Origin of the sequence: Actinoallomurus soli, assembly GCF_024055715.1 — a bacterium.
GTDB classification, from domain to species: domain Bacteria; phylum Actinomycetota; class Actinomycetes; order Streptosporangiales; family Streptosporangiaceae; genus Actinoallomurus; species Actinoallomurus soli.
In genome coordinates this window covers 1-55,441 of the sequence record NZ_JAMXMV010000032.1, presented here as the reverse complement: position 1 = coordinate 55,441, position 55,441 = coordinate 1, and the positions used below count along the sequence as shown (strand labels likewise).

56 protein-coding genes (1 of these 56 cut by a window edge) are annotated in these 55,441 nt (G+C 72.0%); 28 read left to right on the top strand and 28 right to left on the bottom strand.

Annotated features, from left to right (window positions below; all coding sequences use genetic code 11):
- From NDW01_RS39480 to NDW01_RS39470, 3 genes are all read right to left on the bottom strand, one after another.
- Positions 1–211, bottom strand: the 5' end (the start) of a protein-coding gene (locus NDW01_RS39480) for a DMT family protein (RefSeq protein WP_252776647.1). 707 nt of this gene lie to the left of the window's left edge; only the first 211 of its 918 coding nucleotides appear in the window; its start codon is at positions 209–211; its stop codon lies beyond the left edge, outside the window.
- Between the two features lie 172 nt (positions 212–383).
- The gene (locus tag NDW01_RS39475; protein WP_252829651.1) at positions 384–797 is read right to left on the bottom strand and encodes a Zn-ribbon domain-containing OB-fold protein; all 414 of its coding nucleotides are present in this window, start codon (positions 795–797) and stop codon (positions 384–386) included.
- Positions 794–1,951, bottom strand: a complete 1,158-nt coding sequence (locus tag NDW01_RS39470) for a thiolase C-terminal domain-containing protein (RefSeq protein ID WP_252829649.1) — start codon at positions 1,949–1,951, stop codon at positions 794–796. Before NDW01_RS39470 ends, NDW01_RS39475 begins: the two co-directional genes overlap by 4 nt.
- A gap of 311 nt (positions 1,952–2,262) precedes the next feature.
- Here NDW01_RS39470 and NDW01_RS39465 point away from each other — a divergent pair, with 311 nt between their 5' ends.
- Both NDW01_RS39465 and NDW01_RS39460 read left to right on the top strand, forming a co-directional pair.
- On the top strand, positions 2,263–2,877 hold the full coding sequence (locus NDW01_RS39465; protein ID WP_406567804.1) for a flavin reductase family protein: 615 nt from the start codon (positions 2,263–2,265) through the stop codon (positions 2,875–2,877).
- Positions 2,877–4,028, top strand: a complete 1,152-nt coding sequence (locus NDW01_RS39460; protein ID WP_252829648.1) for an acyl-CoA dehydrogenase family protein — start codon at positions 2,877–2,879, stop codon at positions 4,026–4,028. Before NDW01_RS39465 ends, NDW01_RS39460 begins: the two co-directional genes overlap by 1 nt.
- A gap of 46 nt (positions 4,029–4,074) precedes the next feature.
- On the opposite strand, the gene NDW01_RS39455 is transcribed toward NDW01_RS39460, so the two are convergent.
- On the bottom strand, positions 4,075–4,374 hold the full coding sequence (locus NDW01_RS39455) for a hypothetical protein (protein ID WP_252776638.1): 300 nt from the start codon (positions 4,372–4,374) through the stop codon (positions 4,075–4,077).
- Positions 4,375–4,643: 269 nt separating this feature from the next.
- Between NDW01_RS39455 and NDW01_RS39450 the strand changes: the two genes are divergently transcribed.
- Positions 4,644–5,813, top strand: a complete 1,170-nt coding sequence (locus NDW01_RS39450) for a hypothetical protein (RefSeq protein ID WP_252829646.1) — start codon at positions 4,644–4,646, stop codon at positions 5,811–5,813.
- A 79-nt stretch (positions 5,814–5,892) separates the two neighbouring features.
- On the opposite strand, the gene NDW01_RS39445 is transcribed toward NDW01_RS39450, so the two are convergent.
- A complete protein-coding gene (locus tag NDW01_RS39445; protein ID WP_252829672.1) occupies positions 5,893–7,014 on the bottom strand; it encodes a hypothetical protein in 1,122 nt (373 codons plus the stop codon).
- 224 nt (positions 7,015–7,238) lie between these two features.
- Between NDW01_RS39445 and NDW01_RS39440 the strand changes: the two genes are divergently transcribed.
- On the top strand, positions 7,239–8,132 hold the full coding sequence (locus NDW01_RS39440; protein WP_252829644.1) for a polysaccharide pyruvyl transferase family protein: 894 nt from the start codon (positions 7,239–7,241) through the stop codon (positions 8,130–8,132).
- 93 nt (positions 8,133–8,225) lie between these two features.
- On the opposite strand, the gene NDW01_RS39435 is transcribed toward NDW01_RS39440, so the two are convergent.
- Positions 8,226–9,257: an SDR family oxidoreductase gene (locus tag NDW01_RS39435; protein WP_252829643.1), complete on the bottom strand. Its 1,032-nt coding sequence runs from the start codon at positions 9,255–9,257 to the stop codon at positions 8,226–8,228.
- 103 nt (positions 9,258–9,360) lie between these two features.
- Here NDW01_RS39435 and NDW01_RS39430 point away from each other — a divergent pair, with 103 nt between their 5' ends.
- Positions 9,361–10,740, top strand: a complete 1,380-nt coding sequence (locus tag NDW01_RS39430; protein WP_252829642.1) for an MFS transporter — start codon at positions 9,361–9,363, stop codon at positions 10,738–10,740.
- Here the strand turns inward: NDW01_RS39430 and NDW01_RS39425 are convergent.
- The gene (locus NDW01_RS39425; protein ID WP_252829641.1) at positions 10,728–11,618 is read right to left on the bottom strand and encodes a MarR family transcriptional regulator; all 891 of its coding nucleotides are present in this window, start codon (positions 11,616–11,618) and stop codon (positions 10,728–10,730) included. The two genes, NDW01_RS39430 and NDW01_RS39425, sit on opposite strands and share 13 nt — an antisense overlap.
- Positions 11,619–11,680: 62 nt before the next feature.
- Here NDW01_RS39425 and NDW01_RS39420 point away from each other — a divergent pair, with 62 nt between their 5' ends.
- Positions 11,681–11,893, top strand: a complete 213-nt coding sequence (locus NDW01_RS39420) for an NAD(P)-binding domain-containing protein (protein WP_252829640.1) — start codon at positions 11,681–11,683, stop codon at positions 11,891–11,893.
- Complete coding sequence (locus tag NDW01_RS39415) at positions 11,890–13,380, top strand: MFS transporter (protein ID WP_252829639.1); 1,491 nt, start codon at positions 11,890–11,892, stop codon at positions 13,378–13,380. The genes NDW01_RS39420 and NDW01_RS39415 overlap by 4 nt, the downstream gene beginning before the upstream one ends.
- On the opposite strand, the gene NDW01_RS39410 is transcribed toward NDW01_RS39415, so the two are convergent.
- Positions 13,377–14,015, bottom strand: coding sequence for a hypothetical protein (locus NDW01_RS39410; protein WP_252829638.1), 639 nt, complete (start codon positions 14,013–14,015; stop codon positions 13,377–13,379). The two genes, NDW01_RS39415 and NDW01_RS39410, sit on opposite strands and share 4 nt — an antisense overlap.
- Positions 14,016–14,087: 72 nt before the next feature.
- Between NDW01_RS39410 and NDW01_RS39405 the strand changes: the two genes are divergently transcribed.
- From NDW01_RS39405 to NDW01_RS39395, 3 genes are all read left to right on the top strand, one after another.
- Entirely contained in the window at positions 14,088–14,501 is a 414-nt protein-coding gene (locus tag NDW01_RS39405; protein WP_252829637.1) for an RpiB/LacA/LacB family sugar-phosphate isomerase, read from the top strand.
- Between the two features lie 25 nt (positions 14,502–14,526).
- On the top strand, positions 14,527–15,066 hold the full coding sequence (locus NDW01_RS39400; RefSeq protein WP_252829636.1) for an NUDIX domain-containing protein: 540 nt from the start codon (positions 14,527–14,529) through the stop codon (positions 15,064–15,066).
- A 79-nt stretch (positions 15,067–15,145) separates the two neighbouring features.
- Positions 15,146–16,567, top strand: a complete 1,422-nt coding sequence (locus tag NDW01_RS39395; protein WP_252829635.1) for a pyridoxal phosphate-dependent decarboxylase family protein — start codon at positions 15,146–15,148, stop codon at positions 16,565–16,567.
- A gap of 111 nt (positions 16,568–16,678) precedes the next feature.
- Here NDW01_RS39395 and NDW01_RS39390 read toward each other — a convergent pair whose 3' ends face one another.
- The 6 genes from NDW01_RS39390 to NDW01_RS39365 all read right to left on the bottom strand — a co-directional run bounded on the left by NDW01_RS39390 (position 16,679) and on the right by NDW01_RS39365 (position 23,830).
- Positions 16,679–17,962 carry a protein kinase domain-containing protein gene (locus tag NDW01_RS39390; RefSeq protein ID WP_252829634.1) on the bottom strand — a complete coding sequence of 428 codons (1,284 nt, stop codon included), beginning with the start codon at positions 17,960–17,962 and terminating at the stop codon, positions 16,679–16,681.
- 41 nt (positions 17,963–18,003) lie between these two features.
- Entirely contained in the window at positions 18,004–19,038 is a 1,035-nt protein-coding gene (locus NDW01_RS39385) for a LacI family DNA-binding transcriptional regulator (protein ID WP_252829632.1), read from the bottom strand.
- 103 nt (positions 19,039–19,141) lie between these two features.
- Positions 19,142–20,569 carry a GH1 family beta-glucosidase gene (locus NDW01_RS39380; RefSeq protein WP_252829630.1) on the bottom strand — a complete coding sequence of 476 codons (1,428 nt, stop codon included), beginning with the start codon at positions 20,567–20,569 and terminating at the stop codon, positions 19,142–19,144.
- Positions 20,566–21,462 carry a carbohydrate ABC transporter permease gene (locus NDW01_RS39375; protein WP_308211871.1) on the bottom strand — a complete coding sequence of 299 codons (897 nt, stop codon included), beginning with the start codon at positions 21,460–21,462 and terminating at the stop codon, positions 20,566–20,568. The genes NDW01_RS39380 and NDW01_RS39375 overlap by 4 nt, the downstream gene beginning before the upstream one ends.
- Complete coding sequence (locus tag NDW01_RS39370) at positions 21,459–22,424, bottom strand: carbohydrate ABC transporter permease (RefSeq protein WP_252829628.1); 966 nt, start codon at positions 22,422–22,424, stop codon at positions 21,459–21,461. Before NDW01_RS39370 ends, NDW01_RS39375 begins: the two co-directional genes overlap by 4 nt.
- 92 nt (positions 22,425–22,516) lie before the next feature.
- Positions 22,517–23,830, bottom strand: a complete 1,314-nt coding sequence (locus NDW01_RS39365; protein WP_252829626.1) for an ABC transporter substrate-binding protein — start codon at positions 23,828–23,830, stop codon at positions 22,517–22,519.
- A gap of 246 nt (positions 23,831–24,076) precedes the next feature.
- On the opposite strand from NDW01_RS39365, the gene NDW01_RS39360 reads away from it, so the two are divergent.
- Positions 24,077–24,493 carry a TIGR03668 family PPOX class F420-dependent oxidoreductase gene (locus NDW01_RS39360; RefSeq protein WP_252829624.1) on the top strand — a complete coding sequence of 139 codons (417 nt, stop codon included), beginning with the start codon at positions 24,077–24,079 and terminating at the stop codon, positions 24,491–24,493.
- Between the two features lie 25 nt (positions 24,494–24,518).
- Here NDW01_RS39360 and NDW01_RS39355 read toward each other — a convergent pair whose 3' ends face one another.
- The gene (locus tag NDW01_RS39355; RefSeq protein WP_252829621.1) at positions 24,519–25,493 is read right to left on the bottom strand and encodes a hypothetical protein; all 975 of its coding nucleotides are present in this window, start codon (positions 25,491–25,493) and stop codon (positions 24,519–24,521) included.
- 22 nt (positions 25,494–25,515) lie between these two features.
- Positions 25,516–26,067: a hypothetical protein gene (locus NDW01_RS39350; protein ID WP_252829619.1), complete on the bottom strand. Its 552-nt coding sequence runs from the start codon at positions 26,065–26,067 to the stop codon at positions 25,516–25,518.
- 329 nt (positions 26,068–26,396) lie between these two features.
- On the opposite strand from NDW01_RS39350, the gene NDW01_RS39345 reads away from it, so the two are divergent.
- Entirely contained in the window at positions 26,397–26,987 is a 591-nt protein-coding gene (locus tag NDW01_RS39345; RefSeq protein WP_252829616.1) for a WxL domain-containing protein, read from the top strand.
- Positions 26,988–27,003: 16 nt separating this feature from the next.
- On the opposite strand, the gene NDW01_RS39340 is transcribed toward NDW01_RS39345, so the two are convergent.
- Positions 27,004–27,600, bottom strand: coding sequence for an HAD family hydrolase (locus NDW01_RS39340; RefSeq protein ID WP_252829615.1), 597 nt, complete (start codon positions 27,598–27,600; stop codon positions 27,004–27,006).
- Between the two features lie 159 nt (positions 27,601–27,759).
- Here NDW01_RS39340 and NDW01_RS39335 point away from each other — a divergent pair, with 159 nt between their 5' ends.
- The gene (locus NDW01_RS39335) at positions 27,760–28,437 is read left to right on the top strand and encodes a TetR/AcrR family transcriptional regulator (protein WP_252829613.1); all 678 of its coding nucleotides are present in this window, start codon (positions 27,760–27,762) and stop codon (positions 28,435–28,437) included.
- Between the two features lie 69 nt (positions 28,438–28,506).
- Here the strand turns inward: NDW01_RS39335 and NDW01_RS39330 are convergent, their stop codons facing one another.
- The 3 genes from NDW01_RS39330 to NDW01_RS39320 all read right to left on the bottom strand — a co-directional run bounded on the left by NDW01_RS39330 (position 28,507) and on the right by NDW01_RS39320 (position 32,573).
- On the bottom strand, positions 28,507–29,076 hold the full coding sequence (locus NDW01_RS39330; RefSeq protein WP_252829611.1) for a ferritin-like domain-containing protein: 570 nt from the start codon (positions 29,074–29,076) through the stop codon (positions 28,507–28,509).
- 74 nt (positions 29,077–29,150) lie between these two features.
- Positions 29,151–31,298 carry an MMPL family transporter gene (locus tag NDW01_RS39325; protein WP_252829609.1) on the bottom strand — a complete coding sequence of 716 codons (2,148 nt, stop codon included), beginning with the start codon at positions 31,296–31,298 and terminating at the stop codon, positions 29,151–29,153.
- A gap of 165 nt (positions 31,299–31,463) precedes the next feature.
- Entirely contained in the window at positions 31,464–32,573 is a 1,110-nt protein-coding gene (locus NDW01_RS39320; RefSeq protein WP_252829607.1) for a thiolase C-terminal domain-containing protein, read from the bottom strand.
- A gap of 94 nt (positions 32,574–32,667) precedes the next feature.
- Here NDW01_RS39320 and NDW01_RS39315 point away from each other — a divergent pair, with 94 nt between their 5' ends.
- The 3 genes from NDW01_RS39315 (at position 32,668) to NDW01_RS39305 (ending at position 35,255) form a co-directional block, all read left to right on the top strand.
- Positions 32,668–33,465, top strand: coding sequence for an SAM-dependent methyltransferase (locus NDW01_RS39315; RefSeq protein WP_252829605.1), 798 nt, complete (start codon positions 32,668–32,670; stop codon positions 33,463–33,465).
- 208 nt (positions 33,466–33,673) lie between these two features.
- The gene (locus tag NDW01_RS39310) at positions 33,674–34,165 is read left to right on the top strand and encodes an Lrp/AsnC family transcriptional regulator (protein WP_252829603.1); all 492 of its coding nucleotides are present in this window, start codon (positions 33,674–33,676) and stop codon (positions 34,163–34,165) included.
- Between the two features lie 109 nt (positions 34,166–34,274).
- On the top strand, positions 34,275–35,255 hold the full coding sequence (locus NDW01_RS39305) for a DMT family transporter (protein ID WP_252829601.1): 981 nt from the start codon (positions 34,275–34,277) through the stop codon (positions 35,253–35,255).
- Here the strand turns inward: NDW01_RS39305 and NDW01_RS39300 are convergent.
- Together NDW01_RS39300 and NDW01_RS39295 are read right to left on the bottom strand one after the other, a co-directional pair.
- Positions 35,209–35,508 carry a Dabb family protein gene (locus NDW01_RS39300; RefSeq protein ID WP_252829599.1) on the bottom strand — a complete coding sequence of 100 codons (300 nt, stop codon included), beginning with the start codon at positions 35,506–35,508 and terminating at the stop codon, positions 35,209–35,211. The two genes, NDW01_RS39305 and NDW01_RS39300, sit on opposite strands and share 47 nt — an antisense overlap.
- Positions 35,509–35,581: 73 nt before the next feature.
- Complete coding sequence (locus NDW01_RS39295; RefSeq protein ID WP_252829597.1) at positions 35,582–36,814, bottom strand: amidohydrolase family protein; 1,233 nt, start codon at positions 36,812–36,814, stop codon at positions 35,582–35,584.
- 62 nt (positions 36,815–36,876) lie between these two features.
- On the opposite strand from NDW01_RS39295, the gene NDW01_RS39290 reads away from it, so the two are divergent.
- The 3 genes from NDW01_RS39290 to NDW01_RS39280 all read left to right on the top strand — a co-directional run bounded on the left by NDW01_RS39290 (position 36,877) and on the right by NDW01_RS39280 (position 40,405).
- Positions 36,877–37,389, top strand: a complete 513-nt coding sequence (locus NDW01_RS39290; RefSeq protein WP_252829595.1) for a MarR family winged helix-turn-helix transcriptional regulator — start codon at positions 36,877–36,879, stop codon at positions 37,387–37,389.
- Positions 37,390–37,714: 325 nt separating this feature from the next.
- Complete coding sequence (locus NDW01_RS39285; RefSeq protein ID WP_252829593.1) at positions 37,715–38,773, top strand: LLM class flavin-dependent oxidoreductase; 1,059 nt, start codon at positions 37,715–37,717, stop codon at positions 38,771–38,773.
- Between the two features lie 126 nt (positions 38,774–38,899).
- Positions 38,900–40,405, top strand: coding sequence for an AMP-binding protein (locus NDW01_RS39280; protein WP_252829592.1), 1,506 nt, complete (start codon positions 38,900–38,902; stop codon positions 40,403–40,405).
- Between the two features lie 29 nt (positions 40,406–40,434).
- On the opposite strand, the gene NDW01_RS39275 is transcribed toward NDW01_RS39280, so the two are convergent.
- On the bottom strand, positions 40,435–40,875 hold the full coding sequence (locus NDW01_RS39275) for a MarR family winged helix-turn-helix transcriptional regulator (RefSeq protein WP_252829590.1): 441 nt from the start codon (positions 40,873–40,875) through the stop codon (positions 40,435–40,437).
- Between the two features lie 82 nt (positions 40,876–40,957).
- Between NDW01_RS39275 and NDW01_RS39270 the strand changes: the two genes are divergently transcribed.
- Together NDW01_RS39270 and NDW01_RS39265 are read left to right on the top strand one after the other, a co-directional pair.
- Positions 40,958–42,139, top strand: coding sequence for an MFS transporter (locus NDW01_RS39270; protein WP_252829588.1), 1,182 nt, complete (start codon positions 40,958–40,960; stop codon positions 42,137–42,139).
- Positions 42,140–42,178: 39 nt separating this feature from the next.
- The gene (locus tag NDW01_RS39265; protein WP_252829585.1) at positions 42,179–42,937 is read left to right on the top strand and encodes an SDR family NAD(P)-dependent oxidoreductase; all 759 of its coding nucleotides are present in this window, start codon (positions 42,179–42,181) and stop codon (positions 42,935–42,937) included.
- 9 nt (positions 42,938–42,946) lie between these two features.
- Here NDW01_RS39265 and NDW01_RS39260 read toward each other — a convergent pair whose 3' ends face one another.
- Complete coding sequence (locus tag NDW01_RS39260) at positions 42,947–43,855, bottom strand: cyclase family protein (RefSeq protein ID WP_252829669.1); 909 nt, start codon at positions 43,853–43,855, stop codon at positions 42,947–42,949.
- A 26-nt stretch (positions 43,856–43,881) separates the two neighbouring features.
- Between NDW01_RS39260 and NDW01_RS39255 the strand changes: the two genes are divergently transcribed.
- Positions 43,882–45,087 carry a serine hydrolase domain-containing protein gene (locus NDW01_RS39255; RefSeq protein WP_252829583.1) on the top strand — a complete coding sequence of 402 codons (1,206 nt, stop codon included), beginning with the start codon at positions 43,882–43,884 and terminating at the stop codon, positions 45,085–45,087.
- Between the two features lie 10 nt (positions 45,088–45,097).
- Here the strand turns inward: NDW01_RS39255 and NDW01_RS39250 are convergent, their stop codons facing one another.
- Positions 45,098–45,829 carry an SDR family NAD(P)-dependent oxidoreductase gene (locus NDW01_RS39250; RefSeq protein ID WP_252829582.1) on the bottom strand — a complete coding sequence of 244 codons (732 nt, stop codon included), beginning with the start codon at positions 45,827–45,829 and terminating at the stop codon, positions 45,098–45,100.
- A gap of 8 nt (positions 45,830–45,837) precedes the next feature.
- Positions 45,838–46,467, bottom strand: a complete 630-nt coding sequence (locus NDW01_RS39245; protein WP_252829579.1) for an isochorismatase family protein — start codon at positions 46,465–46,467, stop codon at positions 45,838–45,840.
- Between the two features lie 79 nt (positions 46,468–46,546).
- Between NDW01_RS39245 and nfi the strand changes: the two genes are divergently transcribed.
- Positions 46,547–47,218, top strand: coding sequence for a deoxyribonuclease V (gene nfi, locus NDW01_RS39240; RefSeq protein ID WP_252829577.1), 672 nt, complete (start codon positions 46,547–46,549; stop codon positions 47,216–47,218).
- A 143-nt stretch (positions 47,219–47,361) separates the two neighbouring features.
- Here the strand turns inward: nfi and NDW01_RS39235 are convergent, their stop codons facing one another.
- Positions 47,362–49,008: a penicillin-binding transpeptidase domain-containing protein gene (locus NDW01_RS39235; RefSeq protein ID WP_252829574.1), complete on the bottom strand. Its 1,647-nt coding sequence runs from the start codon at positions 49,006–49,008 to the stop codon at positions 47,362–47,364.
- 129 nt (positions 49,009–49,137) lie between these two features.
- On the opposite strand from NDW01_RS39235, the gene NDW01_RS39230 reads away from it, so the two are divergent.
- The 5 genes from NDW01_RS39230 to NDW01_RS39210 are packed head-to-tail and all read left to right on the top strand — an operon-like array spanning position 49,138 to position 54,475.
- Entirely contained in the window at positions 49,138–49,536 is a 399-nt protein-coding gene (locus tag NDW01_RS39230) for a Zn-ribbon domain-containing OB-fold protein (RefSeq protein WP_252829572.1), read from the top strand.
- On the top strand, positions 49,533–49,871 hold the full coding sequence (locus tag NDW01_RS39225; protein WP_308211870.1) for a VOC family protein: 339 nt from the start codon (positions 49,533–49,535) through the stop codon (positions 49,869–49,871). The genes NDW01_RS39230 and NDW01_RS39225 overlap by 4 nt, the downstream gene beginning before the upstream one ends.
- Positions 49,872–49,911: 40 nt before the next feature.
- The gene (locus NDW01_RS39220; RefSeq protein WP_252829570.1) at positions 49,912–51,486 is read left to right on the top strand and encodes a class I adenylate-forming enzyme family protein; all 1,575 of its coding nucleotides are present in this window, start codon (positions 49,912–49,914) and stop codon (positions 51,484–51,486) included.
- Complete coding sequence (locus NDW01_RS44120) at positions 51,483–53,714, top strand: acetate--CoA ligase family protein (RefSeq protein ID WP_252829568.1); 2,232 nt, start codon at positions 51,483–51,485, stop codon at positions 53,712–53,714. Before NDW01_RS39220 ends, NDW01_RS44120 begins: the two co-directional genes overlap by 4 nt.
- The gene (locus NDW01_RS39210) at positions 53,714–54,475 is read left to right on the top strand and encodes a glucose 1-dehydrogenase (protein WP_252829566.1); all 762 of its coding nucleotides are present in this window, start codon (positions 53,714–53,716) and stop codon (positions 54,473–54,475) included. Before NDW01_RS44120 ends, NDW01_RS39210 begins: the two co-directional genes overlap by 1 nt.
- Positions 54,476–54,516: 41 nt before the next feature.
- Here the strand turns inward: NDW01_RS39210 and NDW01_RS39205 are convergent, their stop codons facing one another.
- Positions 54,517–55,059, bottom strand: coding sequence for a hypothetical protein (locus tag NDW01_RS39205; RefSeq protein WP_252829564.1), 543 nt, complete (start codon positions 55,057–55,059; stop codon positions 54,517–54,519).
- Positions 55,060–55,441 lie beyond the last annotated feature (382 nt).

Here is a 55,441-nt window from a genome sequence, read left to right as displayed (position 1 = left end):
CCAGCGACATCACACCGAGCTGGCAGAGCAACCCCATCCCCATGACGAGGAAGCCGGTCACCCAGGCCCGGCTGCCGCACAGGACACGGACGAGGTGGCCCACCCGGTGCGCGCTGATCGGAGGCAGGTCGCGCAACGCCCGCTTCTCCAGGACGAAGCCGGCGTTGTACAGGACCGTCGCGATCAACGCGAGGATGATGCCGAAGAACAAGCAGCCTCCTGGGCTACGGGGAAGCGGGGCGATATGAGACGCGTCGCGGTCGGCTGACGCCTGCGAGCTGGGAGGCGTGCGGTGGCACAGGCCGTTGACGAAAATACCGGATCGGCCTCAATGCGACACACAGACCCGGCGAAAAGCGTCGCGTCGGCGTGACGATTACGTCTCAGCGGGGCCGCCAGCGTACGAGCGTCAGATCGTCGTCGATGTCCGTGAAGACCGCCTGGACCGGCATGCCCGGCGTCACGTCGGCGGGGTCCGCGCCGGCCAGGTCGCCGTACATGAACAGGTCGTCGGCCTCGTCGAGCCGCACGTGCAGCACGGCGTACGGCACCTCGTCCGCGAAGGCGCGCATGAAGACCTGATGGTTCACGATCCAGCTCGCGACGCGGCCGGTCCCCCGGACCGGCGCCCAGCCGCTCCGCCGGGACCGGCAGCGGCCGCAGATCGCGCGGGGCGGGAAGCGGAGCGTCCCGCAGTCGACGCACTCCTGGACGAGCAGTTCGTGCCGGCGTACCGCCTCCCACCACGGCGCGGAGTCGCGATCGACCTGCGGCCTCGGCCGCTCGCCCAGGCTCATCGATCGGCCCGGAGGATGAGCGCCGAGGTGCCGGCGAGGACGTAGCCGGGCTGGGCCGTGGACAGCGCCACCTCAGCGCCGCTCACCTGGCGGTCGCCGGCGGTGCCGCGCAACTGCGCGACGGCCTCGGCGACGTGGTTGATGCCGTGCACGTACCCCTCCGAGAGGAAGCCGCCATGGGTGTTGACCGGCAGCGCCCCGTCCGGCCGGATCGCACCGGAGGCGGCGTACGGGCCGCCCTCGCCCTTGGCACAGAACCCGTAGTCCTCCAGCTGGACGAGCACCGAGTAGGTGAAGCAGTCGTACAGCTCGGCGACGTCGATGTCCTCCGGGCCGACGCCTGCCATGGCGTACAGCCGGGGCGCGATCCGCGCGGCCTCCGAGACGGTGAAGTCGCCGCCCTGGCCGGAGAGGAAGCTGTCGCCCCCGCCCCAGACGGCGCCGGAGATCAGGACCGGCGGGGCGGCGAGGTCACGGGCGCGCTCGGCGGAGGTGACGACGACCGCGCAGGCCCCGTCCGTCTCCAGGCAGCAGTCGAGCAGGCGGAGCGGCTCGGCGATCCACCGCGAGGCCAGGTAGTCCTCGATCGTGATCGGGTCGCGCTTGAGGGCCTGCGGGTTCTTCGCGGCGTTGGCGCGCTGACCGACCGCGATGGAGCCGAGCTGCTCGTGCGTCGTCCCGTACTTGAGCATGTGCGCCCGGGTGAACATGGCGAACTGCTGCGGCGGCGCGAAGTAGCCGTACGGGGCCTGGTACTGCGCGTCGTACACCGGTGCGACGCCGCGCCCGGTGCCGCCCATGCGGAACTCCGAGCGCGCGTTGATCGCGCGGTAGCAGACGACCGTGCGGGCGACGCCCGTGGCCACCGCCATGGCCGCCTGCCCGATCACCGCGTGCGAGACGCTTCCCCCGCCGAACTGGTCGAGATACCAGCTCACCTCGGGGATGCCCAGCGCCGGGGCCACCACCCAGGGCGGCGTCGAGTCGCCGACGCGGTGGGTGGCCAGCGCGTCGACGTCGTCGACGCTCAGTCCGGCGTCGTCGAGCGCGGCGAGGATCGCGTCGATGGCGAGGGTGAGCGTGGAGACGCCGGAGTCCTTGCTGAACGGCGTGTACCCGACCCCGGCGATCGCCGCCCGATCCCGCAACCCCATGCGCCGCCGTCCTTACCCACCAAGCGCTCGGTCAAATCTCTTGGACGGTAGAGGCCATCCGGCCGGGATGTCAATGATCAGAGGATGAATCCGCAGGCCACCGGCCGATTCAGGGACAACGTCCGGTTCAGCCCTCCGGAGACGAGGACCTAGGACTTTGGGCGGATTTCGGGGTCCGCCCGGAATGTGGGGGTTGTGGCGGCGCTTTACTGATTGACGTGGAGCAGGGGCGGTGGCGGGTCAACTTGACACCTCACGAGGCCGCCGCCTATCGTCCAAGCAAGCGCTTGGCTAAGAGAAAGGATCCGGTCATGCCCGACGGCGCGACCGCCGCCACGCCGATCCCCCGGGGTCCGGCCGCACGATCCTCCGGCCAGAACACGCCACGGCGCGCGCCCGCCCCGGCCAACGGAGCAGCCCGTCCGGCAACGACCGAGCCGGTCGCCGACATCGACAAGATGCGCTTTCGCACCATCCTCGGCCGGTTCGCCACCGGTGTGGTCGCCATCACCGCCATCGACCCCGAGACCGGCCTGCCCACCGGCCTGGCGGCCAACTCGTTCACCTCCGTGTCGCTGGACCCGCCGCTCGTCTCCTTCTGCGTCGCCCACACCAGCTCCACCTGGCCCCGGCTCCGGGACGCCGACCGGCACTGCGTCAACATCCTCTCCGCGCCGCAGCGCGAGGTCTGCCTGCAGCTGGCCACGAAGGGCGTGGACAAGTTCGCCGGCCTGGAGTGGACCGAATCGCCCGGCGGCAGCCCCGTCATCCACGGCGCGCTCGCCTGGCTGGAGTGCTCCGTCGAGGCGGAGTACGTCGCCGGCGACCACGTCATCGTCGTCGCCCAGGTGCACCATCTCGACAAGCACCACGACGGTGATCCGCTCGTCTTCTACAAGGGTGCCTACGGCCGCTTCGAGGGCTGATGGACACCGGCTTCCGCGCCGAGGTCCGCGGCTGGCTCGAGGCGAACCTGACCGGCGAGTTCGCCGACGCCCGCGGGCTCGGCGGGCCCGGCCGCGAGCATGAGGGCTTCGACCTGCGCCGCGCCTGGGAACGACGGCTCGGCGAGGCGGGCTGGACCTGTCTCGGCTGGCCCGGGGCGTACGGCGGGCGCGACGCGACGCTGGAGCAGCAGGTCGTCTTCCACGAGGAGTACGCCCGCGCGAACGCCCCCCACCGCGTCGGCCACATCGGCGAGGGCCTGATCGGGCCCACGATCATCGAGTTCGGCACCGAGGAGCAGCGCCGCCGGTTCCTGCCGCCGATCCGGTACGGCGACGCGTTGTGGTGCCAGGGCTACTCCGAACCCGAGGCCGGCTCCGACCTGGCCAACGTGCAGACCCGCGCGGAACTGCGCGGCGGCGAGTGGGTGATCACCGGGCAGAAGGTCTGGACCTCCCTCGCGCACCTGGCGGACTGGTGCTTCGTCCTCTGCCGTACGGAGCCGGGTTCAAAGCGCCACCACGGCCTGTCGTACCTGCTCGTGCCGATGCGCCGGCCGGGTGTGGAGGTACGCCCGATCGTCCAGCTCACCGGGACCAGCGAGTTCAACGAGGTCTTCTTCGACGGCGCCCGCACGGACGCGGCCGACATCCTCGGCGCTCCCGGCGACGGCTGGCGCGTCGCCCTCGCCACGCTCGGCTACGAGCGCGGCGCCTCGACGCTCGGCCAGCAGATCGGCTTCCGCCGGGAGTTCGAGCAGGTCGTCACGGCGGCCCGGCGCACCGGCGCGGCCCGGGACCCGGTGTTCCGCGACCGGCTCGTCCAGTCGTGGATCGAGCTGGAGATCATGCGTCTCAACGCGCTGCGCACCATGTCGTCCCTCGCGGCCGGCGAACCCGGCCCGGAGGTGTCGATCGCCAAGCTGTACTGGTCGGAGTGGCACCGGCGGCTCGGCGAGCTGGCCGTGACAGCCCTCGGCGACGAGGCCCTGATCGCGGAGGCCGGACCGTACGAGCTGTCGGACCTGCAGCGGCTCTATCTCTTCAGCCGCGCCGACACCATCTACGCCGGGTCCAGCGAGATCCAGCGGAACATCATCGCCGAGCGCACCCTCGGCCTGCCCCGAGCCTGAACGGCCGGCGCTGGAGGCCGTCGGTCGCCTCCAGCACCGTCACTCCTCAGTCGTGCTCGCCCGTTGTCGCGAGCACCCGCAGTACGCGTTCGACGGCATCGTCGAGATCATCGACGCGTGCGATCCGCTCGGCCCACGACCACCAGTACCACCAGCCGTCGTCGGAGTTCTCGGCGAGGATGTGCTCGGCGAGAACCGACACCTGTGGGTTCACCACATGCAGGCTCGGTGGTCCGACCCGTGGAACCGTCAGCCGTACGGCGAAGCCCCGCCCGCGGAGCTCGTCGCCGAGGCGTTCGAGATATTGGATGCGTGTCCGCGCTAAGGCGGCGGTCTCGTTCGACACGCTGGGATCACCCCTCCTGGAACGGATCCGTCCCGACCGAGGGTCAGCATTCCCACGTGGTACGGCGCCGCGCAATGCGCAGCACCGAACACGCATGAACTTGCCGAACGCAAACCTGCGAGGGGTGAGGAAGGTCCGTTCCGGTGGCAGGTTTCCCATCCCGACCGGCATGCTCGCAGTAGGAACCTTTCGCCGGGATATTCCGCCGTGCCGCCAACTCCACGGGCCGCGCGCACGTCATAGACGGCGGTAGAGGAAGAGGGGCATAAATGGAACTCGACGCAGGATCACGGTCACCGGCCAAGAAGGCCGGCTGGCATCGCCTGCACTACCCGGTGGCCGTATTCCTGGTCGTCTTCGGCGCCACCCGGATCGCTTCGCTGCTCGACTGGTCCGGTCGCCATCGGGACGCCGCCCGGCTGCTCGGCGCCGGCGACGGCACGGTGACGGCCCTGCTGGGCGCGTCCGCCGTCGGTGAACTGCTGCTCACCCTCGCGGCGGTCCTCGCCGTGAGCCGCCGCCGCGACGTGTGGCTGCTGGTCGCCCTCGCCGGGTGGTCGGTGGAGTCCCTGGCGCTGGCCATCGTGGCCGGCGTCTCCGGTGACACGTCCCGGCTCGTCGAGCACGGCGTGTTCCTGCTGGCCTTCGCCGTGCTGCTGGCGGTCACCTACCGGTGGAGCGCGGCCACGCGCACCTCCGCCGCTTCGGGCGACCCGGATGCGGCGCCCTCCCCCGCGCACCTCGCGCTCGCGCCCCTGACCCCGGCGCCGACCTCCCTCCCGACCCCGGAAGCGCCGCCGGAGCCCTCGGCCACCGTCGCGCCGGCGAAGGACCCTTCGTTCGCCTTCGCGCCGCCGCCGCACCCCTCGGCGACCCTCGCGTCACCGCCGGAACGCCCGGCGACCCCGGCACCGCCGCAGGACGCCCCGGCCACTCGCGTGTCGCCGCAGGATCCCCCGGCCGCCCTCCCGGCGGCGGACCCCTCCGCGACCCGGGCGGAGGTGGCGCCCGCGCCGAAGCCGGTCTCCGGGCCGCCGAGCGGCGACGTCACCCGCCGGGACCTCAGGGTGCGCAGGCCGGGCACCGACGGCGAGCAGGCCGGGAAATCGGACGGCGCCCGCCCCAAGGCCGAGGTATCGGAGAACGACGCCCATCCGAAGACCGAGGCCCCGAGAAGCGAAGTCTCGGAGAGCGACGTCACGCGCCGGGACGGCTACCGGATCCCGAGCGACGCGACCCGGCGGGACCTCCAGAGGGCAGAGAGCGAGTCCGATGGCGAGACGTCCGCCGACGAGGATCGGGCCACGGACGACAGCGACCTGACGAGGGGCGACGTCCCCCTCGACCCGCGCGCCACGCCCATGCGCCCGCGCGCCGCCGAGCCGTCGGACGACGCGGAGCCGAACGCCGACGAGACGATGCTCGACCGGAACCGCTGACGGCCCGAATGCCGATGACGGCGGCCGGAGCGAAGCGGATCACGCCCCTGCCGGCCGGGCGGACACCGGGAAGGCCCGCCTACGGTGACGCGGCGGGGGCCGTGTCCCGTAGTCGGGCCACCAGGTCGAGGAACTCGCGGCGGGCGCGTTCGGGATCCTCGCCACCGAGCAGTTCCTCGACCAGGTCGGCCAGCGGCCAGGCCGTCAGCACGCCGTAGCGGGCCAGGTAGACGGCGACGTTCCGGATCCGGTAGGCGTCGGCGGTGTCGAGCCAGGCGGAGCCGACGAGCCGCCATATCCAGCGCCGCGACCGGCGCGCGTCGTTGACCTTCAGGACGGAGGTGACGTCGATGAGCGTCGCGCCGTCCGGGCCGCCGACCAGGATGTCGTTGTCGTCCCAATGCGCGCCGAACATCGGCCAGGCGATGCCCCACGGCCGCCCCGGCGGCGGATGCCCCGCCAGGCGCCGCATCTCCTCCAGACCGCCGGAGGTGTGCAGGCAGCGCACGAGTTCCACCAGTTCGGTCACGACGGCCTCGTCCGCCGCGCCGTGCAGCTCCTCGACGGTCGGCACCCTCTCCCGGAAGAGGCCGAAGAAGGGCTGGTCGATGGGGTCGTTCCGGAAGACGTACGCGAACATCGCCAGCAGCCAGCACAGCCGGGCGAGGCCCTTCTCCGCTCCGACCTGCCCGAAGGGCGCGTGTGTGGCGAAATACGCGCGAATCCTGTCGAACAAGTCATCGAGCACTGGCTCGGCCGCAGAATAGGAGAATCTCGCGTATTGCGCGGATCCGTCCGCGGCGACATACGCATTCACGCCGTGCTCGGCCGCGATGTCCGTCCAGCCGGTGAACGTCGGCCGCAGATCGAGCGCCCTCTGGCGTTCGGCCGCGCCGAGGCGAATATGCGTCGGATACCGCCCGGCCTGCCGGTGCGCCCAGTCCCGGCCCGCGACGCCGATTCGCACGAGTCCGTACAGCGCCGAATACGGTGGGGCGGCCTGCACCAGCGTGGCCGTCCGCACCGCGAAGGCCCGGTCCACCTGGGCCCAGTGCCGTCTCCCGACCCGTCCGGCCGGCCGTACGGCGGGCCGTCCCCTGGTCTCCATCGCCAGCCGCTGGGCGACCTCGCCGGTCCCGGGCATTCGTTCGGCGCACCATTCTCCGAGCTCACCGAAGTACAAATGCGAGATGAACGACACATATGCGACTATAGCGACGGCTTACTGAGAGTCAGCTGTCTCCGCTCCGATTCCTCCGGCCGTCGGAATACGGATCGCTCGGCGAAAGCCGCCCCAGACCGGTGATCCGCCCCTTCCGATTCCGGTCCGCGCTCGCGGTCACCGGGCGTTCGGCACGTCGGCCGACTCACAGTGCGGGCACGCACGGCCGGTTCTGAACCCGGGCCGACGGGCAGGGGTGACTCATGCGCGTACTGGTGACCGGATGGTTCAGCTTCGTCCATGGAGAGGTGACGGCCGGGGACGCCCTGGCCCTGGACACCGTGGCCGCTGCGCTGGCGCGGGCCGGCATCCCGTACGACGAGGCGTGGAGTCCGGTGTTCCGGCCCGGCGCGATGTCGTTGGAGGAGGCCGATCCGGCGCGCTACACCCATCTCGTCTTCGTGTGCGGGCCGGTCCACGGCGAGCAGGTCCGGAACCTGCACGAGCGGTTCCCGCACTGCCATCGGGTCGCGGTCGGCGTGTCGGTGATCGATCCGGCCGACCCGGCCGTCACCGGCTTCCACCGCGTGCTGGCCCGCGACGGGCTGGGCGAGCCGGGCCGCGACCTGGCGGGGGTGCCGGAGGACGCCCCGCCGGTCGCCGGGGTCGTCCTGGCGCTGGGGCAGGGAGAGTACGGTGCCCGCCGCCGCCACGACGACGTCGCCGCGCGGCTGACCGGCTGGCTCGGCGAGCGCGACTGCGCGGCCCTCCCCTTCGACACCCGGCTCGATCCGCGCGACTGGCGGCTGTGCTCCACCGCCGACCAGTTCGTCGCGGTGGTGCGGCGGCTCGACGTCGTGGTGACCACCCGGCTGCACGGGCTGGTCCTCGCCCTGCGCGCCGGGGTGCCGGCACTCGCCGTCGATCCGGTCGACGGCGGCGGCAAGGTGTCGGCGCAGGCCGGCGTCTGGGAGTGGCCGGTGCTGCCCGCGAGCGCGGGCGCGCGGGAGTTCGACGCGGCCTGGGCCTGGTGCCTGTCCGAGGAGGGCCGGCGGGCCGCCCGGGACCGCGCGGCCGCTCCCCCGGCGGCGCTCGGCCGTCTCATCGAGGAACTGTCCGCCGCCCGCGCCGCGGGGCCGGCCGCACCAGGGCGGTGAGGCCACCGCCCCACCCACGGCGGCGGAACCGGGTCCGGCCTGACGCACGGCCACCCGCGCCGCGCTGGAGCGGTGACGCCACCGGCGGCTCCGTCAGCGGCGGCTGGTCAGCAGTTCGCGGAGCCGACCGCCGCGCGGGTGTGACGTCAGGGGCGGCGTCGAGAAGCCCGCGCCCTCGCGGAGGCCCGTGAGGAACTCGCGCAGCGCGTCCAGCGACGAATGCTCCGGCGTCCAGCCCAGGTCACGGCGCGCCCGGCCGGTGTCCATGATCGGGAGCCGGATCACGGCGTCGAACAGGCCGGGTGAGGCCGGCACCAGGTTGAGCTGCCAGCCCGCCCAGATCACTCCGCGTACGACCGTGGCCGGGACCCGGACGCGCCGGGCTCCGAGCAGTTCGGCCAGTTCCTCGGTGCCCACGACGGGATCGGCGGCGATGTTGAACGGCCCGCGCGCGTCGCCCAGCACGGCCAGGCGGTACGCCTCGGCGACGTCGGTGGTGTGCACCGTCTGGAAGCGCAGGCCCGGGATGTCGGGCAGGACCGGCAGCATCCCGGCCGAGACGTTCGGCACCAGCGGGCCGCCGAAGATCCGGCGCTGTTCCTGCGCGGCCTCCCGCTTGAAGATGAACCCCGGCCGCAGGCGTACGACCCGGCGGTCCGGGTGGGCGCCCTCGAAGGCGTCCAGCACGCGCTCGAGGTAGGCCTTCTCCCGCGTGTACGAGGCGCCGGGCCAGCCGTGCGTGGGCCAGGACTCGTCGACGGCGCGGTCCTTGGGGCCCGGGGAGTACGCCCCCACCGACGATGCGTACACCAGCGCGGGGACGCCCGCCGAGGCGACGGCGTCGAAGACGCGCGTGCTCCCGATGACGTTGGTCCGCCAGGTCGCCGCGGAGTCATGGGTCGGGTGGAACGCCCACGCCAGGTGGACGACCGCGTCGGCGCCGCGGAAGAGGGGCACGAGGTCGGCCGTCGCGACGTCGGCGGCCGCCCATTCGGTCTTCGGGGCCGTCCAGTCGGGTTCGCGCCGTGCCAGCCCCAGGACCGAGTCGACACCCGGATCCCGGCCGAGCGCCTCGACCACGCTTGTCCCGACATTTCCGGTCGCTCCGGTGACCACGATGCGCATGTTCAAGCGCTACCCGGCCGGGCTCGGCCTAATCCGTTCCCGCATCGGCGCTGGTCGCGGCACGGATATGCATAAAACAGCTCTATAGGGGAGAAAGCCCGGCATGAAAAACGGCAGAACGATCGAGACCAACATCCCCGCACGGCTCGATCGACTTCCCTGGGCACGCTGGCATTGGCTGATCCTCCTCGGGCTGGGGACCGTTTGGATCCTCGACGGCCTCGAGGTGAACGTGGTGGGCGTCATCGGGCCCCGCCTGACGGACAAGGCCGGGGGCCTCGGGCTGACCGACTCCCAGGTCGGCCTCGGAGCCGCCTGTTACGTCGCGGGGGCCTGCGCCGGCGCCTTGTTCTTCGGCTATCTGACGGACCGGTTCGGGCGCAAGAAACTGTTTCTGATAACGCTCGGGGTCTATCTGCTGGCCACCGTGGCGACCGCCTTCTCATTCAATCCGATCTGGTTCTACGCCTGCCGGATCATCACCGGGACGGGGATCGGCGGAGAGTACGCCGCGGTGAATTCGGCCGTCGACGAATTGATCCCCGCGCGGCTGCGCGGCACCGTCGACGTGGTGGTCAACGGCTCGTTCTGGCTGGGAACGACGTTCGCCGCGCTCATGTCCGTGCCCGTGCTCAACGCCTCGGTGCTGCCGAAGGACGTGGGCTGGCGGCTGCTGTTCGGGATCGGCGCGCTGCTGGGCGTGGGCATCCTGTTCGTACGGCGGATGGTGCCGGAGAGCCCGCGCTGGCTGTTCATCCACGGCCGAGACGACGAGGCCGAGAGGATCGTCCGCGACATCGAGCGGACCGTCTCGGAGGAGAGCGGCGAGAAGCTCGACGAGCCCGACGACAGCATCGAGATCCGGCAGCGGCGGACGGTGGGCTTCGGGGACATCGTCCGGACGGCCGTGAAGCTGTACCCCCGGCGGACCGTCCTGGGGCTGGCCCTGTTCATCGGCCAGGCGTTCCTCTACAACGCCGTCTTCTTCACGTACGCGCTGGTGCTGTCGAAGTTCTTCAAGGTGCCCGACGACCGGACCGGCTGGTACCTGGTGCCGATCGGGCTGGGCAACTTCTTCGGCGCATTCATCTTGAGCCGGCTGTTCGACCGTCTCGGCCGCAAGATCATGATCTCCGGGACCTACATCGTCTCCGGGGTACTGCTGATCGGCACGGCGCTGCTCTTCCGCGGCGGGCACCTGTCCGCGACGACCCTGACGATCTGCTGGGTGATCGTGTTCTTCTTCGCCTCGGCGGGCGCCAGCTCCGCGTACCTGACCGGCTCGGAGATCTTCCCGATGGAGACCCGCGCCATGGCGATCGCCTCGTTCTACGCGGTCGGCACGGCGGTGGGCGGCATCTTCGGCCCGGCCCTGTTCGGGAAGCTGGTCGACACCGGCAAGGAGTCGGCCGTGAGCGACGGCTACCTGCTGGGCGCGGTCCAGGGCCGGCGGCGAACGGCCAGAGGGGGTCAGACGAGATAGGTCGCCTCGCCGCCGATGGCGCGGCCCGGCGGCCGCTCGTCGGTGGATCCGGGATGCAGATCCAGGACCGCCTCGAACTCGGCATCGGCCCCGCGTACGGCCGAGAGCGTCAGCTTCCCGGCGTCACGGCCACGGCTGACGGCCGTGTACAGCGTGGTTACCGAGCGCAACGGCCGGCCGTCGGCGAGGACGAGGACGTCCCCGGTCCTGAGGCCGGCGTGGTCGGCGCGGCTCTCCGGCTCGACCGCGCGGACGAGGAGCCCGAGGGTCTCGGGCAGCCCGACGCTGCCGCGGATCTTCACCGTGACATGGGCGGGGGCGAGGGTCAGCCCCAGGCGCGGGAACGTCTCGTCGGTCGTCCAGCCCTCGAACGAGATGAGGAGCCGACGCAGAAGCGCGGCGAGCGCGTCCCGCTCGTCCTCGCCGAGCGCCGCGAGGAGGCGGTTCTCGGTGGCGACGTGCGCCGGAGTGACGCGCTCGAAGAGCGACCGGCCCGCGTCGGTGAGCCTGACCAGGCTGTTGCGCCGGTCTCGCGTGTCCGGTGACCGGGTGACGAGCCCCCGCTCCACCAGGCGCTCCACGCGGACGCTGACCGTGCCGGAGCTGAGATTCAGCTCCCGCATCAACCGGCGCTGGGAGACGCCGCCGGGCCGATCGAGGCGGCGGAGCGTCACGAGTGCGTAGAAGTCCGCGCCGTTGAGACCGTACTCGGAGTAGGTCGCCGCGAGCTCGGTGTCGAAGATCTGGCGGAGCCGTCCGAGCCGCGCGACGATCGCCACGGGCGAGAGGTCGAGGTCGGGTCGCACCGCCGCCCAGCCCGCCAGCAGCCGGTCCACCGAGTCGTGCGGACCACTCATCGCCGAGCCGGGATCTGACATGACGATAGTGTACGCTCGCGGCCAAAAGCTTTGGCCCAAGCATTCCCCCCGAGTGAGGCAGCATGAAGATCGGTGTCATCGGTGCCGGCCGGATCGGCGGCGACGCCGCGCGGCTGTTCGCCGCCGCAGGCCATGACGTGTCCCCCTCCCCCGGCCCTGACCCGGTGCGCCTGCGCGCGAAGGCCGCGGACTTAGGACGTCGTGCACGAAACGGCGATGTACGCGACGCCGTGGCGTCCGGGGACGCCACGGACCTCGGCGGCGACGCGCGGTGAGCACCTACGAGGAGAAGACTCCGCCGCGCCCCTCCGCCACCGCTCCGACGCGGACCGCTCCTCCCCGCGGGGGAGGCACGGGCCTCGTTCTCGCGCTCATGGTGACGGCCCAGTTCATGGTGATCTTCGACTCCTCGATCATCAACGTGGCGCTGCCGACCATCCAGAACTCGCTGGGCTTCACCGCCCTCGGCGCCGAGGGCGTGATCACCGCGTACGCCACCGCCTTCGGCGGCCTGCTGATCCTGGGAGGCCGGCTCTGTGACCTGTTCGGCCACCGCCGGATCTTCGTCACCGGCCTGCTCGCCTTCGGTGTGACCTCACTGGCCTGCGGTCTGGCGATCTCCCCGGCGTTCCTGGTCATCGCCCGCGTCGCGCAGGGTGCGAGCGCCGCGCTCCTGGCGCCCTCGGCGCTGGCGCTGCTGACCACGACGTTTCCCGAAGGCGCCGCGCGCAACCGGGCGCTGGGTGTCTTCGGCGCCGCCACGTCGCTGGGCTTCGTCGCCGGGCAGATCCTCGGCGGGGTGCTCGCACAGACCGTGGGGTGGCGCAGCGTGTTCCTCATCAACGTGCCGATCGCGGTCCTCGCCGCCGCGCTGACCGTACGGTCGATCCCCGGCATCACCCCGGTGGGCGGCCGCCGGGCGCCCGACGTCCTCGGCGCCGTCCTCGTCACGTCCGCTGCCGCCCTGCTGGTGTGGGCGCCCACGTACGGGTCCGGCCACGGGTGGACATCAGGCGGTTTCGTCGGCGTCATGGTGGCCTCGATCGCCCTTTTCGGCGTCTTCGTGCTGATCGAGAGATCACGGCGCGATCCGCTCATCCGCCTGTCGCTGCTGCGCTCCAGGTGGCTGATCGGCACGAACCTCGCGACGGCGGTCACCGGTGCGCTCAACGGCGCGGTCGTCCTGCTGTGCAGCCTCTTCCTCCAGCAGGCGCACCACTACAGCCCGCTCCGCGCGGGCCTGGCGTTCGTGCCGACCGGCGTCGCCGGCCTCATCGCCGGGGTTCGCCTGGCGGGTCCGCTGATCACCCGGCTGGGCGTCCGCTCGGTGCTGACCTGGATGCCCCTGATCTCCGCGGTGGCGATCGCCGGACTGAGCCGGCTCCCGGGCCACGCGCCGTACTATCCGCCCCTGCTGCCCTGGCTCGTGGTGATCGGGCTCTCGTTCACCACGGCCGCGGTCGCGACGACGGTCGCGGTCTCGACCGGTGTCGCGCGCGGTGAGCAGGGAATGGCCGCCGCACTGCGTCAGACGGCGTTCCAACTGGGCGTCGCCCTGGGCGTGGCGGTCTTCGTCTCCCTGGCCGCGAGTCACACCGGCGCGCTGCTCGGCCACGCGCATCCGCCGACCCGTGAGGCGGCGCTCACGGCCGGGTTCCGCCTGTCGCTGGTCGTCCTGGCCGTGCTCTCGGCCGTCGGAGGTCTGATCGCGTTCGCGCTGCTGCGCTCCCCGAACGAGACCGCGGAACCGACCGGAGACTAAGAGATGAGGCGGGCGACGGCGGTCATCGTGCCGGGGGCGACCTCGGTGAAGCCGCCGTCGCGCACCGCCACGTCGGCCTCGGCGACGCTGCGGGCCCAGTCGTCCGCCTCCACCACCCGGACCCGCAGCCCCGGCCACGCGCCACGGGCGCGCAGCAGCAGCTGGGCCGCGTGACCGGACTGCGCGGCGGACTTCCCGGTGGTCATGGCGACGCCGGGGTCGAGGGTGACCAGGGCGTACGGCGGCTCGGGCGGGGGTTTCGGCTCGTCGTCGCGTGGCAGGTCCGTGCCGCCGACCTGCAGCTTGGAGATCTCCGGCGGCACCTCCGTGACCGGTCCGGGCACGAACGCCCGCGCGAGCGCGCCGTCATGGTCGACCAGCACGCCGGGCAGGGCCGCGAGCGCCTCCCAGCGCGCGCCGCGGGCCCGTCGCGCCACCTTGCGGATCCGCCGCGACTCCCAGGCCGCCACCGCGTCGTGCCACTCCCCGCCCGGCGCCGAGCGCGGATCGGTGAGCAACCGGACGACGGCCATGGCGGCCGCCTCGCAGACCGCCAGGTGCGACGGCGGCGCGGCCTTCTCGATGCGCAGGGCGAGCTGCATCGCCCAGGCGGGCTCCTCGGGGTCCTCGGTCACGCCCCAATGTCTACCAGCCCACGGGAGCCGGGCCGTCCCCGGATCTCCCGCGGACGTGGCATGGTGGGCGGCATGAAGGTGGTCTTCGGCGCGGACGACGAGAACGACTGCACCCGTGCGGTGCTGGAGCACCTGCGTGAGGTCGCCGACCTGCGCGTCATCGACGACCTCCCCTCGTGGCCCGACTTCTCCCGGGAGGCCGGCCGCGCGGTGGCGAGCGGCGAGGCCGACTACGGCGTGCTCATGTGCTGGACCGGCACCGGCACGTCGATCGCGGCCAACAAGGTCCCCGGCGTACGCGCCGCGCTCGCCTGGGAGCCGTGGATCGCGCGGAACGCCCGCCTGTGGAACGACGCGAACGTCCTGGCGCTCAGCCTCAAGCGCCTCGCCCCGGACGTCGCCGTGGAGTGCGTCCGGGCGTTCCTCGAGACCGAGCGCGAGGACCCCGAGGAGACCGCCACCATCGACCTGATCCGCGACCTGTGAGGATCCCTGTGGCACGCTGAACCGCATGATCCAGGTCTCCAGTCGCGTGGTCTATCAGAACCGGTGGATGACGGTCCGCGAGGACGACATCCGGCATCCGGACGGCTCCCCCGGCATCTACGGCGTCGTGGACAAGCCCACGGCGGCGCTGATCATCCCGATGGAGGACGACGGGTTCCACCTCGTCGAGCAGTACCGCTACACGCTCTCCCGCCGGTCGCTGGAGTTCCCGCAGGGCACCTGGCCGGACGACCGGGAGACGAGCACGGAGGAACTGGCGCGCGCCGAACTCGTCCAGGAGACGGGCCTGCGCGCCGAGACGCTGAAGCGGATCGGGTCGTTCGCCATCGGCCCGGGGTTCACCAGCCAGCGCTGTGACGTCTTCCTCGCCACCGGCCTGACTGCGGGAGAGGCGGCCGATCGCGACCCTGAGGAGCAGGAGATGACGCAGCGCTGGGTCGCGCGCCGGGACCTGGAGCGGATGATCCGCGAGGGCGAGATCGTCGACGGCTGCACGATGGCCGCCTACACCCTGCTGACCCTGGACGGCACGGGCGAACGCTGACCCGGAGGGCCGCCGGGTGAGGCCGGTGCCCGGGGATTGGCCATCGACACGCGGCGAACCGGCGTGTTCCGCTACCCGTATGACGCACCCACTCGACGACGCCCACGCGACCGGGAAGGCCCTCGAACTGGTCGCGGAGGCGGCCGTCCCGTACCTGGACTCCCTGGCGACCCGGCCGGTGAACGAGCCGGGCTCCGAGGCGTTGCTCGGCGGGCTCGGCGGTCCGCTGCCCGAACGGGGTGACGGCACGGTCGACGGCGTCGCGCGCCTGCTGCGGATCGGCACCTCCGCGGCCACCCACTCGGCCGGGCCGCGGTTCTTCCACTTCGTCGTCGGCGGCAGCACGCCCGCCGCGCTCGCCGGTGACTGGATCGCCTCGCTCCTCGACCAGAATCCGGGCAACTGGGCGGCCTCGCCCCTCGGCACCCAGGCCGAGACGGTGGTCCTGGGCTGGCTGAAGGACCTGTTCGGGCTCCCCGAGTCCTACGGCGGGGTGCTCACCACCAGCGCCACCTCCGCGAACTTCACGGCGCTGTCGGCGGCGCGGTTCTGGTGGGCGGAGCGGCACGGCGTGAACGTCACCGCCGACGGACTGGCGGGATTGCCGCCGATGCCGGTCTTCTCCAGCGGATACGTCCACGTGAGCACGCGCAAGGCCCTGCAGATGCTCGGCGTGGGGCGGGACACGGTGCGGAGGTTCGCCCGGGACGACGCCGGCCGCGTCGACCTCACCGCGCTCGACCGGGCGCTCGCCGAGGCCGACGGCCCGGCGGTGATCGTGGCGAACGCCGGCGACGTCAACACCGGCGACTTCGACCCGATCGACGAGATGGCCGACCTCGCCCAGCGGCACGGCGCGTGGCTCCACGTGGACGGCGCGTTCGGGCTGTTCGCCGCCGTGTCACCGCGCACGCGGCACCTGGTGAGCGGGATCGAGCGGGCCGACTCCGTGATCAGCGACGGCCACAAGTGGCTGAACGTCCCGTACGAGAGCGGGTTCGCGTTCGTACGGGACCCGGCGCTGTTGGGCCGGGCCTTCGGGGCGTGGGACGCGCCCTATCTGCCCGGGGAGGGGGATGAGCACGTCAACTACCAGTTCCTCGGGCCCGACTCCTCGCGCCGCGCGCGGGCCCTGCCGATCTGGGCGACGCTGCGCGCGTACGGGCGCGAGGGGCACCGGGCGATGGTGGAGCGCCATCTCGACCTGGCCGCGCACCTCGGCCGGCTCGTCGAGGAGGCCCCGGACCTGGAACTGCTCGCGCCGGTCACACTGTGCGTGGTGTGCTTCCGCTACCGGCGGCCCGGCGTGGCGGACCTGGACGCGCTGAACGCCCGGCTGGGCGCCGAGTTGCTCGCGGACGGGCGCGTCTTCGCCGGTACGACCGTCTATCGAGGGATCACCGCGCTCCGGCCGGCGATCGTGAACTGGCGGACCACCGAGGCCGACGTCGAGCTGCTGGTCTCGATCGTCCGGGAGATCGGCGCGCGGCTCACCGGGTGAGGGCGGCCGGCGCGCGGCTCGCGGATGACGGTCGAGCGGCTCGTGGCTCGCGGCTCGCGGCTCGCGGCTCGCGGATGACGGTCGGGCGGCGCGAGGCTCGCCGGGTAAGGGTCAGACGGCGGGCAGTTCGTGGAGCAGCGTGTCGGCGCGGCTCTGCGTCAGGCCGCCCTCGCCCAGGCGCGTGACGATCTTCTGGCGGAGGTCCGTGCACCGCTGCCGCAGGTCGACGCGCTGGCCGGCGGCGACCTCGTTCGTCAGCGCGGTGATGATGTTGTCGAGGTCCACGGCGACGTCGGACCGGACCTCCCGGACGGCCATGCCCTCGTCGACCGTGCGCCGCATCCGGGTGAGCGCCTCGACCGTGCCGGCCGGGGTCGGCGCGGTACGGGCCCGGACCTGGCGGGCCGTCGGCGGCGGCGACGGCGGTGGGACCGCGGGGGCCGCCGAGGACGATCCGGGGGGCGTGGCGCCCGGCGTGGCAGGTCCCGAGGTCACGGGCGCGGGCGACGGGGAGGCCGTGGAGCCCACCGGGCCGGACGGGGCGGTCAGCGCGGCCCTGGAACCGTCGTCGCCGGAGCCCAGCACGATGGCGATCACCGCGGCCGTGACCGCGGCGGCGGCGCCGGCGGCGATCGGCACCCGGCGCCGCTGGACGGCCGGGGCGGTCAGCACCCGTGTGATCGGGCGCACGGCCCTCCGCGGCGTGACGGCGTCGGGGCCGGCGACGGGCTCGGCGTCCACTCCCAGCGCCTTGGCGATCTCGGCCGCGGTCGGCCGGTCCGGCGCGGACGGGGCGACGCAGCGTGCCTGCAGGCCGCCGAGGGTCTCTCCCGGCCCGGGACGGCGGCCCTTCACCGCCTCGAACCACACGATCCCGAGGGAGTACACGTCGGCGGAGGGCGACAGGTCGTTCTCGGGCGGCAGGTAGTCGGGCGTGCCCATCCGCGCGTCACCGGCGATGCCGAAGTCGAGGACCTTCACCCCGGACGCCGTGACGAAGACGTTGGTGGGCTTGATGTCCCGGTGGACGATGCGCGCGGCGTGCGCGGCGGCCAGCGCGGAGGCGATCTGTCCGATCACCCGCTCGACGTCGGGGACCGGGCGCAGGTCGGCGAGCGTCGAGCCGGTGAGCAGCTCCATCACGATGTACGGCGTGTCGCCGGACTCGCCGTAGTCGTGCACCGTGACGATGTGCGGGTGGGACAGGGCGGCCGCCGCGCGCGCCTCGTCCCGGAACCTCCTGCGGAACTCCGGGTCCCGTGCCAGCTCCGGGTCGATGAGCTTGACCGCGACGTTGCGGACCAGGACCTCGTCCCGGGCCAGCCAGACGGATGCCATGCCACCACGGCCGATCCGCTCGCGGAGGCGGTACCGGCCGGCCAGAAGCGACTGCATCGGCTCAGTCTTCCCCAACTCCCGCGTTTCGCACGAGCTTTCTAGTGTGCCCCCGATCTTCCGTTGCCGAGAGAGGAGGCGCGGGCCACCAGGTGGGTGTCCAGGATGACGACCGGGCGATCGATCTCCTCGCCGCGGATGCGGGCGACCAGCAGCCGCGCCATCTCCCGGCCCATCGCCTCCAGCGGCTGGTGCACGGAGGTGAGGGGCGGGTCGGTGTGCCGCGCGATCGAGGAGTCGTCGAACCCGACGACCGCGACCTCCCGGGGGATGTGGACTCCGCGCTCCTTGAGCACCCGCATGGCGCCGACCGCCATCGGGTCCGACGCCGCGAAGACGGCGTCCAGCGCCGGTTCGCGGGCGAGGAGCTCGAGCATGCCGCGTTCGCCGGACTCCTCGCTGAAGTCCCCGTGCACGACCGGCCCGGTGAGCCCGACGGCGGCGAGGGCGTCGTGGTACCCGTCGAGACGGTCGACGCCGACCTGCATGTCCTGCGGGCCGCCGATCGTGGCGATCCGGCGGCGCCCCAGGCCGATGAGGTGCTCGACGGCCTGCCGGGCGCCACCGCGGTTGTCGGCGTCCACGCAGCTCACCGGGACCACGCCGACGGGCTTGCCGCCGAGCACGGTCGGCACGCCGTTCTCCTCAAGGTGACGCGGCAGCGGGTCGCCGCCGTGCAGGGAGATCAGCAGGACGCCGTCGACGTGCTGGCCGGTGAGGTAGCGCTCGAACCGCGCGTGCTCCTCCTCCGACTGGGCGATGACCAGCAGCAGCTGCAGCCCGGTGTCCGCGAGACCGGCGCTGATCCCGCGGATGATGCCGGCGAAGTACGGCTCGCCGAAGACGCGTTCCTCCGACTCGGACACGAACAGCGCCACCGTGTCCGTACGGCGCGTGACCAGGGCGCGGGCCGCGCGGTTCGGGACGTACCCGAGCTCGTCGATGGCCCGCAGCACGGCCTCGCGCGCCTCCGGGCTGACCTTCGGCGAGCCGTTGATCACCCGGGAGACGGTGCCGCGGCCCACGCCGGCCCGTGCGGCGACGGCCTCGAGGGTCGGTCGCCGCCCGCTCGTCACGTGCTCTCCGGCCGGGGCGCCGAGAGCGCTCTCTCGCCCGCAATGAGCCGGTGCACCGGAAGTGCCCGCGACGGCGGGCGACGCGATGGTCGGTCGACAGTGTTCACAGGCTCATTCTGCCGAGCCCGCCCTGCCCGATCACCGAGGAGTACCACTGCGCGCTGGTCTTGGGGATCCGCGCCTGGGTCAGGAAGTCGACGTAGACGAGCCCGAACCGCTTGGCGTACCCCCAGCCCCACTCGAAGTTGTCCATCAGTGACCAGCAGAAATAGCCGCGCAGGGGCACGCCCGCGCTGATCGCGGTGTGGCAGGCGCGCAGGTGCGCCTCGATGTAGGCGACGCGGTCGGGATCGTCGACCCGCGGCCCGTCGCCGTTGTCGCCCTCGGCGACGACGTCGTCGAAGGCCGCGCCGTTCTCCGTGACGTACAGCGGCACGGACGGGTACTCCTCCGCCACGCGCGTCAGCACCTCGGACAGCCCGGACTCGTCGATCTCCCAGCCCATCGCGGTGACCGGCTTGCCGACCTGGACGAACCCGACGTGCTCGCTGCCCGGCCACGGCGACGCCTCGGCGAACGGCGAGGTGATCGCGCGCGCCGCGCCCTCCTTGCCGGTGACGAAGAAGCGGTTGTAGTAGTTGATCCCGAGCTGGTCGACCGACCCGCCGATGATCTTCATGTCGCCGTCCCGTACGTCCGGCGCGTAGTCGCCCAGGTCGGCGATGACGTCCTGGGGGTACTCGCCGCGCAGCAGGGCGTCGAGGAAGAGGCGGTTCTGCAGCCCGTCGATGCGCCGGGCGGCGTCGAGGTCCTCCGGCGCCTCGCTGGCCGGCGACACGGCGTACAGGTTGACCGACGCGCCGACGTTCCGGCCCTCCCCGCGCAGCGACTGCGCGGCGAGGCCGTGGCCGAGCAGCAGGTGGTGGGCGGCCCGCATGGACGCCCCCGGCTCGCGGCGGCCCGGCGCGTGGTCCCCGGACGCGTACCCGAGGAACGCCGCGCACCACGGCTCGTTGATCGTCGTCCAGTTGACGATCCGGTCGCCGAGCGCGTCACAGAGGAGCTGGGCGTACTCGGCGAAGCGGTACGCCGTGTCGCGCTCCGGCCAGCCTCCGGCGTCCTCCAGGGCCTGCGGCAGGTCCCAGTGGTAGAGCGTCGGCCAGGGCTGGACGCCCGCCTCGAGGAGCGTGTCCACGAGGCGCCGGTAGAAGTCCAGGCCCTTGGCGTTGACCGGTCCGCGGCCGTCCGGCAGTACGCGCGACCAGGAGATCGAGAACCGGTACGCCGACAGGCCGAGGGAGGCCATCAGCGCGACGTCCTCGCGGAACCGGTGGTAGTGGTCGGTGGCGACGTCGCCGGTGTCGCCGCCCAGCACCTTGCCCGGCGTATGGGCGAAGGTGTCCCAGATCGACGGCCCGCGCCCGTCCTCGTCCGCCGCGCCCTCGATCTGGTACGCCGCGGTGGCCGCGCCCCAGACGAAGTCGGTGGGGAACCTGATCTCCGTCTCCGCGCGTGATTTCTGGATCGTCATGCCTTCACGGCCCCTTCCATGATTCCGCTGATGATCTGGCGGCCGAATACCACGAAGACGATGAACAGCGGGATGGTCGCCACGACGGTTCCGGCGAACATCAGCGTGTAATCGTTGAAGTAGGCGCTGTTCAGCAGCGCCAGGGAGTACTGGACGGTCGGGTTGTCCGGGTTCAGCACGGCCCGGGGCCAGATGAACTCGTTCCACTGCTGCATGAAGGTGAACAGCGCCAGCACGGAGGCCGCGGGGCGCAGCGCGGGCAGCACCACGCTCCAGAAGATCCGGAACGTCGACGCGCCGTCGACGCGGGCCGCCTCGACCAGCGCGTCCGGGATGGCCTGCGAGGCGTACTGCCGCATCATGAACACGCCGAAACCGGTGACGAGGAACGGCACGATCACCGCCTGGAGCTTGCCGGTCCAGTGCAGGTGCACCATCACCATGTACAGCGGGATGAGCCCCATCTGCACCGGCACCATCATCGTGGCGACGACGATCAGCAGGAGCGCGTTGCGGCCCTTGAAGCGCAGCTTCGCGAAGGCGAAGCCGGCCAGCGACGCGAAGAACACCGTCGACAGGGCGATGACGGCCGAGGCGATCGCGGAGTTGATCAGCGCCTTGGCGAAGTGGGCCTGCTCGTTCTCGAAGACGCGGCGCAGGTTGTCGCCGAGGTGCTGACCGGCGATGAACGGCGGCGGCACGGCGCCGACGACCGCGTTGGTCCGCGTGGCCACGACGAACATCCAGTACAGCGGGAACGCGGACAGCACGATCGCGAAGATCAGCACGATGTACGTGAGCGGGCTGGCCTGCCACAGCCGCGCCGAGCCGGCGACGGCCTGCCGGGAGCCGCGGACGACGGCGCGCCGGGAGCGTCTGGCGGCGTGCTTCACTTGTCCTCACCTCCGGCGAAGCGGCGGATCAGCAGGAAATTGACGAGAGAGAACACGAGGATCAGCAGGAAGAGCATCCAGGCGACCGCGGAGCCGTAGCCGTACTGGAAGCGGTTGAAGGCGTTCTCGAACATGTACATCGCCACGGTCTGCGACTGCCGCAGCGAGCCGCCGTTCATGTAGCCGAAGTTGAACAGCAGCGGCTCGGTGAACAGTTGCAGGCCCCCAATGGTGGAGATGATCGAGGTGAAGATGATCGTCGGGCGCAGCATCGGCACGGTGATCCGCCAGAACTGCTGCCGCCGGGACGCGCCGTCGATCGCCGCGGCCTCGTACAGGTCACGCGGGATCGCCTGCATGCCGGCGAGGAAGATGAGCGAGTTGTAGCCGGTCCACCGCCAGTCGACCATGGTCGAGATGGCGACCCAGGAGCCCCAGCGGTTCGCCTGCCAGTCGATCTTGTGGACCCCGAAGAAGTGCAGGATCCAGTTGATCATTCCGTAGTCGCGGCCGTACAGCTGGGTGAACACGATGGCGACCGCCGCGACGGACGTCACGAGCGGCAGCAGCACGCCCATCCGGAACAGCGTCTGGAAGCGCAGCCGCCGGTTGAGCGCGTTCGCCAGCAGCAGCGCCAGGATCAGCTGCGGCACGGTGGCGATGACGAACATGCCGAGCGTGTTGACGACGGCGTTCCAGAACTGGTCGTCGGTCATCAGCCGCGTGTAGTTGCGCAGGCCGATGAACTTGTGGTCGCCGATGATCTCCCAGCGGTTCAGCGAGACCCAGAACGTGTAGCCGAGCGGGAAGAGCCCGAACGCCAGGAAGAGGATGTAGAACGGCGAGATGTAGAGGTAGGGCGAGTACTTCAGGTCCATCCGGGCGAGCCGGGCGCGAAAACCGCGCCGCTCGTGAGGCGCGGCGCGAGGTGCGGCCGTTGCGGGCCGCAGGTCGACAGCCATCCAGCAGTTCCTTTCACGAAGAAGACGGGCGAGCGTGGAGACGGGCGGCGCCGGCCGACGCGTCCTGGGGAAGGCCGGCGCCACCCGTCGGTCTACAGGCCCGCCGCCTTCTTGGCGTCGGAGACGGCCTTGCTCCAGCCGGAGGACGAGGACAGCTTCTTCTGCGCGATCGCGCGCAGGTCCGCCTCGACCGCCTGCCGGACCTCCTGGTTGTCGGACCCGAGGTAGACCGGCTTGAGGCCCAGCGCGGTCGTCCCGTAGATCTGGCCGACCGGGGCGTTGTTGAAGTACGGGTTGTTGAACGCCTTGACCGACGGGTCATTGAGCGCCTGCGGGGAGGACGGCAGGTTGTTGGCCGACTTGAACGCGGCGATCTGGCCCTGCGGGCTGGTCAGGAACTTGGCCAGCTCGGCCGCCTCCTTGGGGTGCTTGCTCTGCTGCGGCACGGCCAGCCAGGAGCCGCCCCAGTTACCGCCGCCGCCCGGCACGCCCGCGACGTCCCACTTGCCCTGCTGGCCGTCGCCGCCGTACTGCTTGATGAGGCCGAGCATCCAGGCCGGGCAGGGCGCGGTGGCGAAGGCGTCCTTCTTCAGCGCCTGGCTCCACGGGTCGGACAGGAACTGCACGCCGTTGGCGAGCCCGGCGTCCGACATCTTCACCGTCTCGTCGAACGCCGCCTTCACGGCCGGGTTCGACTCCATGATGAACTTGTTGCTCCGGTCGAAGTACGTCTGGTTGGAGGTCTTACCGGCCTCCTGCATGAGGATGGTGTTGTAGTACGTCTCCGGGCTGTCGATGAACTTCGTGTCGCCGCCGACCCTCGAGGTGAACCGCTTGCCGACGTTGATGAAGTCGTCCCACGTGGGCCAGAGCTTGGTGACCTCGTCGCGCTGCGTGGGCAGGCCCGCCTTCTTGAACAGGTCGGTGCGGTAGCACAGTGCCATGCTGCCGACGTCGGTGCCGAGGCCGATGAGCTTTGAACCGTCCGCGCTGATGCCGGCCTGCCACTTCCATGGCAGGTAGTTGGTCTGCAGCGACGACGCGCCGTACTGCTTCAGGTCGACGAACTTGTCGGGCTGCGCCATGAACTTGTTGACGATGCCCTCTTCGAGCGCGACCACGTCGCCGGCGCCCGCGCCCGCCGCGATCCACTGCTGGAGCCGCGGGGTGTAGTCGTCGAGCTTGGGGACGTTCCGCTCGTTGATCTTGATGTTCGGGTGCTGGGCCTCGAACTGCTTGAACAGATCCTGGTAACCGAAGTTACCGAAGTCGTCGACGTTGAGCGTGACCTTCGCGCTCGAGCCGTTGGAATCGTCCGACTTTCCGTCGTCGCTGGAGCACGCCGACGCCGCCGCGAGCGCGGCGGACAGCACGATCGCCAGGGCGCCGACTCGCCCGCGATGCATGTTGACCCTCATGACGGACCCCTCTCAGGTCGTCTCCATAGGCGGGGGGTTGATCGGGCTCCTCGGGAACCCGCGGTGTTCTGTGGGAGCGCTCCCACGAAGGGAAGCCGGGAGGCGTAGGGGATGTCAATAGCCCGAAACACATTCGTTACGCGGACGTCACGTCCTCCTACCCTGCGGCGACACGGTGCCTCCGACCCCCGCCGCCTGCGCTCTCGCCCGGCCGACCCGTGGCAACCTCGGAGAATGAGGCTTCCGGAGCAGATCGCGCGCACTCGTTTCGCGGCCGCGCGCGCCGCCCGCATGGCGACCGTCGACGAGACGGGGCGTCCGCATCTGGTCGTCATGACGTTCGCCGTGGACGGCGACCGGATCTACTCCGCCGTCGACGCCAAGCCGAAGTACACCCGGGATCTCAAACGGCTGCGGAACATCCAGGCCGACCCCCGCGTCACCGTGCTGGCCGACCACTACGAGGACGAGTGGTCCCGCCTCTGGTGGGTACGCGCCGACGCCACCGCCCAGATCATCGAGGACCCGGAGGCCATGGCCGCGCCGATCGGCCTGCTCTGCGAGCGCTACCGGCAGTACCGCGCCAATCCCCCGGAAGGCCCGGTCATCGCCCTGACCGTACAGAAGTGGACCGGCTGGTCCGCCTCCTGACCACCGCGGATTCGCCTCGCGCCGCCTACGACCGCCTCCTCGGGCGATAGCGGCGCAGGAGCCACAACGCCAGGACGACGGCCGGTACGGCCCCGCCCACCATGAGCCCCTCGGTCAACCGGCTGGAGCTCAGCCGGATCGGCGATCCCGCGGTGTCGTTGACGGCCGGAAACGTGAGAGTCGCCGATACGGTCCGCTTGATCATGCCGCTCTGCAGCGTCAGCCGGGCCTTCCACGGACCGCTCGGCAGTCTGCGGTCCAGGACCACGCTCACCGGTGCACTGTCGCCCGGGACCAGGGTGGTCCCGAGCGTCGCGGCGAACGGGCCGGCCTTCATCTTGCCGGGGCCGTCCGACAGCGTCAGGGCACCGCCCATCTCGAGGACCCGACCGCCCGAGTTACGGACCTGCGCGAGAACCTCCGGGCTGCCGTCCTTACGTCGCGCGGGCGTCAGGCTCGTGATCTGGAAATCAGAGGCGGGCTCCCCGCCCGGTCCGACGTCGAGGAAGGTGCGGACACCGACCCTGTTGATCACTCCGAGGTTGTGCCGGGCGTCCGGCAGAGCCTCGGCCTGAGCCCAGACGACACCGTAACGCTCTCCACGCGAGGCCGACGGCGGGACCTTGATCGTCACGCGTGCCGTCCCCTCGCCGTGCGGGGACAGATCGAGCGACGGCTTGTCGAGCGACATCCATGTCGTCAGCTCGTTAGGGGTCCGCCCGATCAGTGGGATGAACCTGTGCTTGAGGACCTGCGCCGCGCCCGCGTAGAGCTGTACTCGCAACGGCCTGGTGGACGCGTTCTCGACGAGTATCCGCCGGTGGATGGTCGTACCGGGCGCTATGTGGTCGACGATCTGATAATAGGCACGGGGATCCTTGCGGCGTACGACCGGTGCTTCCAGCAGACGGATTCCGAAGCGACCGTGCGCGTCGTGCGACGCCACCGCCGCGGACGCACTGCTGGTCGTGTTCATGGAGAACACGACCAGCAACATCATGGTCGACCACGGTGATACGGGATCATGCGACCGAATGGGTCACCGTCCCGGTGTAGGTCCGCCCCGCTGTCGCGGTGACGGGAATGGCCACGGTCAGGGCCGGACTCCAGGATGCGGTATTGCCGCCGACGCCGCCGGTGTGGGTGTAAACGGGCTGCGGCGTAGTGCTCAAGGTCTGCGTGGTCGGCGTGAAAGTACCGTCTCCGGTCGTCGTGGCGGCGCCCGGCACATAGGTCACGGCGGACGGCGGGATCGCGGGGACGTCGGCTCCTCCGTCGAAGGGCGAAGCCGAAACGCTCGCCGTCCAGGACGCGGGGTTGGCGCCCCGAGCGTCGGTGACCGTCACCGTGCCGAACACCCCCGCGGGGTTCGTGACGGTGGCGCCGGGCGCCCCGTTGTTCAGCGCCGCCGTGTCCGGAACGGTCAGCGACAGGTCTCCCGCGTTGACGGTGAACGTGGTGATGGTGCCCGTGGAACAGCCCGTCGGACTCCCACAGGTACCCGCGCTCACCGGCTGCGACGCGGTCACCCCGAGAACGACGGCACCGGCGACCGTCAGCGTGATATGACGCACTTATCCCTCCTCGCATGGAATGCTCGATCATAAGGAAACGCGACCGGCCGACGCTGATGCAAAGAATTCCGTTTCGCCGTCGCTCGAAGATCGCAGCCATAGGCTACCCACTCGACACGTCGCCTACACCGCGTGAAATCTCGTTCGCAGCACCACGGTAAGCCGCCTTGAAGTCCATTTCCGGGCACCACTCGGTCTGCGTCCGATTTCCAAATAATCCAGACACTTCACTTCATCGGCTCCCGTGACGATCCGAACTACGTCCCGGGATTCACCACCGGCGTGTCCCGATGGAACCTGAACGGGAGCCGAGGTAGAAGGATCGTGCGATGAGACCCGCCGGGAAGCCGATCGGCGGTCGACGGGAGGCAGCGGACCGGATGATTCCTGAACGCCGCAGACGCGTTCTGACACTGTGGGCGACCGGCCTGATCGGTCATGCGCCGGCACCGCCGGCCAACGCCTCCGCCGACCTCGACTCGGTGATGGCCCTGCATGTCGGAGCCGTGACGATCACCGCTCCGACGTCGTTCTCCCTCGGTGCGGCCAGGCCAGGACAGACGACGGTGAGCCGGCTGGAACCGGTCCGGGTCGATGACACGCGCGGACCAGGCGCCGCCGACTGGACCGCCACCGTGTCGGCGACCGAGTTCAGCCCTGGCAGCGGAAGGGCCATAACGAAGGCCCACATCTCCTATTGGTCCGGTCCGGCCATTCGAACGACCGGCGACGGCGTCTTCATCCCCGGGCAGCTCTCACGGGGAAGAGCACAGTCGCTGAGCACGCCCCGGGTCGCGTTCAGTCATCTCGAAGGCAGCGGCGAGAACTCTGCGAGCTGGCGCCCGACCCTGGTGATCTCCATTCCGGACACCGCAGCCGCCGACGAGTACGCCGGCTCGATCATCCACTCGGTCGCCTGACGCCCCGCCGCGGGCGCTATGCGGTGGTGAGGGCGCGTACCTGGTCGACGGAGCGGAAGACCTCGGCGCGCATGCCGACCTCGCGTGCGGCGACCACGTTGACCTCGGCGTCGTCGATGAACAGGCAGTCCGCCGGCGCGACCCCGAGCCGCTCGGCCGCGATCTCGAAGGCGCGGTGGTCGGGCTTGGCCACGCCGATCGCGCAGGAGTACGTTCGCGCGTCGAAGTGCGCGAGCCACTCCCCGTGCCGCTCCTCGAAGACCGGGACCAGGTCGGCGATGATGTTCGACAGCAGGCCGAGCCGGCGGCCCTGGCGCGCCAGCTCCCCGACGAGGGACACCATGGCCGGGTCGGCGTTGGTCCAGCTCGCCAGGTCGGCCCCGATCAGCGCGTCGATCGTCGCGGGCGCGAACCGCACGCCGACGCGATCGGCGACCGCCGTCCAGTACTCCGCGCTCGACTGCCCCGCGTCGTACGGTTTACGGAGGGCCCAATAGGCGTCCCACAGCGTGTCGGAAGCGACTCCGGCGATCTCCTCGATCCGGCGCTTGGCCTCGGGCGTCTGCTGCAGCGCGATGACACCGAACAGGTCGAACACGATCGCAGGCGGCATGCGGTCCTCTCCTCGGGGCGGTGACCAGGGGCGATGCGAGCCTATGCCGTGCCGACGCCGCCTCGCGACGGCGGGCGGCCGCGACGATCGTTCAACCGGTGACCAGACGTGAACCCATCATTTGAACAAGCGGTTGGGCGGACAGGCCATAATGAGGGGGTGACGACCACGCGCAAGGACAACGGACGGCCGCGGGCCGATGCCCGCACCGGCTCCTCGGGGGGCGCCCGCCGTCGCGCGAAGGGCTCTACGGCACTCGCCTCCGAGCGCCGCGAGCACCTCGTGAAGCTCGCCGCCGAGCTGTTCGCCGAGAAGGGCTACCAGGCCACGACCGTCCGCAACATCGCGGACGAGGCGGGGATCCTGTCCGGGAGCCTCTACCACCACTTCGACTCCAAGGAGTCGATCGTGGACGAGATCCTGACGTCCTTCTTCGACGAGCTCGCGACCGCGAACCAGGCGGCCCTGGCCAAGGGCGGCGACCCGCGCGAGGTCCTGTCCGAGCTCGTGCGCATCTGCTTCGGCACGCTGATCCCGCACCGCGCCGCCATCATGGTGCTGCAGAACGACTGGAACTACCTCAAGCAGTTCGACCGGTTCGACTACCTCGCCAAGGCCGAGGGCGAGACCGAGCGGTTGTGGGTCGGTCAGATCGAGCGCGGCCAGGAGACCGGACTGTTCCGTGAGGACATCGATCCAAAGCTCACCTACCGCATGATCCGCGACACCATCTGGGTGACGGTGCGGTGGTTCCAGCCCGAGGGCCGGCTCGACGCCGAGGGCCTCGCCGACCACTACATCAAGGTCCTCTTCGACGGCATCTCCCGGCATCGCTGAGACCGTGCCGGGCGTCTCGGTGCGATGCCGTCATCGCCCGAGGCGCCCGGCGCGGTCCCGCCGGTGCCGTCAGACCTCTCGCGGGCTCTCGTTGAGCCTCCTGAGCTCCTCCGGAAGGCGTTCGAGCAGGCCACGCAGGTCGTCGGCGTGCTCCTCCTCCTGGGCGAGGATCGTCTCGAACACCCGCTTCGTCGTCGGATCCTTGTCCCCGATCCACTGGATGATCTCGGTGTAGGACATGATCGCGACGCGCTCGGCGACGAGGTCCTCCTTGGTCATCTCCACCAGGTCGAGGCTCCCGGCGTACTCGGCGTGCGCCCGGGTCGCGAGAGTGTCGGGGTTGAAGTCGGGCTCGCCGCCGAGCTGGACGATGCGTTCGGCCAGCATGTCGGCGTGGTTCTGCTCCTCCTGGGCGTGCTCCAGGAACTCCCCGGCGACCGCCTCGGCGTGGATGCCGGTGGCGGTGAAGTAGTGCCGCTTGTACCGCAGTACGCAGACGATCTCCGTGGCCAGCGCCTCGTTACAGACCTGGATGACGCGCTCCAGGTCCGCGCCGTACGCGTCGGTCACGGGCCCCTTGTCGATCTCGGTCTTGGCCCGCTCGCGGATCGTCTTGATGTCGGTCAGGAATTCGGCCATGGCGTTGGTACCTCCCGCCCCTGACCTACCTCAGCGGGCACGATCTACACCGGCGATCGGCCATTCCCTCGCGCTCATCGGCCCGACTCGACGCGAGCGGGTACGGCCGGCGCCGCGGCGGGCGGCTCGGCGACGGGCAGCAGGCGGGCGAGCCACCCCGGCAGCCACCAGTTCACCGCGCCGAGCAGCTCCATCACGGCGGGGACGAGCACCATCCGCACGACCGTCGCATCGACGAGCACGGCCACGCCCAGGCCCAGTCCCATCTGCTTGACCGCGATGTCCGCGCCGAGCAGCACCGACAGGAACACGCACACCATGATGGCCGCGGCGGCCGTGATCACCCGGGCGGTACGGGCCAGCCCGCGGGTGACGGCCTGCCGCGTGGGCAGGCCCGCGTCGTACTCCTCCCGGACCCGCGAGATGAGGAACACCTCGTAGTCCATCGACAGCCCGAAAAGGATGGGGAACATGAACAGCGGCACCCACGCGGTCACCGGCATCCCGGTCGGGAAGCCGAGCGCGTGCCCGAGCCATCCCCATTGGACCACCGCGGTGAGCACGCCGTACGCCGCCCCGATCGACAGCAGGTTCATCAGCGCGGCCTTGATCGCGATCGCCACGGACCGGACCAGCACGAGCAGCAGGATGAGGGACAGCCCGACGACCACCGCGATGAGCCACGGCAGCCGGGAGACGACCGCGTCGGCGAAGTCGATCGTCCCGGCGTTCGGCCCGCCGACGTAGACCCGCGGGCCGCCGGCGCGGTGCCGCCCGCTCATGGCGTCGCGCAGCCGGTGCACGAGCCTCGGCGTCGCGGCGTCCTGCAGACCCGTCCGGGGGTACGCGACGAACATGGCCGTGGTGCCGTCCCCGCTGGTCCGTACGGGCGTCACCGAGGCGACTCCCGGCGTACGGCGCACCGCGTCGGCCACCGGCCGTACGTCACCCGGCAGCCGGACCACCATGACCAGCGGCGCGTCGTACCCGGCGCCGAACCCGTCGGCGAGGATCCGGTGCGAGGCGTACGCGCTGGTGTCGTGCGGCTGGGTGCTGGAGTCGGTGAAGCTCAGCCGCATCGACAGCGCCGGCACGGCCAGCACAAGCAGCGCGATCGCCGAGACCGACAGGGCGGCGACCGGACGCCGCTGGATCACCCCGGCCCACCGCTCGGACAGGGGCCGGCGCGCGTTCCGGCGGGTCAGGGACCGCAGCCCGAACCGGTCGATGTTCCGGCCGGTGAAGCCGAGCAGCGCGGGCAGCAGGGTCACGGCGGTGACCATCGTCATCAGCACCGTCAGCGACGCGGCGACGGCGACGGCGTTCAGCAGCCGCTGGTTCATCACGAACAGCCCCATCAGCGCGACCACCACGGTCGTGCCCGCGAACAGCACCGACCGCCCCGCGGTGGCGATCGCGACCACGGTCGCGTGCTCCGGGTCGGCGCCGTCCTCGGCCAGGGTCTCGCGGTAGCGGGTGACGATGAACAGCGCGTAGTCGACGCCGACGCCGAGCCCGATGAGGCCGGCGACGATCGGCGTGAAGCCCGGCGCGGGCAGCAGGTGGCCGAGCAGGGATATGCCGGCCAGGCCCGTGCCGATGCCGAAGATCGCCGTCACGATCGGCAGGCCCATCGCCAGCAGCGACCCGAACGCGACGAGCAGCACGATCACGGCCGCCAGCAACCCGATCCCCTCGGTCGGCCCGCCGCCGGGGGTCTCGACGTTCACGACGGCACTGCCGCCGAGCGCGAGGCTGAGGCCGTTCCCCGACGCCCTCCGGACCTCGGAGATCATCGCGGTGACGTCCCCGACCGGCACGTCGTCCGCGTTCACGTCGAGCTGGACCGGGGCGAACGCCGTCCGGTGGTCCGGCGACACCTGCCCGGGCACCTGGTACGGCGAGCTCACCGACACGACGTGCGGGGCGCGGGCGAGCTCGCCGAGCACCCTCTCCACTCGTGGCCGCGCGGCCTCCACCCCGCCGTCGGCGCGGACGGCCAGGGTGAGCGTGTCACCGCCCCGGCCGGGAAAGTGCTGCTCGATCAGGTCCTGCGCCTGGGCGGACTCGGCCTTGCCGCCGGAGAAGTCGTTGTCGGCCGGCGCGGCGAAACCGAACCCGACCGCGATGACGATCGCGGCGCCGACCGTCCAGGCCGCGAGGACCAGACGCCTGCGGCGGTAACAGAAACGGGCCAGCCGCGCGAGCGGTCCGTCGTACATGGGATCACCTCATGGAACGTGTCAATGGCGTCCCGAGGGTCGCGGCCGGTCGTGCCCCCGCGCGTCAGCCCGGCGATGACACTTCCCGCCCCCCATACTCCCCACGGAGTACGAGCCCCTCCTCTCCCGTACGGAGCGGCCCGCAGCCTGCCGGTTCGCCCGGGCTCACGTGGCGGTGGCAGGGCGGATGAGGAGGGCGGCGCTGCCGTAGGAGCCGCCGAAGCCGGTGCAGAGCGCGACCTCGGCTCCGGGGACCTGGTTCACCCCGTCGCCGCGCAGCTGACGGACCGCCTCGGCGACGTTGTTGAGGCCGTGAACGTACCCCTCCGACAGCAGCCCGCCGTGCGGGTTCACGGTGGCCAGGCCGTTGTGGAGCGTCTCGGCGAGGTCGGCTCGGGTGCAGAGCCCGAAGTCCTCCAGCTGGCGCGGGACCAGCCAGGAGTAGGCGTCGTAGAGGAGGGCCACGTCCACGTCGGCCGGCGTCATCCCCGCCGCGGCGTAGAGGGGGCCGGCGACGTGGGAGGAGAAGATCCTCGTGACGTCGCCGGCCTTGTCCATGGCCGAGGCGCCCTGGCCACCGCCCCGTACGACGGCGTGGATGCGCGGCGCGGCCGGTGCCCGGTCGGCGGACGTGATGACGAGCGCGCAGGCGCCGTCCGTCTCCTGGCAGCAGTCGGCGCGGCGCAGGGGTGAGGCCACCGGCGGGCTCGCCCGGTAGTCCTCCATCTCGCGGCGCAGCGCGCGGGGATTGGCGGCGGCGTGCGCACGCGAGCTGCGGACCACCGCGCGCAGGTCATCCTCGGTGAGGCCGGTGTCGTGCAGGTAGCGCTGGGCGGCGAGCGCGAACTGCTGCACCGGTCCGGCCGACCCGTACGGGTGGGTGAACTGCTCCTCGACGCCCTCCCCCAGCTTCAGGGAGAGGGTGTTCATCCGCCGCCCCGAGCGGCCGTTCAGGGCCCGGTAGACCAGGACCGTACGGGCCAGACCCGCGTCGATGAGCATGGCGGCGTCGCCGAGGATCGAGGCGCACTGGGTGCCGCCGCCGTGGATCTCGTTGTGCCAGCCGAGCTCGATCCGCAGCTCCCGGGCGACGTGGATCACCGGGGCGGAGTCGCCGAGATGGTAGCTGAGCACCGCGTCCGGCCGCTGCCCGGCCTCGTCGATCGCACGGCGGGCGGCCTCGACGGCGAGTTGCAGCTCGGTCCGCCCGGAGGCGCGGGACAGGGCCGTCATCCCCACCCCGGCGATCGCCGCCTTACCGGAGAAACCCTGCATCCCGCCAGCATGCCTGAGCGAGTGCTTGCTCACCAGGCCGCGTAAAAAACTCGAACGTGTCTGTTCGAAGATCCATGAGCGGCATACTGGCCCCGTGACAGCAGACGACGACCGGGTGTCCACCGCCATCGACGTGACGGTGCCGAGTTCGGCGCGGATGTACGACTACGCGCTCGGCGGGAAGGACAACTACGCGATCGACCGGGAGACCGCCGACCGGATCTTCGCCGCGTTCCCCGCGCTGCGCGAACTGGTGGTGGCCAACCGCGGTTTCCTGCAGCGGGCGGTCCGGTTCGTCGCCGAGCAGGGCGTACGGCAGTTCGTCGACCTGGGCGCGGGCATCCCGACCTCGCCGAACGTCCACGAGATCGCCCGTGAGGCCCACCCGGACGCCCGCATCGTGTACGTCGACCACGACCCGATCGTCGCTGCGCACAGCAGGGCCCTGCGGGCCGACGGAGACGCCGTCACGGTCATCGAGGCGGACATCCGGCGGCCCGACGACGTCCTCGCCGCACTGGAGGACAAGAAGGTCATCGACTTCGACGAGCCGGTCGGCATCCTGTTCATCGACGTGCTGCACTTCATCACGGACGAGGAGGACCCGGCCGGGATCGTCGCGCGCTTCCGTGACCGCTTCGCCCCGGGAAGCCACCTCGTGCTGTCCATCGCGTGCCGCGACGGAGTCGACCCGGAGAGCACGGCCAAGGTCACCGCGGCGTACCAGAACGCCACGACCCCGCTCATCCCGCGCACGCGGGAGCAGATCGAGCCGCTCTTCGCAGGCTTCGAACTCGCGCCGCCGGGCCTGGTGAGCATGGCCTGCTGGCGCGCCGACGGACCGGAGATCCCGGGCGGGCTCGCGGGCGTCGCCCGCAAACCGGCCGGGTGAGCCCCGAGGCTCGCTCCGGCCCGCTGTCCCGATCACGGTGTGATGCCCGTCGGGTTGACGACGACGAGTTCGGTGTCGCCGCCGTCCCGTTCCATCAGGTCCAGGCGGCCAGCTCGGCGATCACCTCGAATATCCTTCGGCGAAAGGGCCGATCGGCCGACGTAGCGCGTACGGCGTTCGGCTTGAGGGACGAGGTGCGGAGGATCACATGGACGCGGTGGATCAGGCGATCCTGCGACGGCTGCAGCGGGACGGCCGGCAGACGAACCGGGAGCTGGCCGAGGCGGTCGGGGTCGCGCCGTCGACCGCGCTCGAACGGACGCGGGCGCTGCGCGCTCGCGGCGTCATCACGGGCTTCCACGCGGCGGTGGACCCGGCGGCGCTGGGCCGCAGCGTGCAGGCGCTGATCTCGATCCGGATCCGGCCGCAGTCCCGTGAGGCGATCGAGTCGGTGCGCGACACCATGGCGGCGCTGCCCGAGACGCTGGGCGTGTTCGTGGTCACGGGGAACGAGGACGTTCTGGTCCACGTCGCGGTGCCCAGTACGGCGTACCTCCGCGACTTCGTGCTCGACCGGCTCGCCCGGCGCAAGGAGTTCGTCGACGTCCGGACCACGGTGGTCTTCGACTACGTGCAGCCGGTCGAGCAGTCCGAACTTCCAGCGGCGGATGACCGGAGAAGCCGAACTCCGTACGCCTGATCCGTCGCGATCCCGCCTTGAGCCGAATGAACAACAGCCACCCTGTACTGCACCGAACGAACATCGAGGGCTCAGCCAATTATCCGTACTTTCGCCTAGCTTCTCCGGCATGGAGCAACGAAATGACCTGTTCGGCGTTGGACTCGTGCTGGGGGCCGGGGTGCTGTGGGCGACGGTGGGGCCGGCCCAGGTGTTCGCGGACTCGCCGGCCGGGCCGGTCGCGCTGGGCGGGGCCCGGATCCTGGCCGGCGGGCTGGTGCTGGCGCTGGTGGTCCTGGCGACGCGGCGGGACGCCTTCCGTACCCTGACGCGGAGCACCTGGCCGTCCCTGCTGGCCGCCTCCTGCGCCACCGGGGTCTTCCAGGCGGCCTTCATGAGCTCGGTGGCCCGTACCGGCGCGGCGGTGGCCACGGCCGTGACGTTCGGCGTGGTGCCGGTCAGCACCGGCGTCGTCGAACGGCTCGCGCTCGGCACCCGGCTCTCGCGCGGGTGGGCGGCCGGCACGTGCGCCGCGATCGCCGGCTGCGCCCTGGTGATGACACCGGACGGACCGGTTCACGTGGACACGTACGGCGTGCTGCTCGGCGTGGCGTCCGGCGGCTGCTACGGGGTCTACACGGTGGCGGCCAAGCGGCTCACCGGCGGCCGCGCCGACATGACGGCGGCGGTCGCGGTGACGCTCCTCATCGGCGGCTCGTTCCTGGCACCGTGGACGCTGTCGCGGCTGCCGGCCCTGGGCACGGCGCGCTCTCTCCTGGTGGTGGGCTGGCTGGGCCCGGTGACGGCGGCGCTGGCGTACTCGTTGTTCGTGGCCGGGCTGCGCCGGGTCACCGCGGCGACGGCGGGCACGCTGTCACTGGCCGAACCGCTGGTCGCGACGGCGCTGGCTGTCCTGTTCCTGGGCGAGCGGATGTCCGTTCCGGTCGCGGCGGGGTCCGTGCTGCTGCTCGGGGGGCTGGTGATGGTCTCGGTTCCCGGGCGTCCCTCCCGGCGCTCGGCGCGCGCGGGAGGGCTCCCGGACGGGCCCGCGGACGCACCGCGGGTCAGAGTTCGTACTGGACCGCGGCGCGTTCGGCGAGGATCGGCGTGACGTACTCGTCGATGACGGCGCGGTGCACCGGGTGGTCGCGGTACACGAGGTAGGCGTCGCGGTCGGCGAAGTCCGCGACGACGGCGAAGTCGAAGTTGCCGGGGTTCACTCCGGCGTCGGCGCCCACCTGGTACGCCTCGATCTCGGGGATGGCGCCGGGCAGGGCGCTCAGCCGTTGCTCCAGGTCCCGCTTCCGCTCGTCCGTCGCGTTCTCGTTCCAGCGGAACATCACCACATGCCGGAATCCGGCCATGTCGCCTCCTCGATCGATGCTTCGCCGACGACGATACGAGAACGCCTCCGGCGGGCGGCGATCGCCACCCGGTTCACGCCGCGAGGTGCGCGGCCGAGCGTTCGGCCAGGTCGAACGCCCGCCGCAGGTCGGCACGCACCAGCCGCCCGTCCCGCTTGACGATCTCCCCGCCGACCAGGACGGTGTCCACGTTGCTCAGGTCCGCCGCCGTCACCACGGCGGTGATCGGGTCGCGCAGCGGGACCAGGTTCGGGGTGTCGGTGCGGAGGAGCACGAGGTCGGCCTGCTTGCCGGGCCGCAGGGAGCCGATGCGGTCGTCGAGGCCGAGCGCGGCGGCGCCGTCGAGGGTGGCCATCCGCAGCACGTCGGCCGCCGTGACGGTGGGGTCGTCGGCACGCGCCGCCGCGAAGGCCGCGCGCATCAGGCCGAACATGTCGCCCCCGACGCTGGTCACGGCGTCCGCGCCGAGCGTCGTACGGACCCCGGCGGCGCGCAGGCGGCCGACCTCGGGGCGGCCGAGGCGCATCTGGTCCTCCAGGACGGGGGAGACCGAGGCGGTGCCGCCGGTGTCGGCGATGAGCGTGAACTCCTCGTCGGTGACCCCGTTGAGGTGGATGTAGGTGGTGTCCGCGCCGAGCAGGCCGTGGTCGCGCAGCCGCGTGATCGGACCGGGGCCGTTGACGTGGACGCTGATCCGCAGGCCCAGCTCACGGGCGAGGCGCCACTCGGCCTCGGCGGCCTCCATGGTGGCGAGGCCGGGTCCCCAGGCGGCGAGCGTCATCGACACGCGCCCGCCGACGAGGCCGAGCGCCCGGCGGACCTCGTCGGGCCGCTGCGCGTCCGGTGCCGGATGGGCGTAGCCGAAGACGGCGCGGATGCCGGAGTCGCGCAGGGCGGCGACGGCCGCGTCGGTGTGGTCGGGTGAACGCTGGATGTGGGACCAGTCGAGCAGCGTGGTGATCCCGGAGTTCAGGCATTCGAGCGCGCCGGCGAGGTCGCCCGCGTAGACGTCCTCCGGCCGGAAGCGCGGCGTGGCGCCGTACACGATCGCCTCGAGGTACTCGCCGAGGGAGGCGTACGGGGCGGTGGACCGGAGCACGCTCTGCCAGGTGTGCCGGTGGGTGTCGACGAACCCGGGGAGCACGACGCGGTCCCGCGCGTCGATGACCTCGGCGCCCGCGGTGGGCAGGCCGGGGCCGACGGCGGCGATCACACCGTCCTCGATCAGGAGGTCGGTCGCGGGCATCGCGCGCGGTGCGGGCTCGGTGTCGACGACGAGGCCGTGCTGAATGAGGATCCGGGACATCACTAACCTTTCAAGAAAGCTTTTCGGAAAGCTACCATGCTCGGCGACTAGGCTCAACGGCCATGGAACGGCGGGATCGCGTGGACGCCATGCTCGCGGCCTGGCGCGCGGAGGACCCCGAGGTCGCGACACTGACGCTGGAGCTGACCAAGCGCGTCGGGCGGCTGTCCGCGCTCTGCTCGGAGGCCACTCAGCGGGCCCTGGAGGAGTTCGGCGTCACCTACGCGGAGTTCGACGTGCTGGCGACCCTTCGCCGGTCCGGCCGGCCGTACCGGCTGAAGCCCGGCACGCTGGCGGAGTCATCGATGCTGACGACCGGCGGAACGAGCAACATCCTGCAGCGGCTCGGCGCGGCGGGCCTGGTGCGGCGGGAGCCGGATCCGGACGACCGGCGCAGTTCATGGGTGCGCCTGACTCCGGAGGGCCTCGAGCTGACGGGCCGGATCGTCGCCGCGACCGGCCGCGCCCACGAGACGCTGTTCGAGGGGGTCCCGGAGGGGACGGGACGAGCGCTGGCGGACCTCCTCCGCGAGGTGCTCCTCACCCTCGGCGACGAGGCTCCGCGCAGGCGCTGACCACGAACGACAGGGCGGCCGGGCCGTGCGCCCGGCCGCCCGTCGCGGGGCCCTTCAGGCCCAGGACACGCCGCCCATCGCAGCCTCCTTCCCCGGCGCCGATCAGGGTGCCGCTCCCCCGAGCCAGACGATGCGTGGACACAAATGCTAGGGAAACGATCACTGCGGGGAAATACGTCGTTTGACATATTTTGTGACTATCACCGCCTGTATGCGGCAATTCACCGCAGGTATTGCCTCTTCGCGAATTCCGCCGGGACTCCATCGCGGGCGCGGCACCTGATACGCTTACCAAGCGAGCGCTTGGTACGGAGGTGCCGTCCGCATGAAGTTCTCCACGTTCCAGCTCTTCCACCGATTCGAGGGGCAGACCGTCCGGGAGGTGTACGACTACCAGATCGAGATCGCCGAGGTCTGTGAGGAGCTGGGCTTCGACGGGCTGTGGGTGGCCGAGCACCATTTCCGCGACTACGGCGTCGTGCCGAACATCTTCACGCTGCTGTCCAACCTCGCCGCGCGCACCGAGCGCATCCGGCTCGGCACCGGGATCGTCGTGCTGCCCCTGCACAACCCGGTGCACGTCGCGGAGGAGGCCGCGATGGTCGACCTGCTGTCCGGCGGCCGCCTGGAGATGGGCGTCGGGCGCGGCTACCAGAGCGTGGAGTTCGAGAGCTTCGGCGTCGACCTCGGCGAGGCACGCGAACGCTTCGACGAGGCCCTCGACATGATCATCGCGCTGTGGACCCGGGACACCGTCCACTTCCAGGGCGAGTACTACGGCACGGGCAACGAGGTGAGCCTCACCCCGCGGCCGGTGCAACGCCCGCACCCACCCCTGCACGTCGCCGCCGTCAGCCCCGAGACGGTGGAGCTGTACGCCGCGCGCGGACTGCCGATCCTCGCCGACCCCGCGGCGCCCTTCAAGAAGATCGCCAAGGCGGCGGAGACCTGGTACGCGACCGCACGCGCCAACGGGGTGGAGACCGAGGGGGCCGAGCTGGTCGCCACCCGGTCCGTGTACGTCGCGCCGACCGTCGAGCAGGCCCGCGCCGACCAGGAGCGCTTCGAGAGCTCCTTCGATCGCTCGCGCATCTTCAACCGGCAGAGCGCGCCCATCGACTCCAGGACCGGCCAGGTCGCCAAGGGATTCGAGTACTGGCAGGACCGCTACCTCAAGGGCGGCCAGGTCGGTGCCGACTTCCGCTGGGAGCAGCTGGAGGTCATCGGCGACCCCGACCGGGTGATCAACCAGATCAAGATGATCGGCGACTTCGGGTTCACGCACCTGATGTGCGACTTCGGCAGCACCCGGCCCGTCCCCATCGAGGAGATGAAGAGGGTCCTGAGGTTCTTCGCCGCCGAGGTGATGCCGGCCTTCCGCTGACCGGTCCTCCGCTGACCGGCCCTCCGCTGAGAGGGCGCCTCACGCGGCGGTGGCCGCCGGCCTTCGGGTGGCCTGCCTCGGCCCGCCGGCCTCCCCACGGCACGTCCCAACGTCGACAGGAGAGCGATGTCCGTACACGGGTTGACCCTCGGAGACGTCCTCGGCGAGCACCGGCGCGGCCGGCCGCTCGGCCTGGCGGTGGTGGACGCGGACGTCCGGCTGACCTATCCGCGGCTCGACGAGCGGGTGAACCGGCTCGCGAACGCGCTCGCCGCCGACGGGGTCGGCCCCGGCGAGCGCGTCCTGTGGCTCGGCCGGAACTCCTTCCGGATCCTGGAGCTGCTGCTGGCCGCCGCCCGGCTCGGCGCGATCTGCTGCCCGGCCAACTGGCGGCAGAGCGCCGACGAGCTGACGTTCGTGCTGGACGACCTGCGGCCCGCCGTCGTCGTGTTCGAGGAGTCCGAGGCGGCCGGGGAGTCCCGCGCCCGTACGACGGCTCCGGCGCGCTGGATCGCCGCGGGCGAGGAGTACGAGGCGTACGCCGCCGCGGGGGCGCCGGACGAGCCGGCCGTCGCGGTGACGCCCGACCTGCCGGTGCTCGCCCTCTACACGGCGGCGTTCGACGGGCGGCCCGCGGCGGCGCTGCTGAGCCACGCGGCACTGGTCGCGCACGCGATGACGCTGCTGCACATCCGGCGGATGGAGGACGGCTTCACCTACCTGAACTGCGGGCCGCTGTTCCACGTCGGGACGATGATGTTCTGCCTGGCGACCTTCCAGCTCGGCGGCACCAACGTCTTCACGCCCGCGTACGACCCGAAGGAGGTCTGCCGGCTCGTCGAGGCCGAGCGCTGCACGCAGGCGTTCCTGTTCGGGCCGATGATCGACCAGCTCGTCGAGGCGAACGCCGGCGGCACGTACGACCTGTCCTCCCTGCGCTTCGTCTCCCACTCCCCCGCGTGGGACGCCATGATCACGGTGGACGACAGCCCGTGGTGCGCGTCGAGGATGGGCGGGTACGGCCAGACCGAGGTGGGCGGCATGCTGACGTTCCTCGGCCTGGCGCCCGGCGGGCGGGGGTACGCCGGCCGGCCGTCCCCGCTCGCCCACGTGCGGATCCTGGACCCGGCGGGGGACGAGGTCCCGCCGGGCGAGACCGGTGAGATCTGCGCGCGGGGCGCGACGGTCTTCAGCGGCTACTGGAACCGGCCCGCGCTGAACGCGGCGAAGACGGCGGGCGGCTGGCACCACACCGGCGACCTCGGCCGCCGCGAGCCGGACGGCACCCTCACGTTCATCGGCCCGAGACTGCGGATGATCAAGTCGGCGAACGAGAACATCTACCCCGCCGAGGTCGAGCGCGCGCTCAAGGACCACGAGGGCGTCGCGGACGCGGCCGTGATCGGCGTGCCCGACCCCGAGTGGGGCCAGAACGTCAAGGCGATCGTGGTCCCGAAGGACGGCGCGGCGCTGACGCGGGAGGAGGTCGTCGAGCACGTACGGTCGCGGATCGCCTCGTATAAGAAGCCGCGGCACGTGGAGTTCGCCGCCTCGATCCCGAAGAAGGGCCACACGCCGGACTACGACGCGCTCGACGCCGAGTACGGCGGAGGCGGCTACCCGGGCCACTGACCGTCCTTGGAGCAGGTCGGCCGCCGTGGTCAGGTGACGAGGGCCTGGAGCAGGTCGCGCAGGGTCTCCTGTTGCGTGGGGCCGAGGGCGGCCAGCGGCGAGTGGGCGTTCAGGCGTTGCAGAACGTCGCTCCGGTAGCGGTCGCCCGCGGGCGTGAGCACGATCTGCTTGGCGCGCCGATCGGTCGGGTGCGGCCGCCGCTCGATCAGACCCTGCTGTTCCAGCCGGTCGAGAACGAATGTGGCGTTGGAAGCCTCGCAGACCATCCGCTTGGCCAGCTCCCGCGCGGTGATCGGGTCCGACAGCTCTCGCAGCGCGATCACCTGGGTGGGGGTCAGCCCCAGCTCGTCGGCGACGGCGCGTACATGGACGTCCAGCTTCTGGGTGAACCGGTGGATCAGCTTGCACACGTCCCGGTCGATCTGCCCGTCCGTCACCGGGTCCGCCGCCGCGTCACGTCGCTCCGCCATGGCGTCAGTCTAGTCGAACTGTTTCGAGTCATGATAGTTATGACTCGAAATACAACAGCTCGAACTACTTTGGGGCGATGCCGTGCCGCTTCCGGTCTTCTCTCTCATGCTGGTGGTCTTCGGCCTGACCACCGGGGAGTTCGTCATCGCGGGGATCCTGCCGGACGTGTCACACGAGTTGTCGGTGTCCGTTCCGGCGGCGGGGCTGCTGGTCAGCGCCTACGCCCTCGGCATGATCATCGGAGGGCCGGTGATCACCACGCTGACCGCGCGACTGCCCCGCCGCCCCCTCGTCGCCGGGCTCATCGCCACCTCCATCGCCGGTAACGCCGCCTCGGCCCTCGCGCCCAGCTACCCGATCCTGCTGGCCGCGCGCTTCGTCGCCGGTCTGGTGGTGGCCACCTTCTTCGCCGTCGCGATCTCCATCGCCGTCTCGACCGCACCCGCGGGCAGGCAGGCCTCCACCGTGGCGCGGTTGACGCTGGGCATGAACCTCGGGATCGTCGCCGGCACACCGCTGGGCACGTTCATCGGCCACGACCTCGGCTGGCGGGCGACCTTCGCCGCGGTGGCCGCGTTCAGCGCCGCCGCCCTGGCCCTGGTGGTGCGGTCGGTCCCCGACCGGCCCGCCCCGACCGTCCGCTCGCTGGCGGGCGAGCTGCGCGTGTTCACCGGACGGGACGTCATCCTGGCCATCGCCCTGACCGCGGCGGGGAACCTCGGGGTCGTCACCGTCTTCAGCTTCCTGGCGCCACTGGCCACCGACGTCAGCGGGTTCTCCGAGGAGGCGGTGCCGGTGCTGCTGCTGGTGTACGGAACCGGCGCCGTCATCGGCAACGCGCTGGGCGGATGGCTGGCCGACAGGGCACTCATGCCTTCGCTGGCCGGTCTGCTGACCGCCTTGGCGGGCGTGCTCGCTATCGGCGGGCCGGCCAGTGGCCAGCAGGTCTCCGCCGCGGTGCTGTGGTTCGTGCTGGGCGTCCTGGCCTTCGCCATCATCCCGGGCATGCAGACGCGGGTGCTGACCACCGCCCAGGCCGCCCCCACCCTCGCCATCGCCGTCAACGCCTCCGGCTTCCAGCTCGCCGCCGCGTTCGCCGGCTGGCTCGGCGGACGGCTCATCGACGGCCCCGGACCGGCTTCGATCTACCCCGTCGCCGCCGCTCTCACCGTCGCGGGCCTGCTCATCGCGCTCTACTCGCTACGACGCGACCGCCGTCCCGTCGCCGCACCCGCCCCTGAGCAACCCGCCGCCCGGCGCTGAGGCCCGTCACCGGCGATCACAAGAGGAGACAGATCACCCATGGATACGACGGAACGGCCGTTGAACGGCAAGGTCGCCCTGGTCACCGGCGGATCGCGCGGCATCGGCGCGGTGACCGCACGGGCGCTCGCGGCCGGCGGCGCCGCGGTGGCGATCAGCTACACCGCCTCCGCCGCCAAGGCCGACGACGTGGTCACCGCCATCGAGCGCGCGGGCGGGCGCGCCGCCGCCCACCGCGCCGACCAGAGCGACCCGCACGAGGTCGCCGACCTGGTGCACCGCGTGGCCGCCGACTTCGGCCGGCTCGACATCCTGGTCAACAACGCCGCGGTATTCGTCACCGGCAGAGTCGACGACGCCGAGGCCGACCTGGCCGCCCTCGACCGGCAGCTGGCCGTCAACCTCGGCGGCGTCACCTCCGCCATCCGGGCCGCCGCCGTCGTCCTGCGGGACGACGGCCGCATCATCACCGTCGGCTCCATGCAGGCCACCCGGCCAGGGTTCCCGGGCGTGGCGGACTACGTCGCCACCAAGGCCGCCATCGTCGGCTACACGAAGGGAGCCGCCCGCGACCTCGGACCACGCGGTATCACGGTCAACGTCGTCCAACCCGGCTCGGTGGCCACCGACATGAACCCGCCGCACGGTCCTTTCGCGGACGTCCAGCGTGCCGCCAACGCGATGGGACGCTTCGGCACTCCGGAGGAGATCGCGGCGGGCATCGCCTTCCTGGCCGGTCCGAACGCCTCTTTCATCACCGGCGCCGTCCTCGACATCGACGGTGGCTACCTGGCGTGATCTCGACGGTCACAGGATCGCCAGGGGGTTGATCGGGCTGGCGGTGCCGCCCTCGATGACCAGCGGGGCCGCCACGAACAGGAAGTCCGTACGGCCGGTCGCGGCGAGCTCCTCCAGCCACAGCATCTCGGCCAGGTGGATCCCGTGCCGCCACAGGAAGAGCAGATGAAGGTCGTCGCCGAGGTCCTCGTCGGCGAGTTGGTGCTCGTTGAGCCCGCCGATCGCGGCGTTGTCGCACGCCACCATCGCGACGTCCCGCTCCGCCAGCCAGCGCCCGCCGCCGGCCGACAGGCCCGGCTGCCCGGCCCAGTACGCCTCCGGGGAGTCCTGCCAGGTCAGCGGCCAGCCCGTACGGATGACGGCGATGTCGCCGGGGCGGACCTCCACCCCGCACGCCGCCAGGTCCTCCGCGGAGACGCGGTCCCCGGCCGCCAGGTGACGGACGCCCCTGAGCCGTGGGACGTCGAACAGCACTCCGCGACCGACGACCGGACCCGCCTTGTCGATGCCGCACCGCGTCGCGCCGTACGAGCGCACCCGCCCGGCGGGGTGCCCGTTGTACAGCTCGTCGCCGGTCCACATGTGGCACAGCGCGTCCATGTGGGTCGTGGTCCCGTGCGGGGTGACCACGATGGCGTCGTCGGCCATCCGCAGTCCCGCGCCGATCGGCCGGGCGCCCGCGGCGTAGTCGCCCGCGTCGACGGACATGAAGTGCTGGGGCAGCGGGCGTCCGCGCAGGTGCGGGACGGTGGTCGGCGCGGGGGACGACGTCGCACCGCGGATCGGCAGCGACAGGCTCAGCGGCCGGCCCTCGCGGACGCAGGCCACGGCGGTGCGCACGACCTCGGGAGTGAGGAGGTTGAGCGCGCCTCGTTCGTCGTCCGCTCCCCACCGGCCCCAATTAGACTCGCTCACAATTCCGGTCCCCTCCAGGAGTCAGGTACATGATCGAAGGTCACTGCGATCCGGCGTTCGAGGCGGTACGTACGGCGTTCACCGACGGCTTCGAGCGAGGTGAGGAGTTCGGCGCCGCCGTGGCGGTCTTCGCGGGCGACCGGTGCGTCGTGGACCTCTGGGGCGGCGTCGCGGACCGCAGGTCGGGCCGGCCGTGGGAGCGCGACACGACCTGCCTGGCCTTCTCCTGCACCAAGGCGGTGACCGGCACGGCGGCCCTCCTGCTCGCCGAGCGCGGCCTGTACGACCTGCAGGCCCCGGTGACGTCGTGGTGGCCGGAGTTCGGCGCCGCCGGAAAGGAGCACGCGACCGCCGAGCACCTGCTGTCGCACCAGGTGGGACTGCCCGCGCTGGCTCGGGACGTCCCGGTCGCCGAGGCCCACGACCCGGCCGCGGTGGCGGCGCTGCTGGCGGCGCAGGCGCCGGAGTGGAAGCCCGGCACCGCCCACGGGTATCACGCGCTGACGTACGGCTGGCTGGCCGGGGAGATCGTCCGCCGCTGCTCGGGCCGCACGGTCGGTGCGTTCGTGCGCGACGAGATCGCCGGACCGCTCGACCTGGACCTGCACGTCGGCGCGCCCGACGACGTCATCGCGCGCACCGCGCGGCTCAGCGCGGGCCGTAAGGTCGACAAGGGCGCCTCGGAGCGCAAGGGCGGGCCGAGCGCGACCGGGGAGGTGCCCCGCCCCATGAACCCGAACGACCCGCTCGCCAAGATGATGGCCGGGTTCCGCGACCCGGACAGCCTGCTGAACCGGACGTTCGGCAACCCCGACATCAACCGCCTGCCCGGCGGCAACAACAACCCCGAGATGCTGCGGGCCGGCTGGCCCGCGCTCGGCATGGTGACGACCGCCCGCGCGCTCGCCGGCTTCTACCGCGACCTGCTGGCCGGCCGGATCGTCTCCCGTACGACGCTGCGCGACGCCGTCGTCCGCCGGGTCGCCGGACCGGACCGCGTCATGTACATCGACAGCTCCTTCGGCCTGGGCTTCATGCGGCCGTCGCTGGTGTTCCTCACGCCCAAGGCCGGCTGGGACTCGGCGTTCGGGCACACGGGCCTGGGCGGCTCGATCAGCCTCGGCGACATCGAGAGCGGCCTGACCGTCGCCTACATCCCGAACCGCATGGGCGACGAGGTCTCCGGCGGCGTCCGCGCCTACCGCCTGCTCGAGGCGGCGTACGGGAGTCTGTGAGCGGTCCACGTCAGCACATGGTGATGCCGCCGCTGACGGACAGGGTCTGGCCGGTGATGTAGCCGGCCCGGTCGGTGCAGAGGAACGCCACCAGGCCCGCCACGTCGTCGGGCCGTCCGATGCGGCGCAGCGGGATCCCCCGGGCGAGCTTGTCCACCAGGCCGGGGTGGCGTTCGGCGACCGCGCGCTGCATCGGGGTGTCGGTCGGGCCGGGGCAGACCACGTTGCTGGTGACGCCCTGCCGGGCGGCCTCGCGCGCCAGGGTCTTGGCCAGCCCGAACAGCCCCGCCTTCGTCGCGGCGTACGCCCCCTCGCCGCCCGAGCCCGCCCGCGCGCCGTCGGAGGAGATGAACACCAGCCGCCCCCAGCCGCGCATGCCCGGCAGCAGCAGGCGCGTGAGGTACATCGGGGCGCGCAGGTTGATCCGCCACATGAGGTCCCAGGACGCCGGGTCGCTGTCGACGAACGGCTCGACGATGCCGACCCCGGCGTTGTTCACGAGGACGTCGACCCGGCCGGCGCGGGCCGCCAGGTCGTCGATGCTGGCCGGGTCGGCCAGGTCGACCCGCTCGGCGACGGCGTCCGGGAGGCCGGCGGCGGTCGCGCGGGCGGCCTCCTCGTCGAGGTCGGCGACGACGACGCGGGCGCCCAGCCCCGCGAGGTCGGCGCAGATCGCCGTGCCGATCCCGCCGGCGCCTCCGGTCACCAGCGCGGTGCGCCCGGCGAGCGACAACCCGTCCATCCGGCCTCCTAGACGGTCTTCCAGGCTCGTACGAGCTCGTCGGCCGTGGCGCGGGCGGCGAGCAGGGCGACCGTGTGGGTCAGGACGGCGTCGGCGTAGTCGGCGGGCACGCCCGCCATCGCGTCGGTGACCGCCACGACCCGGTAGCCGAGGTTCACGGCCTCCAGGCACAGACCCGGGACGCCGAGGTTGAGCGAGACCCCGACGGCGACGACGGTGCGGACGCCGAGGGAGCGCAGGGTCTGGTCCAGGGACGTGCCGGTGAACGGCGAGAAGCCGTGGTAGCGCCGCGACTCCAGGTCCGCCGGGCCGGACAGCTCCGGCACGACCTCGATCGCCGGGGTCCCCTCCAGCATGTGCGCCGGGTCGCGCAGCAGCCTGCGGACGAACGGCGCGTTGTCGGTGTGGCTGCCGGCCCGGTCGGCGCGGAACGCCGCGGTGCACTGCACGACCGGGACGCCGACGGCCCGCGCCGCGGCGGCGACCCGCGCGGCGTTGCGGATCACGTCGCCGGCGGCGCAGGCGCCGGCGAGGGCGGGGAAGCCGGTCAGATCGCCGACGACGCCCCGCTGCATCTCCATCACCAGGACGGCGGCGTGTCCTCCCGGCTCGGCGAGCTCGGCGAGGGTGATCGACATGCCGCAACGATAAGCGAGCGAGCACTTGCTTGGGTAGCCCGATCGGCCGACCGGCCGGATGCCGGTAGCGTGATCCCTCGTGGAAGTACCGGATCTCCCCCCGTGGCCGGCCACCGTCCGTGAGGCCGAAGCCGTACAGGACCGGCTGCGCTCCCGCGTCGACCTCCTCTGCGCGGACCCGCCGTCCGTGCGGACCGTCGCCGGACTCGACGTCGCGTACGCCGAGGACCGGCTGGCCGCGGCCGTCGTCGTCCTCGACCTGGACCGTCTCGAGGTGGTCGAGGAGACCGTCGTCCTCGACCGGCCCACCTTCCCCTACGTGCCGGGGCTATTCGCGTTCCGCGAGCTGCCGGCGCTGATCACGGGGCTGCGGCGGCTCAGTGTCACCCCGGACCTGCTGATCTGCGACGGCCACGGGCTCGCGCACCCGAAACGGTTCGGCCTGGCCTGCCACCTGGGCGTGCTGACGGGCCTGCCGGCGATCGGCGTCGGCAAGACGCGGCTGGTCGGCGCGTACGACGAGCCCGGCACCGACCGCGGGTCCTGGAGCGCCGTCACGGAGGACGGCGAGGTGGTCGGCCGCGCGTTGCGCACGCAGACGGGCGTCCGCCCGGTGTTCGTCTCCGTCGGTCACCGCGTCGACCTGGACACCGCGTGCGCCGTCACGCTGCGGCTGACGCCGCGCTACCGCCTGCCGGAGAGCACCCGGCGCGCGGACCGCCTGTCGCGCCGCGCGCTCGCCGCCGCCTGAGCCCGTCCGTCAAAGCCTCGGGCGCCTGGACCCCGGACGTCAGAGCCCGTCCGTCCGGCCTCCGGCCGTCCGGGGCCCTGGTCGGCCGAGTCCCGGTCGGCCGGGGCTCGGCCGGCCGGGTCCCGGCCGTCAGCGCCGGTCGCCTACAGGGCCTTCAGGAAGCGGGCGGCGATGGGCGCGGCGGCCTTGGCGCCGAAGCCGCCGCCCTCGACGACGACGGCGAACGCCACGTCGCCGCGGAAGCCCATGAACCAGGCGTGTGTCGGCGGCATCTTGCCGTTCTGCGCCGAGCCGTACTCCGCCGTGCCGGTCTTGCCCGCCGTCCCGGACGGCAGCCCGGCCGGCTTGGCGGTGCCGGAGGTCACCACGGCCCGCATCATCCCCTCCAGCCGATCCCTCGCCGTCGGGTCGAGCCGGCCGGGCTTGGCCTTCTGCGGCACCTGCGGCTCGGTGACGAACACCGGCGGCCGCCAGGTGCCGTCCGCGACCCCGGCCGCGACCCCGGCGATGCTGAGGGCGTTGGCCAGGTCCCGGCCCTGGCCGAAGCCGGCGACCGCCTTCTCCGCGTCGCTGGTGGGCGTGGGGAAGCTGCCGGCCGTGGCGGTGACGCCGGGATCGATCTTCTGGTTGAAGCCGAGCGCGTTCGCCGCGCTCGACAGCTTCGAGACGCTGAGCAGCTTCTGGGTCTGCAGCGCGAACGCGGTGTTGCAGGACTCCGCTAGCGCGTCCTTGAACGTCATCTTGGCGGCGCCGCCCTCGCCCTCGGAGTTGTGGATCACCTGCCCGCCGACGTTGGCGGTCTTGGGGCACTGGACGGAGGACGAGGGGCTGAGCCCGGCCTGCAGCAGCGCGTACGCCGTGACGACCTTGAAGGTGGAGCCGGGCGGGTAGGTGCCCTGCAGCGCGCGGTCGAAGCCGCCCGGGATGTTGCCGACCGCGAGGATCTGTCCGGTCGCGGGGCGGATCGCCACCATGGACGTCGGCTTGCCCTGGCCCTGGAGCGCGCTGGACATCGCGCGCTGCACGTGCAGATCGAGGCTCGTCCTGACGTTCTGGCCGGGCTTGCCGGTGAAGCCGCCGACGGCCTTCACGGTGTGCCCGGACGCGTCGGCGGTCGAGATGGTCGTGGTGGGCGTGCCGGCCAGCCGCTTGTCGTACCGCTGCTGGATGCCGAACTGCCCGACGACGTCCCCCTTGACGTACGGCGTGCCGAGCTTCTTGGCCTGCTTGTCAGTCAGCGGCGCGGTGGTCCCGACCAGCTGCTGGACCGAGCCGGACACGTCGGGTCCGTCGATGGGCGTGCCGTCGGCGGCGAGGACGCTGCCGCGTTTGAGCCACTTGGCCGAAGTCGTGAAGTGCTGGCCGGCGTGCAGGTCGGGGTGGACGGACTCCGGGGCCCAGGCGACCTTCCACTTACGGTCGCTGGTCACCAGGCGCAGGCTCCCCTGGTACCTCCAGACCCCGGCCGGCAGGGTGAGCACCGCCGTGAAGGGCGCGGTCGCCCGCTTCCCATGGTGGGTCACGGCGCCGAGTGAGACGTCGACCTTCGTGGCGCCGAGATCGGTGCGCAGACCCTGGTAGTACCGGTCGAAGTCGGCCGGCGGCGTGACGGTCGCGGCCCGCATCGCCGCGAGGTCCCCGTGCCGCCAGCCGGCCAGGAAGTCCTCCGCCGTCTGCCGTGGGCTCCCCTTGGTGCGCAGCAGGACGTACGCTCCACCGCCCGCGGCACCCAGAACCACCACCACGGCGGCGGCGGCGACGATGATCAGCCAGAGTCTCTTGTTACGCATCGGCCCCGTTTTTCCCAGCGTTAACGTTCCCCTCGCCGGACAATCGTAGTGGCCGCCGTCAAAGCGGGCCGGAAGCACAAGATCACCATCTCTTGCCCGCCAACCAAGCGTACGCTAGCTTGGCATTCGATGGACCCGCGCCCGCTGCCCCGGCCGAGCGCGCTGACCGCGCCCTACTGGGAGGCGTGCCAGCGCGGTGAGCTCACCGTTCAGCGCTGCCGCGACTGCGGCCGCCGCGTCCACCTTCCCGAGCCCGCCTGCCCGTACTGCGGCGGCACGGACCTGCCGTACGAGGCGGTGTCCGGGCGCGGCAGCGTGCACACGTTCAGCGTCGTCCACCGCGCGTTCCTGCCGGGGTTCGAGGTCCCGTACGTCATCGCCTGGATCGACCTGGAGGAGGGCGTCCGGGCGTTCGGCAGCGTCGTCGGCGACATCGCCCCGGAGGACGTGCGGATCGGCATGCCCGTACGGGTCCGCTTCGACGACCTCCCCGGATTCGGCCGCATCCCCAACTGGAGGCCAGCGTGAAGATCGGCAACGTCCTGTATCCGGTGCGCGACGTCGATCGGGCCGTCGCCTTCTACCGCGACGGCCTCGGGCTCGCCGTGAAGTTCACCGACGGCGGCCGGTTCGCCGCGCTGGACGCGGGCGGCACGACGTTCGCGCTGGCCGGACCGGCCGAGGACGTCACCGGCGGGCGCCCGGCCGCCTCGTTCAAGGTCCCCGACGTCCCGGAAGCCGTGGAGCGGCTCACCGCGGCCGGCGCGCGGCTCGTCGGCGGCCCGGACGAGGGACCGCACGAGACGCGCGCCGTGCTGTGCGACCCGGACGGCAACCCCCTCGTCGTCTACGCGCCCCGCTGACCGCCCGAACCCGATCCCCTCCCCGCACCAGGAGACGCCAGTGGCGCGATCACCATTCGGCAACTACGGGCACGCGATCCTCACCGCCGGCGCGCTGCGCACCCCCGACAAGGTGGCGCTGACCTACTGCGGCCGGACGAACGTCACCTATGACGCGCTGAACAGGAGGGTCAACCGGGTGGCGCACGCGCTGCTGGAGGCGGGGATCCGCCCCGGGCAGCGCGTCGCCTCCCTGCTGAACGAGACGCTCAACGTCGCCGAGGTCTACCTCGCGCAGATGAAGCTGGGCTCGGTGGTCTGCGCGCTGAACCCCTACTGGCCGGAGGACACGCTCGCCCGGGTCGTCGAGCACTCCGGGTGCACCGCCTTCGTGTACGACGCGAGCGTCGAGAGGCTCGTCGCGGCCGTGCGGCCGAGGCTGCCGGGCGTGCGGCTGTGGCTGCGGGTCGGCGGACCCGCCGAGGACGCCGTCGACCTGGACACGCCGGCCGCCGCGGCGGCGGAGGACGAGCCGCCCCTGGGCGGGCACGGCGACGACCTGATGGCCCTGTTCTACACGTCGGGCACGACCGGCCTGCCGAAGGCGGTCCGGCACACCCACGCCTCCAGCCTGGCGTCCGCGCAGATCTGGCTGGACATCCCGCACGGCGCCGACTCGGTGATGGGCACCGGCGCGATCATCTGGGGCATCGGCTTCCCGGCGCTGGTCGGCCCGGCGTTCTACGCGGGCATGCGGCTGGTGCTCGAACAGGACTGGGGCCCGGCCAACTTCCTCACGGTCGTGCCGCGCGAGCGCGTCACCCACGTCAGCCTGATCCCCAGCTTCTTCTCGGCCCTGCTCGGCTCGGACGAGCACACCGACGTGGACCTGTCGTCGCTGCGCGCGATCGTCCTCGGCGGCGAGCCGCTGCTCCCCTCCCTCCGGGAGAAGATCATGAAGCGGCTGCCCGGTGCGGCGATCTTCAGCTACTACGGCCAGACCGAGGCGCCGTACACCTGCATCGGCCGCCAGGACGACGGCAGCCAGGACATCGCCTCCGTCGGCCGGGCCCGTACGTCCACGGCGGTCCGGGTGACCGGCCCCGACGGCGAGCGGATCGTGAACCGGGTCGGCGAGATCAACCTGACCGGGCCGAACCTCATGCAGGGCTACGACAGGCTGCCGGAGAAGACCACGCAGGTGCTGCGCGACGGCTGGTACGTCGGCGGAGACCTCGGCATCGTCGACGACGACGGCTTCCTGACCGTGCTCGGCCGGCGCGAGGACGCCATCCTCAAGTGCGGCGTGTGGTCCCAGCCGAGCGGCCTGGAGGACGCGGCCCTCGAGCTGGACGGCGTGGCCGAGGCGGGCGTCGTGGGAGTCCCGGCGCAACCGGAGGGCGAGGACGCGGTCGAGCAGCGCGTCCTGGTGGCGGTCGTCCCCCGGGCCGGGGCGAGCCTCGACCCAGGGGACCTGAGGGCCCGGCTCGCCGCCCGGCTGCCCGCCCACCAGACGCCCGACCTCGTGGTCGTGGCGGACGAACTGCCGCACACCCAGGACGCCTCCGGCGGCCCGGGCAAGCTGCTGCGCCGTGAGATCCGCACCCGCTACGCCGACCTCCTGGAGCGGCCGTGACGCACCCCGAACGACCCGGCGTGGTCGCCGAGCACGTCGTCAAGGACCTGGTGTCCGGGTTCGGGATCGCGGTGCCGCGCGGCGCGACCACCCCGGCCGCGGAGGACGTCGCCGCCACGGCGAGCGGGCTGACCCCGCCGCTCGTCGTCAAGGCGTACGGCCCCGGGCTGGTGCACAAGAGCGACGCCGGGGCCGTGCGGCTGGGGCTCGGCTCACCGGTCGAGGCCGCGCGGGCCGCGGCCGACATCCGGACGGCGCTGGTCGCCTCGGGCGTCGCGATCGAGGGCTACCTCGTCGAGGAGCAGGCGCCGCCGGGCGTGGAGGTGATCGTCGGCGCGGTGCGCGACCCGTCGTTCGGGCCGGTGATCCTGGCCGGCCTCGGCGGGGTCTGGACCGAGGTGCTCCGCGACACCGCCCTGCGGCTGTGCCCCATCACCGAGGACGACGCACGGGACATGCTCGCGGAGCTGCGCGGCGCCGCCCTGCTCGACGGCCTCCGCGGCTCACCGGCGGCCGACCGGGACGCCCTCGTCAAGGTGCTGCTCGCGGTCGGCGGCCCCGGCGGCGTGGTCGAGAGCCTGGGCGACGGGTTCACGGAGTTCGAGCTGAACCCGGTGATCTGCACGCCCGAGGGCGCGGTCGCGGTCGACGCCCGCCTCCTGCGCCCGTCCCCTCCCACAGCCGACGCCCGCCTGCCGCGCCCGTTCTCCGCCTGGCAGGCCGGGGACACCCGGCTGCCGGGCCCCTCTCCCGCCGAGACGGCCGAGACGGCCGAGGGCGGCCGCCCGCCGCGCCCGTCGCCCGCCGAGCGGGCCGGACGGCGGGGACCGGGGAACGGGCCGCAGGACTTCACCCGGCTGTTCGCGCCGCGCGGCGTCGCGGTCGTGGGCGCCTCCGCCAAGCGGCCGAACTTCGGCAACATGTTCCTCGCCTTCTACCGCGCGGCCGGATACTCCGGCCGGCTCGTGGCCGTCCATCCGACCGCCGGCGAGATCGACGGGGTGCCCTGCGTGCCCTCCCTCGCGGGCGCCGGCGTCGACTACGCGCTGGTCGCCGTCCCCGCCGAGCGCTGCCCGGACGTCGTGCGCGAGGCCCGCGGCGTCCCGTTCGTCCAGGTGATGAGCGGCGGCTTCCGTGAGACGGGCGCGGCGGACCTGGAGGAGGACCTCGTCGCCGCCGCCCGCGAGGCGGGCGTACGGCTGCTGGGTCCCAACTGCATGGGGGTGTACGCCCCGGCGGGCGGCCAGACGTTCATCGGCGGGCGGCCGGGGCCGCCTGGGCGGATCGCGCTGATCTCGCAGAGCGGCGGCCTGGCCGGAGAGGTCGTCCGGGTCGGCGAACGCCGGGGCCTGGCCTTCTCCAAGGTGGCCACGGTCGGCAACAGCGCCGACGTCGGACCGGCCGAGCTGCTGCGTCATCTCGCCGACGACGATGGGACCTCGGTGATCGGCCTGTACCTGGAGGACCCACGGGACGGCAGGGCGCTGTTCGAGGCCCTGCGGGCGGTGACCAAGCCGGTCGTCGCCCTCGTCGGAGGCCGTTCGGCGCAGGGCCACCGGGCCGCCGTGTCGCACACCGGCGCGATGGTCGGCGACGCCCGGATCTGGACGGCGCTCGCCCGGCAGACCGGGCTGCCGCTGGTCACCGCCCAGGACGACCTGATCGGCGCGCTCGACCTCCTCGACCTGCACGCCGGACGGGACGTGCCCGCGTCCGCCGACGTCCTCGTCGTCGGGCCGAGCGGCGGGGCCGGCGTGCTCGCCGCCGACGCCCTCGACCGCGCCGGGCTGCGGCTGGCCCCGCTGCCCGGCGTGGACCTCGGCCTGCCGGTCGGCGCCGTCCCCGGCAACCCCCTGGAGATCCCGGTGGGCCCGCGCGGCAGACCGGACCTCGTCGGGCGGGTCGTCACGGCGATCCAGCGGGCCGCGCGGCGGCCGTACCCGGACGTGCTGACCCACGTGAACGTGCAGAGCTTCTTCACGTTCGGCGACAGCGCGGACCCGCTGCTCGCGTACGCGCACGCGGTCGGGGAGCTGCAGCGCGGGCTGACCGGGACGAGGGTGGCCCTCGTACTGCGCAACGCCGAGTACGCACCGCCCGGCGTCGAGGACGAGCTGCGGGCGATCGCCCGCTCGGCGGGCGTACCGACCTATCGGAGCATCGAGGCGGCGGCCACGGCGGTCGCGGCCGCCAAGGTCCGCGACCAGCGACGGGAGCGTGAGGTGTGATGGGCAGGCTGGACGGCAAGGTCGCGCTGATCACCGGCGGCGCGCGCGGCATGGGCAGGGCGCACGTGAGGCGCTTCGTCGCCGAGGGCGCCAGGGTGGTCTTCGGCGACGTCCTGGAGGAGGAGGGCGGCAGGCTCGCCGCCGAACTCGGTGACGCGGCGCGCTTCGTGCCGATGGACGTCACCCGGCCCGACGACTGGCGGAAAGCCGTCGAGGCCGCCGTGACCGCCTTCGGCGGCCTCACCGTACTGGTGAACAACGCCGGGATCATCAAGCACCGGTCGATCGAGGACATGACCCTGGAGGAGTGCACCCGGATCATCGAGGTCAACCTCATCGGGCAGTGGCTGGGCGTCAAGTCGGTCATCGGGCCGATGCGGGCGGCCGGCGGCGGGTCGATCGTGAACGTCTCCTCGACCGAGGGCTTCATCGGCGCCGCCGGGCTGGCCGCGTACAGCGCCAGCAAGTTCGGCGTCCGTGGGCTGACCAAGGCGGCGGCGCGCGAGCTCGGCCCGTACGGCATCCGGGTCAACTCCATCCACCCGGGCGCCATCCTCACCGCGATGGCCATGGACCCGGACGTCGTCGCGGCGACCGCGAGCAGCGCCGAGGCGTTCTTCAACGCGCTGCCGCTCAAGCGGATGGGCAAGGCGGAGGAGGTGCCGGGGCTGGTGGTCTTCCTCGCCTCGGACGAGTCCGGCTACTGCACCGGCAGCGAGGTCCTCATCGACGGCGGCATGCTCACCGGCGCCGGTTACTGACCGGCGCAACGCGATGGTCCGGTGGCATGCCCGGCGGGCGCTCAGCGCTCGGCGGCCATGCGCAGGGCCAGCGCCGTCTTCGCCAGCTCGTCGGCCGAGGCGGCCGACCCGGCGACCACGCCCAAGGTGGCGCCGTCGCCCCACGCGCAGCCGGCGCCGCCCTGCGCTCCCACCGCACAGCGCAGCACGCCGCCGAGCGGACCCGGCGGGTAGTCCTTGGGACCGGTCAGCGGCATGGCCGCGAGGGCGGAGTCCACCTCGAAGGACGGCGGGTTGGCCCGGAGCTCCTTCGCGATGGCCGGATGGTCGCCGGCCGCCAGCCCGAGGAAGGCGATCCGCTGCTGGGCGTTCCCGCGCCGCTCGTAGATGCCGATCCGCATCTTCGCGGCGTACGCCGCGTTCTGCTTCGCCTGGGCGTCGCGGATCGCCTGGATGACCCGTTCGGCGTCCGGCCCGGTCATCCGCGTGTAGTCGTCGAAGGAGCCCGGGACCGTGATCCGGCGCTGCGCGCCCGCCGAGGGACTCGCCGTCCGGCCGTACGCCGTCGTCCGCACGCCCGACGACCCACAGCCGATGAGCACCACGCTCGATATCAGGGCGAGCGCCCCGACGGACGGCCGGAAGACCGCCCGCGCACGCTCTCCAGACCGCCTCCGACCGCTGAAGGTCGCCATATCCGCCAAGCTACGCGGCGGACGACCGGCGATTACCCACTGGAGGAACAGATCGCCTAAACACCCCTTCAAGCCGGACAGACCCGAAAAGCACGGCTTCGGGCGGGGCGCCATCCGAACACTGACAGATCACCGGCGTCCGCTGCCTCCAGAAGGGCGGTAGGCGCCAGTGATCTGTGAGTGTTTGGGTGGCGCTTGTGGGTGGAGTGCTGTCAGGCTCGGTGCCCGGCGATCTGGGTTGACTCTCCAGTGATCTGGCCGTCCTTTGAGGGCGTGCCTTGGACTTGACCTG

Coding starts and splice junctions, on each gene's coding strand:
- NDW01_RS39475 (WP_252829651.1), bottom strand. CDS start 797: ATGAGCCTGGGCGAGCGGCCGAGGCCGCAGGTCGATCGCGACTCCGCG.
- NDW01_RS39470 (WP_252829649.1), bottom strand. CDS start 1,951: ATGGGGTTGCGGGATCGGGCGGCGATCGCCGGGGTCGGGTACACGCCG.
- NDW01_RS39465 (WP_406567804.1), top strand. CDS start 2,263: ATGCCCGACGGCGCGACCGCCGCCACGCCGATCCCCCGGGGTCCGGCC.
- NDW01_RS39460 (WP_252829648.1), top strand. CDS start 2,877: ATGGACACCGGCTTCCGCGCCGAGGTCCGCGGCTGGCTCGAGGCGAAC.
- NDW01_RS39450 (WP_252829646.1), top strand. CDS start 4,644: ATGGAACTCGACGCAGGATCACGGTCACCGGCCAAGAAGGCCGGCTGG.
- NDW01_RS39440 (WP_252829644.1), top strand. CDS start 7,239: ATGCGCGTACTGGTGACCGGATGGTTCAGCTTCGTCCATGGAGAGGTG.
- NDW01_RS39435 (WP_252829643.1), bottom strand. CDS start 9,257: ATGCGCATCGTGGTCACCGGAGCGACCGGAAATGTCGGGACAAGCGTG.
- NDW01_RS39430 (WP_252829642.1), top strand. CDS start 9,361: ATGAAAAACGGCAGAACGATCGAGACCAACATCCCCGCACGGCTCGAT.
- NDW01_RS39425 (WP_252829641.1), bottom strand. CDS start 11,618: ATGTCAGATCCCGGCTCGGCGATGAGTGGTCCGCACGACTCGGTGGAC.
- NDW01_RS39420 (WP_252829640.1), top strand. CDS start 11,681: ATGAAGATCGGTGTCATCGGTGCCGGCCGGATCGGCGGCGACGCCGCG.
- NDW01_RS39405 (WP_252829637.1), top strand. CDS start 14,088: ATGAAGGTGGTCTTCGGCGCGGACGACGAGAACGACTGCACCCGTGCG.
- NDW01_RS39400 (WP_252829636.1), top strand. CDS start 14,527: ATGATCCAGGTCTCCAGTCGCGTGGTCTATCAGAACCGGTGGATGACG.
- NDW01_RS39395 (WP_252829635.1), top strand. CDS start 15,146: ATGACGCACCCACTCGACGACGCCCACGCGACCGGGAAGGCCCTCGAA.
- NDW01_RS39390 (WP_252829634.1), bottom strand. CDS start 17,962: ATGCAGTCGCTTCTGGCCGGCCGGTACCGCCTCCGCGAGCGGATCGGC.
- NDW01_RS39380 (WP_252829630.1), bottom strand. CDS start 20,569: ATGACGATCCAGAAATCACGCGCGGAGACGGAGATCAGGTTCCCCACC.
- NDW01_RS39370 (WP_252829628.1), bottom strand. CDS start 22,424: ATGGCTGTCGACCTGCGGCCCGCAACGGCCGCACCTCGCGCCGCGCCT.
- NDW01_RS39365 (WP_252829626.1), bottom strand. CDS start 23,830: ATGCATCGCGGGCGAGTCGGCGCCCTGGCGATCGTGCTGTCCGCCGCG.
- NDW01_RS39360 (WP_252829624.1), top strand. CDS start 24,077: ATGAGGCTTCCGGAGCAGATCGCGCGCACTCGTTTCGCGGCCGCGCGC.
- NDW01_RS39355 (WP_252829621.1), bottom strand. CDS start 25,493: ATGATGTTGCTGGTCGTGTTCTCCATGAACACGACCAGCAGTGCGTCC.
- NDW01_RS39345 (WP_252829616.1), top strand. CDS start 26,397: ATGAGACCCGCCGGGAAGCCGATCGGCGGTCGACGGGAGGCAGCGGAC.
- NDW01_RS39340 (WP_252829615.1), bottom strand. CDS start 27,600: ATGCCGCCTGCGATCGTGTTCGACCTGTTCGGTGTCATCGCGCTGCAG.
- NDW01_RS39330 (WP_252829611.1), bottom strand. CDS start 29,076: ATGGCCGAATTCCTGACCGACATCAAGACGATCCGCGAGCGGGCCAAG.
- NDW01_RS39325 (WP_252829609.1), bottom strand. CDS start 31,298: ATGTACGACGGACCGCTCGCGCGGCTGGCCCGTTTCTGTTACCGCCGC.
- NDW01_RS39320 (WP_252829607.1), bottom strand. CDS start 32,573: ATGCAGGGTTTCTCCGGTAAGGCGGCGATCGCCGGGGTGGGGATGACG.
- NDW01_RS39310 (WP_252829603.1), top strand. CDS start 33,674: ATGGACGCGGTGGATCAGGCGATCCTGCGACGGCTGCAGCGGGACGGC.
- NDW01_RS39305 (WP_252829601.1), top strand. CDS start 34,275: ATGGAGCAACGAAATGACCTGTTCGGCGTTGGACTCGTGCTGGGGGCC.
- NDW01_RS39300 (WP_252829599.1), bottom strand. CDS start 35,508: ATGGCCGGATTCCGGCATGTGGTGATGTTCCGCTGGAACGAGAACGCG.
- NDW01_RS39295 (WP_252829597.1), bottom strand. CDS start 36,814: ATGTCCCGGATCCTCATTCAGCACGGCCTCGTCGTCGACACCGAGCCC.
- NDW01_RS39290 (WP_252829595.1), top strand. CDS start 36,877: ATGGAACGGCGGGATCGCGTGGACGCCATGCTCGCGGCCTGGCGCGCG.
- NDW01_RS39285 (WP_252829593.1), top strand. CDS start 37,715: ATGAAGTTCTCCACGTTCCAGCTCTTCCACCGATTCGAGGGGCAGACC.
- NDW01_RS39280 (WP_252829592.1), top strand. CDS start 38,900: ATGTCCGTACACGGGTTGACCCTCGGAGACGTCCTCGGCGAGCACCGG.
- NDW01_RS39275 (WP_252829590.1), bottom strand. CDS start 40,875: ATGGCGGAGCGACGTGACGCGGCGGCGGACCCGGTGACGGACGGGCAG.
- NDW01_RS39265 (WP_252829585.1), top strand. CDS start 42,179: ATGGATACGACGGAACGGCCGTTGAACGGCAAGGTCGCCCTGGTCACC.
- NDW01_RS39255 (WP_252829583.1), top strand. CDS start 43,882: ATGATCGAAGGTCACTGCGATCCGGCGTTCGAGGCGGTACGTACGGCG.
- NDW01_RS39250 (WP_252829582.1), bottom strand. CDS start 45,829: ATGGACGGGTTGTCGCTCGCCGGGCGCACCGCGCTGGTGACCGGAGGC.
- NDW01_RS39245 (WP_252829579.1), bottom strand. CDS start 46,467: ATGTCGATCACCCTCGCCGAGCTCGCCGAGCCGGGAGGACACGCCGCC.
- NDW01_RS39235 (WP_252829574.1), bottom strand. CDS start 49,008: ATGCGTAACAAGAGACTCTGGCTGATCATCGTCGCCGCCGCCGCCGTG.
- NDW01_RS39230 (WP_252829572.1), top strand. CDS start 49,138: ATGGACCCGCGCCCGCTGCCCCGGCCGAGCGCGCTGACCGCGCCCTAC.
- NDW01_RS39210 (WP_252829566.1), top strand. CDS start 53,714: ATGGGCAGGCTGGACGGCAAGGTCGCGCTGATCACCGGCGGCGCGCGC.